General features: G+C 64.8%; 48 protein-coding genes, 1 tRNA gene and 1 pseudogene. 23 read left to right on the plus strand and 27 right to left on the minus strand.

Translation table 11 applies throughout. The annotated features are described in order from the left end of the window. Positions 1-218: pseudogene (locus DESFRDRAFT_RS22295) on the plus strand (flagellar motor protein MotB); the annotation flags it as partial. Between the two features lie 217 nt (positions 219-435). Here DESFRDRAFT_RS22295 and DESFRDRAFT_RS15780 read toward each other — a convergent pair. Next, a complete protein-coding gene (locus DESFRDRAFT_RS15780) occupies positions 436-1,602 on the minus strand; it encodes a DNA polymerase IV (RefSeq protein ID WP_005995577.1) in 1,167 nt (388 codons plus the stop codon). An 88-nt stretch (positions 1,603-1,690) separates the two neighbouring features. Continuing rightward, positions 1,691-1,891 carry a hypothetical protein gene (locus tag DESFRDRAFT_RS15785; protein WP_005995580.1) on the minus strand — a complete coding sequence of 67 codons (201 nt, stop codon included), beginning with the start codon at positions 1,889-1,891 and terminating at the stop codon, positions 1,691-1,693. A gap of 146 nt (positions 1,892-2,037) precedes the next feature. Between DESFRDRAFT_RS15785 and DESFRDRAFT_RS15790 the strand changes: the two genes are divergently transcribed. The 7 genes from DESFRDRAFT_RS15790 (at position 2,038) to DESFRDRAFT_RS15820 (ending at position 9,631) form a co-directional block, all read left to right on the plus strand. Beyond that, a complete protein-coding gene (locus DESFRDRAFT_RS15790; RefSeq protein WP_005995582.1) occupies positions 2,038-4,503 on the plus strand; it encodes a glycogen/starch/alpha-glucan phosphorylase in 2,466 nt (821 codons plus the stop codon). Between the two features lie 224 nt (positions 4,504-4,727). Next, complete coding sequence (locus tag DESFRDRAFT_RS15795; protein WP_005995584.1) at positions 4,728-5,543, plus strand: transporter substrate-binding domain-containing protein; 816 nt, start codon at positions 4,728-4,730, stop codon at positions 5,541-5,543. Between the two features lie 138 nt (positions 5,544-5,681). Continuing rightward, positions 5,682-6,065 (plus strand): hypothetical protein, encoded by a 384-nt coding sequence (locus tag DESFRDRAFT_RS15800; RefSeq protein ID WP_005995586.1) that lies wholly within the window; start codon positions 5,682-5,684, stop codon positions 6,063-6,065. Next, positions 6,062-6,823, plus strand: a complete 762-nt coding sequence (locus tag DESFRDRAFT_RS15805) for an amino acid ABC transporter permease (RefSeq protein WP_005995589.1) — start codon at positions 6,062-6,064, stop codon at positions 6,821-6,823. The genes DESFRDRAFT_RS15800 and DESFRDRAFT_RS15805 overlap by 4 nt, the downstream gene beginning before the upstream one ends. Before the next feature lie 26 nt (positions 6,824-6,849). Then, on the plus strand, positions 6,850-7,113 hold the full coding sequence (locus DESFRDRAFT_RS15810) for a glutaredoxin family protein (RefSeq protein ID WP_005995590.1): 264 nt from the start codon (positions 6,850-6,852) through the stop codon (positions 7,111-7,113). Then, positions 7,110-7,451 carry a ferredoxin-thioredoxin reductase catalytic domain-containing protein gene (locus tag DESFRDRAFT_RS15815; RefSeq protein ID WP_005995592.1) on the plus strand — a complete coding sequence of 114 codons (342 nt, stop codon included), beginning with the start codon at positions 7,110-7,112 and terminating at the stop codon, positions 7,449-7,451. Before DESFRDRAFT_RS15810 ends, DESFRDRAFT_RS15815 begins: the two co-directional genes overlap by 4 nt. A 170-nt stretch (positions 7,452-7,621) precedes the next feature. Then, positions 7,622-9,631, plus strand: coding sequence for a PAS domain S-box protein (locus tag DESFRDRAFT_RS15820; RefSeq protein WP_144005058.1), 2,010 nt, complete (start codon positions 7,622-7,624; stop codon positions 9,629-9,631). 194 nt (positions 9,632-9,825) lie between these two features. On the opposite strand, the gene pyrR is transcribed toward DESFRDRAFT_RS15820, so the two are convergent. Beyond that, a complete protein-coding gene (gene pyrR, locus DESFRDRAFT_RS15825) occupies positions 9,826-10,341 on the minus strand; it encodes a bifunctional pyr operon transcriptional regulator/uracil phosphoribosyltransferase PyrR (RefSeq protein WP_043795032.1) in 516 nt (171 codons plus the stop codon). 302 nt (positions 10,342-10,643) lie between these two features. On the opposite strand from pyrR, the gene DESFRDRAFT_RS23010 reads away from it, so the two are divergent. The 5 genes from DESFRDRAFT_RS23010 (at position 10,644) to DESFRDRAFT_RS15855 (ending at position 14,287) form a co-directional block, all read left to right on the plus strand. After that, positions 10,644-10,970, plus strand: a complete 327-nt coding sequence (locus tag DESFRDRAFT_RS23010; RefSeq protein WP_233489629.1) for an IscA/HesB family protein — start codon at positions 10,644-10,646, stop codon at positions 10,968-10,970. A 124-nt stretch (positions 10,971-11,094) separates the two neighbouring features. Beyond that, positions 11,095-11,436 (plus strand): IscA/HesB family protein, encoded by a 342-nt coding sequence (locus DESFRDRAFT_RS15840; protein ID WP_005995596.1) that lies wholly within the window; start codon positions 11,095-11,097, stop codon positions 11,434-11,436. 109 nt (positions 11,437-11,545) lie between these two features. Then, positions 11,546-11,878, plus strand: a complete 333-nt coding sequence (locus tag DESFRDRAFT_RS15845; RefSeq protein ID WP_005995597.1) for a hypothetical protein — start codon at positions 11,546-11,548, stop codon at positions 11,876-11,878. A gap of 283 nt (positions 11,879-12,161) precedes the next feature. Next, on the plus strand, positions 12,162-12,548 hold the full coding sequence (locus tag DESFRDRAFT_RS15850) for a response regulator transcription factor (RefSeq protein ID WP_005995598.1): 387 nt from the start codon (positions 12,162-12,164) through the stop codon (positions 12,546-12,548). A gap of 11 nt (positions 12,549-12,559) precedes the next feature. Next, positions 12,560-14,287: an HD-GYP domain-containing protein gene (locus DESFRDRAFT_RS15855; RefSeq protein ID WP_005995599.1), complete on the plus strand. Its 1,728-nt coding sequence runs from the start codon at positions 12,560-12,562 to the stop codon at positions 14,285-14,287. A 30-nt stretch (positions 14,288-14,317) separates the two neighbouring features. On the opposite strand, the gene fabZ is transcribed toward DESFRDRAFT_RS15855, so the two are convergent. The 6 genes from fabZ to lysS form a co-directional block, all read right to left on the minus strand. Beyond that, entirely contained in the window at positions 14,318-14,782 is a 465-nt protein-coding gene (gene fabZ / locus DESFRDRAFT_RS15860; RefSeq protein WP_005995600.1) for a 3-hydroxyacyl-ACP dehydratase FabZ, read from the minus strand. A gap of 83 nt (positions 14,783-14,865) precedes the next feature. Further along, positions 14,866-15,372: an OmpH family outer membrane protein gene (locus tag DESFRDRAFT_RS15865; RefSeq protein WP_005995601.1), complete on the minus strand. Its 507-nt coding sequence runs from the start codon at positions 15,370-15,372 to the stop codon at positions 14,866-14,868. Between the two features lie 135 nt (positions 15,373-15,507). Then, complete coding sequence (bamA, locus tag DESFRDRAFT_RS15870; protein WP_005995603.1) at positions 15,508-18,159, minus strand: outer membrane protein assembly factor BamA; 2,652 nt, start codon at positions 18,157-18,159, stop codon at positions 15,508-15,510. Continuing rightward, complete coding sequence (locus DESFRDRAFT_RS15875) at positions 18,131-18,835, minus strand: ABC transporter ATP-binding protein (RefSeq protein ID WP_005995605.1); 705 nt, start codon at positions 18,833-18,835, stop codon at positions 18,131-18,133. Before DESFRDRAFT_RS15875 ends, bamA begins: the two co-directional genes overlap by 29 nt. Then, positions 18,828-20,057, minus strand: a complete 1,230-nt coding sequence (locus tag DESFRDRAFT_RS15880; protein WP_005995608.1) for a lipoprotein-releasing ABC transporter permease subunit — start codon at positions 20,055-20,057, stop codon at positions 18,828-18,830. Before DESFRDRAFT_RS15880 ends, DESFRDRAFT_RS15875 begins: the two co-directional genes overlap by 8 nt. After that, on the minus strand, positions 20,054-21,643 hold the full coding sequence (gene lysS / locus DESFRDRAFT_RS15885; protein WP_005995610.1) for a lysine--tRNA ligase: 1,590 nt from the start codon (positions 21,641-21,643) through the stop codon (positions 20,054-20,056). The genes DESFRDRAFT_RS15880 and lysS overlap by 4 nt, the downstream gene beginning before the upstream one ends. A gap of 174 nt (positions 21,644-21,817) precedes the next feature. Here lysS and DESFRDRAFT_RS15890 point away from each other — a divergent pair. Further along, positions 21,818-21,893, plus strand: a tRNA-Asn gene (locus DESFRDRAFT_RS15890). Positions 21,894-22,154: 261 nt separating this feature from the next. Here the strand turns inward: DESFRDRAFT_RS15890 and DESFRDRAFT_RS15895 are convergent. The 3 genes from DESFRDRAFT_RS15895 to DESFRDRAFT_RS15900 all read right to left on the minus strand — a co-directional run bounded on the left by DESFRDRAFT_RS15895 (position 22,155) and on the right by DESFRDRAFT_RS15900 (position 24,000). Further along, positions 22,155-22,514 (minus strand): helix-turn-helix domain-containing protein, encoded by a 360-nt coding sequence (locus tag DESFRDRAFT_RS15895; RefSeq protein ID WP_005995612.1) that lies wholly within the window; start codon positions 22,512-22,514, stop codon positions 22,155-22,157. Next, complete coding sequence (locus DESFRDRAFT_RS21500; RefSeq protein ID WP_336884672.1) at positions 22,405-22,761, minus strand: cytotoxic translational repressor of toxin-antitoxin stability system; 357 nt, start codon at positions 22,759-22,761, stop codon at positions 22,405-22,407. The genes DESFRDRAFT_RS15895 and DESFRDRAFT_RS21500 overlap by 110 nt, the downstream gene beginning before the upstream one ends. A 240-nt stretch (positions 22,762-23,001) precedes the next feature. Beyond that, positions 23,002-24,000: a methyltransferase gene (locus DESFRDRAFT_RS15900; RefSeq protein ID WP_005995615.1), complete on the minus strand. Its 999-nt coding sequence runs from the start codon at positions 23,998-24,000 to the stop codon at positions 23,002-23,004. A gap of 238 nt (positions 24,001-24,238) precedes the next feature. Here DESFRDRAFT_RS15900 and DESFRDRAFT_RS15905 point away from each other — a divergent pair, with 238 nt between their 5' ends. Beyond that, on the plus strand, positions 24,239-25,642 hold the full coding sequence (locus DESFRDRAFT_RS15905) for a glycosyltransferase family 2 protein (protein WP_005995618.1): 1,404 nt from the start codon (positions 24,239-24,241) through the stop codon (positions 25,640-25,642). 728 nt (positions 25,643-26,370) lie between these two features. Beyond that, positions 26,371-26,463: an LPXTG cell wall anchor domain-containing protein gene (locus tag DESFRDRAFT_RS22300; RefSeq protein ID WP_005995619.1), complete on the plus strand. Its 93-nt coding sequence runs from the start codon at positions 26,371-26,373 to the stop codon at positions 26,461-26,463. A 190-nt stretch (positions 26,464-26,653) separates the two neighbouring features. On the opposite strand, the gene DESFRDRAFT_RS15910 is transcribed toward DESFRDRAFT_RS22300, so the two are convergent. The 3 genes from DESFRDRAFT_RS15910 to DESFRDRAFT_RS15920 all read right to left on the minus strand — a co-directional run bounded on the left by DESFRDRAFT_RS15910 (position 26,654) and on the right by DESFRDRAFT_RS15920 (position 29,060). Continuing rightward, positions 26,654-27,427 carry an anaerobic carbon-monoxide dehydrogenase catalytic subunit gene (locus tag DESFRDRAFT_RS15910; protein WP_052303495.1) on the minus strand — a complete coding sequence of 258 codons (774 nt, stop codon included), beginning with the start codon at positions 27,425-27,427 and terminating at the stop codon, positions 26,654-26,656. A 71-nt stretch (positions 27,428-27,498) separates the two neighbouring features. Next, a complete protein-coding gene (locus DESFRDRAFT_RS15915) occupies positions 27,499-28,149 on the minus strand; it encodes a Crp/Fnr family transcriptional regulator (RefSeq protein WP_005995621.1) in 651 nt (216 codons plus the stop codon). Between the two features lie 137 nt (positions 28,150-28,286). After that, a complete protein-coding gene (locus tag DESFRDRAFT_RS15920; RefSeq protein ID WP_005995622.1) occupies positions 28,287-29,060 on the minus strand; it encodes a hypothetical protein in 774 nt (257 codons plus the stop codon). 138 nt (positions 29,061-29,198) lie between these two features. Between DESFRDRAFT_RS15920 and DESFRDRAFT_RS15925 the strand changes: the two genes are divergently transcribed. Continuing rightward, positions 29,199-30,536, plus strand: a complete 1,338-nt coding sequence (locus tag DESFRDRAFT_RS15925) for a sigma-54 interaction domain-containing protein (protein WP_005995623.1) — start codon at positions 29,199-29,201, stop codon at positions 30,534-30,536. A gap of 468 nt (positions 30,537-31,004) precedes the next feature. Here the strand turns inward: DESFRDRAFT_RS15925 and DESFRDRAFT_RS15935 are convergent, their stop codons facing one another. Further along, positions 31,005-34,472 (minus strand): PAS domain S-box protein, encoded by a 3,468-nt coding sequence (locus tag DESFRDRAFT_RS15935; protein ID WP_005995624.1) that lies wholly within the window; start codon positions 34,470-34,472, stop codon positions 31,005-31,007. Here DESFRDRAFT_RS15935 and DESFRDRAFT_RS15940 point away from each other — a divergent pair. Next, on the plus strand, positions 34,471-34,698 hold the full coding sequence (locus tag DESFRDRAFT_RS15940; protein ID WP_043795043.1) for a hypothetical protein: 228 nt from the start codon (positions 34,471-34,473) through the stop codon (positions 34,696-34,698). The two genes, DESFRDRAFT_RS15935 and DESFRDRAFT_RS15940, sit on opposite strands and share 2 nt — an antisense overlap. Then, positions 34,695-35,651: an MBL fold metallo-hydrolase gene (locus DESFRDRAFT_RS15945; protein ID WP_005995625.1), complete on the plus strand. Its 957-nt coding sequence runs from the start codon at positions 34,695-34,697 to the stop codon at positions 35,649-35,651. Before DESFRDRAFT_RS15940 ends, DESFRDRAFT_RS15945 begins: the two co-directional genes overlap by 4 nt. 94 nt (positions 35,652-35,745) lie before the next feature. Here the strand turns inward: DESFRDRAFT_RS15945 and DESFRDRAFT_RS15950 are convergent, their stop codons facing one another. Then, on the minus strand, positions 35,746-36,753 hold the full coding sequence (locus DESFRDRAFT_RS15950) for a zinc-binding alcohol dehydrogenase family protein (protein WP_005995626.1): 1,008 nt from the start codon (positions 36,751-36,753) through the stop codon (positions 35,746-35,748). 156 nt (positions 36,754-36,909) lie between these two features. After that, on the minus strand, positions 36,910-37,257 hold the full coding sequence (locus DESFRDRAFT_RS15955) for a hypothetical protein (RefSeq protein ID WP_005995628.1): 348 nt from the start codon (positions 37,255-37,257) through the stop codon (positions 36,910-36,912). Between the two features lie 229 nt (positions 37,258-37,486). On the opposite strand from DESFRDRAFT_RS15955, the gene DESFRDRAFT_RS15960 reads away from it, so the two are divergent. Next, positions 37,487-38,476 carry a radical SAM protein gene (locus DESFRDRAFT_RS15960; RefSeq protein WP_005995629.1) on the plus strand — a complete coding sequence of 330 codons (990 nt, stop codon included), beginning with the start codon at positions 37,487-37,489 and terminating at the stop codon, positions 38,474-38,476. Between the two features lie 217 nt (positions 38,477-38,693). Here DESFRDRAFT_RS15960 and DESFRDRAFT_RS15965 read toward each other — a convergent pair whose 3' ends face one another. The 9 genes from DESFRDRAFT_RS15965 to DESFRDRAFT_RS16005 all read right to left on the minus strand — a co-directional run bounded on the left by DESFRDRAFT_RS15965 (position 38,694) and on the right by DESFRDRAFT_RS16005 (position 50,600). After that, positions 38,694-40,331: a PhoU domain-containing protein gene (locus DESFRDRAFT_RS15965; RefSeq protein ID WP_005995630.1), complete on the minus strand. Its 1,638-nt coding sequence runs from the start codon at positions 40,329-40,331 to the stop codon at positions 38,694-38,696. Between the two features lie 22 nt (positions 40,332-40,353). Continuing rightward, positions 40,354-40,638 carry an amphi-Trp domain-containing protein gene (locus DESFRDRAFT_RS15970; protein WP_005995631.1) on the minus strand — a complete coding sequence of 95 codons (285 nt, stop codon included), beginning with the start codon at positions 40,636-40,638 and terminating at the stop codon, positions 40,354-40,356. A gap of 217 nt (positions 40,639-40,855) precedes the next feature. Beyond that, the gene (locus tag DESFRDRAFT_RS15975; protein ID WP_005995632.1) at positions 40,856-42,061 is read right to left on the minus strand and encodes a hypothetical protein; all 1,206 of its coding nucleotides are present in this window, start codon (positions 42,059-42,061) and stop codon (positions 40,856-40,858) included. Beyond that, a complete protein-coding gene (locus DESFRDRAFT_RS15980) occupies positions 42,054-42,653 on the minus strand; it encodes a GAK system XXXCH domain-containing protein (protein ID WP_005995633.1) in 600 nt (199 codons plus the stop codon). The genes DESFRDRAFT_RS15975 and DESFRDRAFT_RS15980 overlap by 8 nt, the downstream gene beginning before the upstream one ends. A 156-nt stretch (positions 42,654-42,809) precedes the next feature. After that, positions 42,810-46,010, minus strand: coding sequence for an ATP-binding protein (locus DESFRDRAFT_RS15985; protein WP_005995634.1), 3,201 nt, complete (start codon positions 46,008-46,010; stop codon positions 42,810-42,812). A gap of 282 nt (positions 46,011-46,292) precedes the next feature. Then, positions 46,293-47,501 carry a PhoH family protein gene (locus DESFRDRAFT_RS15990; protein ID WP_005995635.1) on the minus strand — a complete coding sequence of 403 codons (1,209 nt, stop codon included), beginning with the start codon at positions 47,499-47,501 and terminating at the stop codon, positions 46,293-46,295. A 422-nt stretch (positions 47,502-47,923) separates the two neighbouring features. After that, positions 47,924-48,802: a phosphate ABC transporter permease PstA gene (pstA, locus tag DESFRDRAFT_RS15995; RefSeq protein ID WP_005995636.1), complete on the minus strand. Its 879-nt coding sequence runs from the start codon at positions 48,800-48,802 to the stop codon at positions 47,924-47,926. 18 nt (positions 48,803-48,820) lie between these two features. Beyond that, complete coding sequence (gene pstC / locus DESFRDRAFT_RS16000) at positions 48,821-49,714, minus strand: phosphate ABC transporter permease subunit PstC (RefSeq protein WP_005995637.1); 894 nt, start codon at positions 49,712-49,714, stop codon at positions 48,821-48,823. Between the two features lie 82 nt (positions 49,715-49,796). After that, positions 49,797-50,600 (minus strand): PstS family phosphate ABC transporter substrate-binding protein, encoded by an 804-nt coding sequence (locus DESFRDRAFT_RS16005; RefSeq protein WP_005995638.1) that lies wholly within the window; start codon positions 50,598-50,600, stop codon positions 49,797-49,799. A 333-nt stretch (positions 50,601-50,933) separates the two neighbouring features. On the opposite strand from DESFRDRAFT_RS16005, the gene rpe reads away from it, so the two are divergent. From rpe to DESFRDRAFT_RS16020, 3 genes are all read left to right on the plus strand, one after another. Further along, positions 50,934-51,608, plus strand: a complete 675-nt coding sequence (gene rpe, locus DESFRDRAFT_RS16010; RefSeq protein ID WP_005995640.1) for a ribulose-phosphate 3-epimerase — start codon at positions 50,934-50,936, stop codon at positions 51,606-51,608. A 76-nt stretch (positions 51,609-51,684) separates the two neighbouring features. Continuing rightward, entirely contained in the window at positions 51,685-53,601 is a 1,917-nt protein-coding gene (locus DESFRDRAFT_RS16015; RefSeq protein ID WP_233489630.1) for a PAS domain-containing hybrid sensor histidine kinase/response regulator, read from the plus strand. Next, positions 53,601-53,924, plus strand: a complete 324-nt coding sequence (locus DESFRDRAFT_RS16020) for an Hpt domain-containing protein (RefSeq protein ID WP_005995643.1) — start codon at positions 53,601-53,603, stop codon at positions 53,922-53,924. Before DESFRDRAFT_RS16015 ends, DESFRDRAFT_RS16020 begins: the two co-directional genes overlap by 1 nt. Positions 53,925-54,034: the final 110 nt, after the last annotated feature.

Below are 54,034 nucleotides of genomic sequence, written 5' to 3' on the forward strand. Positions count from 1 at the left end.
CCACGCCGGCCACGCCGGCCACGCCGGCCACGCCGGCCACGACCGCCACGCCGGAAGGCGCGCAGCCGGCCGAACCCAGCGCAACCGCGCCGCAACCCGCGCCCACCGAACAGCCGGCACAACCGGCCAAGCCGGAACAGGCCAAGCCCGGCGCCACGGCCACGCCGCCGGCCTCCCCCGAACTGCCGCCAGCCCTACCCGACCGGTCCGGGTCGTAGGGAAGACGCCAGGGGAGGCGCTGCCTCCCCTCGGCCCCCACCGCCCCACAGCCCCTCCATCCACCATCTCAGCCCGGTAAAAGGGGGTCCGGGGGACATCAAGTCCCCCGGCAGGTCCAGGGCAGCGCCCTGGCAGAGAGGTGCAGGAGAGGCTCCGCCTCTCCTGCCGGGTCGCAGGGGCAGCGCCCCTGCTGCCTCCCCCGCTCCCGCGACGCCCCTACTCCCGCTCGAAATCGAACAGCCGGCCGCGCACGATGGCGTCGCGGCCGAACTTGCCGCGAATGGCGTCCAGGGCGGCGTCGATCTTCCCGCCTTGTTCACGGCGTTGCCGGGCCGGGTCCTCGAAAAGGCTCAACTGGCGCGGTTCGTTTCCGAAGTTGGAGACGCCGACGCCGATGAGGCGCAGGGGTTTGGGCAAGGGCTCGGCCTCGAGGAGTTCCTTGGCCACGGCGTAGATGACGGTGTCGCTCGCGGTGGGGTCGGGCAGGGTGCGGCTGCGGGTGATCTGGCGGAAATCGTTGAATTTGAGCTTGAGGGTGATGGTGCGGCCGGACTGGTTGTCCCGGCGCAGTTCGCGGCCGACGCGCTCGGACTGGTGGAGCAGCCAGGCGGCGAGTCTGGCCCGGTCGGCGGTATCGGTGGAAAAGGTATTCTCGGCGCTGACGGATTTGGCTTCGCGGCACGGATTGACGGTGTCGCTGCCCTGGCCGCAGGCCCGGGCGTAGAGGTCGAGGCCCCATTTGCCCAGGTGGCGCTGCCAGAATTCCGGGGGATATTGCGGGATTTCCCCGACGACGCGGATGCCCAGGCGGGAAAGGGCGGCCTGGGCGCGTTTGCCCACACCCGGAATCTTGCCCACGGGGAGATCGGCCAGAAACAGGGAAACCTGGTCCGGGGCGACGATGGTCAGGCCGTCGGGCTTGTCGTAATCCGAGGCGATCTTGGCGATGAATTTGACGGGCGCGATGCCGACCGAACAGTTGAGTCCGGTGGCCTCGCGGATCATGGATTTGAGGCGGCGGCCGAGGGTTTCCGGGGGGCCGAAAAGGGTCTCGGTGCCGGTGATGTCGACGTAGGCCTCGTCGATGGAGGCGGGTTCGACCAGCGGGGAGACGGCCTGGAGCGTGGCCATGACGAGGCGGGAGACTTCGGCGTAGCGGCGGCGGTTGCCGGGCAAAAACACGCCGTGGGGACAGCGGCGTTTGGCCTCGGCCACGGGCATGGCCGAGTGCACGCCGAACGTGCGGGCTTCGTAGGAGGCGGCCGAAACCACGCCTCGCAGGTCCCGGCCGATGATGACCGGTTTGCCCATGAGCGCGGGGTCGTCGTGCTGCTCGACGGAGGCGAAAAACGCGTCCATGTCGAGGTGGAGGATGGTCGCCATGGCCTCGGCATGCGACGGCGGCCAGGAAAAAGCAAGGGGGGCGAGGGACGTTTTTTCCCCGCCCGCCCCCTTTCGAAAAAACGGTCGCCTAGGCCTTGATGTTCAAGTTTCCGCCGACGCCGGTGGCGGCGGAGAGCACCTTGGTCTGAAAGTCGTAATCCTGGTTCACGCCGCCCGTGGCCAGGTCGGTGTTGAGCCTGTCGAGGGTCTTGGTGACCAGTTCGGCCCCGAGCTTTTGCTGCTCGAATGCGCCGCCGGCCGCCGTCGTTTTGGTGTCTATCGCGTCCATGGCATCCTCCCGGGACGAGAAACGTTCCCTTATCGTCACCTATCGGCCACGGGGCATGCCTCCTTTAGGCTCACCGTTGGACAACGCCGCGTGTCCTTTGCTACAAGTGGCATACATCCCCTTTCGACCTTTGTAAGGAGGCTTCCATGCCCGTCGAGAATTGCCCCCTCCAGACCCTCGACGCCGACTCCCTTTCCTGCTCCATCCGGGAGCATATCACCCATTCCCTGGGCAAACCCTGCGCCGAGGCCGGAAACCGTGACGTGGCCATGGCGCTTTCCATGACCCTGCGTGACCGGCTTGTGGACAAGCTGCTCGAAACCCGCAAGCGCTACCGCGACGCCCGTGCCAAGCGGATGTACTACCTGTCCATCGAGTATCTGCTCGGCCGCTGCCTGGGCAACAACCTCTACAACATGAGAATCGACGAAGAGTGCCGCAACCTGGTCAAGCAATGGGGCTACGACCTGGAGGAACTGCGCGAGTTCGAGCGCGACCCGGCGCTCGGCAACGGCGGGCTGGGGCGGCTGGCCGCCTGCTTCCTCGACGCCCTGGCCACCCTCGACATGCCGGGCTGCGGCTACGGCATCCACTACGAATTCGGGCTCTTTAAACAGAGCATCCAGAACGACCGCCAGGTCGAGCAGCCGGACTACTGGATGGCCGAAGGCATGCCGCTGCAAATCGAACGCCGCGACCAGTCCGTCATCGTGCCCATTTACGGCCGCATCGAAAGCCATCAGGGCCCGGACGGCTCCTACCTGCCGCTGTGGGTCGACTGGCAGGACCTGGTCGGCGTGCCCTACGACATCCCCATCGTGGGATTCGGCGACAAGACCGTCAATTACCTGCGCCTTTTCGCCGCCCGCTCCACCGACAACTTCGACATGAAAATTTTCGACCAGGGCGACTACATCAAAGCCATCCACCAGAAGGTGTATTCGGAACTGGTCTCCAAGATCCTCTACCCCAGCGAATCCATCTCGTTCGGCAAGGAACTGCGGCTGACCCAGGAATACTTCCTGGTCTTTTGTTCGCTGCGCGACATCACCCGGCGCTTTCTCAAACAAAACCGCAACATCGAAGAGCTGCCCGAATTCATCGCCATCCAGCTCAACGACACCCACCCGGCCCTGGCCGTGGCCGAGCTGATGCGCATCCTGGTCGACGAACGCCGCGTGCCCTGGGACCGGGCCTGGAACATCACCAACCGCACCCTGGCCTTCACCAACCACACCCTCATGCCGGAATCCCTGGAGATGTGGCCGGTGGACCTCATGGGCAAGGTGCTGCCCCGCCACCTCCAGATCATCTACGAGATCAACGCCCGGTTTTTGAGCCAGATCCGCCTGACGTCCAAGGCCGACGACGCCACCCTGCGCCGCATGTCGCTGATCGAGGAGCAAGGCGGCAAGCAGGTGCGCATGGCCAACCTGGCCGTGGTCGGCTCCCATTCCGTCAACGGCGTGTCCAAGCTCCATTCCGAGCTGGTCAAAAAAGTCCTGTTCCCGGACTACGCCGCCCTGTGGCCCGGCAAGTTCAACAACAAGACCAACGGCATCACCCCCAGGCGCTGGCTCTATAAGGCCAATCCCGGGCTGTCGGCGCTTATAACCGAGGCCATCGGCGACGCCTGGATCATGGACCTCGACAAGCTGCAGGACCTCGTGCCCCTGGCCGGCGACGCCGCCTTCCAGCAGAAGTTCCTGGCCGTCAAACGGGCCAGCAAGGCCCATCTGGCCGAATACGTGGCCCAGACCACGGGCGTGATGCTCTCGCCGGACGCGGTCTTCGACATGCAGGCCAAGCGCATCCACGAGTACAAGCGCCAGCTTTTAAACATCATGCACATCCTGCACGACTACCTGCGCGTGACCGAGGACGGCTACGTGCCGCCCGTGCCCCGGGTGTACGTCTTCGCGGGCAAGGCCGCGCCGGGCTACTTCGAGGCCAAGGAGATCATCCACCTCATCTGCTCCGCCGCCCGCGTCATCAACGCCGACAAGCGCGCCGCCAAGCACATCAAAGTGGTCTTCGCCGCCGATTACCGCGTGTCCCTGGCCGAAAAGCTCATCCCCGCCGCCGACGTCAGCGAACAGATCTCCACCGCCGGCACCGAGGCCTCGGGCACGGGCAACATGAAGTTCTCGCTCAACGGCGCCCTGACCATCGGCACCCTGGACGGGGCCAACATCGAAATCCGCGAGGCCGTGGGCGCGGAAAACTTCTACCTGTTCGGCCTGACCACACCGGAAGTCGAGCGCCAGCTCGGCGACGGCAGCTACGATCCCTGGGAATACTACGGCAAACACCCCGAAATCCGGCGAGTCCTGGACGCGCTCTCGGCCGGCCGCTTCACCCCTGACGAACCCCAGACCTTCCACTGGATTTTCGAAAAAATGCTCGCCAAGGGCGAACGCTACATGCACCTGGCCGACTTCATGCCCTACCTGGAAACCCACGAACGCCTGGGCATGGACTACGCAAAACCGGCCGTGTGGGCCAAAAAGGCCATCCTGAACGTCGCCCGCATGGGCTATTTCTCCGCGGACCGCACCATCCGGGAATACGCACGCGATATCTGGGGCATAAAGCCCATCGCGCCGAAATGATGTGAAGAGGGAGACTAATTTCCGGGGGGAAACTTTTCTGTAGAAAAGTTTCCCCCCGGACCCCCTTTCAAAAGACTTTCAATAGTTACAGTGAATGAGCGTTATACCATCCGCAACCGGTAAAAGATTTAGGAAAGGGAGAGCGCGAGAGGGGAGAACCCTTTTTAAAGGGTTTCCCCTCTCGCATGATTCCTTCCGCAAAAAATCGAGGGAGGACGTTATCCATGGTTCGCTTCATCCGCATCATCAGCCTGGCCTTCGTGGCCCTGACCATGTGCTGCGGCCCCGCCGTCTCCGCGACGACGCCGTTCGACATTTACGAGGGCAGCAACCTGCGCAAAATCGTGCAGCGCGGCACGCTGGTCGTGGGCATGGAACTCAAATTCTGGCCCTTCGAGTACGTGGACAAGGAGGGCAACCCCGTCGGCTTCGACGTGGACATCGCCAAGACCCTGGCCGACCGGCTGGGGGTCAAGCTGGAAATCAAGGACATGGAGTGGACCGGGCTCATCCCGGCCCTGACCGCCGGCAAGATCGACCTCATCATCTCCGGCATCAGCGGCACGCTGGAGCGGGCCAAGTCCATCACCTTCACCTCGCCCTACTTCACCACCGGGCTTTGCGCCCTGCTCTCGGCCAAAAGGGCCGGCGACGTCAAAAACGTGGACGCGCTCAACGCCCCGGGCCGGGTGCTCGCGGTCAAGACCGGCACCACCGCCGATCTCGTGGCCACCAAGAAATTCACCAAGGCCACCATCAACCGCTACAAGGACGAGACGGCCTGCGTCCAGGAAGTGGTGGCCGGCCGGGCCGACGCCTTTTTCTACGACCAGATCTCCATCGCCAAGCACCACAAGCAAAATCCCGAGGCCACCAAGGCCATCCTCAAGCCGTTTACCTACGAGCCTTTTTGCATCGCCCTGCAAAAAGGCGATTTTGACTGGTGGCAGTGGCTGGAGATGTATCTGACCACCATCAAGGCCGACGGCACGCTTGACGCGCTGCACGATAAGTACTTCAAGGACATCCTCGGCAAATAGCCCCGTCCGTCGCCCGCTGTCGTCGCCAAGCCCCTTTCGTCCGGGTCGCGGCGGCGGGCGACGCTCCTTTCATTTCCGTCCCGGGCGCACGGCCCGGGCAGACCCCGGCCGGCCCCGACCGGCACCCGGGAGGCAACCATGCCCCGCGCACGCATCCGTGCCTGCGTCATCCTGGCCATTTTGGTCCTTTTCGCCGCCAACCCGGCCCCGGCCCAATCGTCACGGGTGGTTATGGCCCATATCTTCACCGTGCCGGCCGATCCGCCCGGCGGCGACATCGACACGGTGCTGCCGGCCTTCGAGAACTGGCTGGCCACGTCTTTCGGCGGCTACACGCGCCTGGGGGCCGGCGACGGCGCCTGGAAAAACGAAAAGGGCCAGGTGGAGACCCAGGGCAACATCGTCTTCCTGGTCACGACCAACAGGGACGTGTCCAAGGACATCGCCGCCCGGCTGACCCGGGATTTCGGCGAACGCGCCCCCTTCGTGCTGGTCTTTCCGGCGGGGATGTTCGTCAAATGACGTGGTCCACGCCCCGGTGGCTTGTCCGGGCCGTTTTGCTCGCCTCCCTGACGGCCGGCCTGTGGGTCGCGTTGTCGCATATCCAGTACCACTGGGACTGGAACGCGGTCTGGGGGTATCGCGACATCTTCATCGCCGGGCTTGGCATGACGGTGTACGTCTCGGCCGGAGCCATCGTCCTGGGCCTTTTTTTCGGCCTGGCCTCCGGGCTGGCCTCGGTGTCGGGCAATGTCTGGCTCACCGAGATGGCCGCCCTGTACGTCGGGGCCTTTCGAGGCACGCCGCTTCTGGTGCAGATCCTCATTTTCTATTTCTGCGTCGGCGTGGTGATCCACGTGGACAGCCCGTACGTGATCGGCACGGTGACCCTGGCCTTTTTTTCCGGGGCCTACATCTCGGAGATGGTGCGGGCCGGGGTCGAATCCATCGACGTCGGCCAGTGGGAAACGGCCCTTTCCTCGGGACTCACCCACCGCCAGACGCTCTTCTACGTCATCTTTCCCCAGGCGATCCGGCGCATCGTGCCGCCGGTGACGGGCCAGTTCGTCTCCTGCATCAAGGACTCGTCGCTTTTGTCCGTCATTAGCGTCCGCGAACTGACCAAAGCGGCCGAAGTGGTCAACTCCACCACCTACAAAACCTTCGAGGCCTATCTCCCCTTGGCCCTGCTCTACCTGCTTCTCACCTGGCCCCTTTCGCACTTGACCGGCCGCCTGGAAAGGGGAATACGAAATGGAACCAAATCACGACCGCGATAATGCCTCGCGCATGCAAGGAGATTTTCATGAGTGCGGACATCAAGGTTTACGCCCTTTCCACCTGCGTGCACTGCAAACACGCCAAAGAATATCTCGAGGAACACAAGATTCCTTTTGACTGCGTCCACGTGGACTTCCTCTCCGGCGAAGAGCGCGCCAAGATCATGGACATCGTGCGCAAGCTCAACCCGGCCCTGTCCTTTCCCACCATCGTCATCGGCGACAAGGTCATTGTCGGCTTCCGCCGCGACGAGCTCGAACAGGCCGTAAGCGAGTGCGAAAAGCGATGAACGCCCGCGAACTCCACGAGACGCTCAAGCCCATCCAGGAAGCCAAGGGAAACTATTTCAACCCCGACATGGAAATGACCCTGGACCTGTTGGCGAGCCTTCTGACCAACAAGGAGCGCTACGGCTACATGGCCTGCCCCTGCCGGCTGGCCTCGGGCAAATTCGAACTCGACCGCGACGTGGTCTGCCCGTGCATTTACCGCGATCCGGATGTGACCGAGTTCGGGGCCTGCTTTTGCGGACTCTACGTCTCCAAGGCCGTGCGCGACGGCGAAACGACCCTGCCCGTGGTGCCGGAACGCCGGCCGGTGGAAAAGACCCTGGCCGCGCTCGGCTGATCCGCGACGCGCCGAGACCGGCCCCCTCGGCCTGACCGCCCCGCAAAGGCCTCCCTGCGCCCGCCCCTTGAAAAGGATGGCGGCATGCAATAGCCTTATTGTTCCATCAACACCGGCTGCCTTTTTTGGGCCATACCCTGTGAGGGCTTTGCGCAGTGGAATCGGTATGGATGGCCATGCTGATCGGCGGGCTTCTGCTTGGGGCCGCGGCCATAGGCATTCTGGTCTTCGGCCGCGGCTCGGGCCGGCAAAGCCACGCGCTTCTCCTCGACCGGGTGGTCGGCGCCCTGTCCGATCCCTTTTACATCAAGGACCCGCAGGGCCGCTTCACCCTGGTCAACGACGCCTTTTGCACCCTGGCCGGCCGCAGCCGGGAGGATATTCTGGGGCGCGACGCGCCAAGCGTCTTTCCGGGCCGGGCCGGTTCGCCGTCGCTCAAAAACGACGCCATGGTCATGGCCTGCGGCTTCGAGGATGTGGCCGAAGAAACGGCCTTTGACGCCGACGATCGCCACCGCGTGTTCATGACCCGCAAGGCCCTGCACGTCGATCCCGACGGCGGCCGCCATGTGGTCGGCCTTATCCGCGACATCACCAACCGCAAGCAGGCCGAACGGGCGCTTTTCGCCAGCGAGGCCCGCTACCGCCGCATCGTCGAGACCGCCAACGAGGGCATCTGGGTCGTCAACGAGCACTGGCGCACGGTGTACGCCAACGCGGTCATGGGCTTCATGCTCGGCCTCACCCCTGAGGAAATGGCCGACCGGCCGGTATCCGATTTCCTTTTTCCCGAGGACCGCGATCTGCACCGGGCCATGCTGCGCCGCGAGTCTCTGCCCCCGGGCGGCGGTCTCTACGAACGCCGGCTCAGGCGGGCCGACGGCCAGGAAATCTGGGTCCTGATCGCCGTCAGCAGCGAATACGACGCCTCGGGCCATTTCACGGGGTCCGTCGGCATGTTCAGCAACATCACCGAGCGCAAGCGCGCCGAGGAATCCCTGCGCCTGTCCGAAACGCGCCTGGCCGCCGCCAAGGAGGCCGCCGAGACCGCGAGCAAGGCCAAAAGCGAATTTCTGGCCAACATGAGCCACGAGATCCGCACGCCTTTAAACGGTCTGCTCGGCATGCTCCAACTCCTGGAAGACACCGACCTCGACGCGGACCAGCGCGATTGCGTGGTCACGGCCCTGGATTCCGGCCGACGCCTCACGCGGCTTTTGACCGACATCCTCGACCTGTCGCGGGTGGAATCCGGCAAGCTCGCCCTGGTGTACGCCCCCTTTTCCCTGCGCGAGGTCTTCGCCTCCATCCAGACCGTCTTCGCCACCAGCCTCGAGCAGCGCGGCCTGACCCTGGAACCCACCGTCTCCCCGGCCGTGCCCGCCATGCTCATCGGCGACGAGGGCCGCATCCGCCAGGTCCTGCTCAACCTCGTCGGCAACGCCATCAAATTCACCAGGACCGGCGGCATATTCCTGGAAGCCGGTTCCTCGCCCGATCCGGAAACCGGCAAGGTGCGCCTGATCCTGTCCGTGGGCGATACCGGCATCGGCATTCCCCGCGAAAAAATCAAGGCGGTTTTCGAGGCATTCACCCAGGTCGACGCCTCCAATACCCGCATCCACCAGGGCGCGGGCCTGGGCCTTTCCATCGTCGACCGGCTGGTGCGGCTCATGGACGGACAGTTGTGGATGGACAGCGAGCCTGGCATCGGCACCTGCGTCATGTGCACGCTGCTTTTGCCCCAGGCCGCCCTGGCCCTGGACGCGCCGCCGCCCGCGCCCGCGGCATCCGAAAAGAAAGGGCGGCGCATCCTGCTGGTCGAGGACGAACGCATCAACCGGATGGCTGTGGGCTTGCTGTTGCGCCATCAGGGCCATACCGTCATCGAGGCGGCCTCCGGACAGGACGCCCTGGAGATCTTCGGCCGGGAACCTTTCGACGTCGTGCTGCTCGATATCCAGATGCCGGGCATGGACGGGCTGGAAACCCTGGCCCTGCTGCGCGACACGACCATCTACGGCCCCAGGTCCGCCACGCCCATAGTGGCCCTGACCGCCCACGCCATGGCCGGCGACCGCGAACGCTTCCTGGAAGCCGGCATGGACGACTACCTGGCCAAGCCCGTGGAAGCGTCCGCACTGGCCGCCGTCCTCGCCCGCCTGACGGCGCGTGGGTAGATAAAAGAGCTGGGGGAAACTTTTCTGTAGAAAAGTTTCCCCCAGGCCCCCTTCCAAAGACTTTTAATAGTAACAGGCTGTTATCCGTACAACAGCTGTTACGATAAAAATTTGAGGAAGGGGAGAGCGCGAGAGGGGAGAACCCTTTTTCAAAAGGGTTTCCCCTCTCGCACCTTCTTTTCTCTCAATCTGAATTATCCGACCAGCATGACGCCGTCTTCGCCGTCGAGTTCGGCCACGGCCACGTCCACGTGTTCGCCGGGTTCGGTATGCACGCGTTTGCCGACGTAGTCGGCCTGGATGGGCAGTTCGCGGTGCCCCCGGCGGTCGATGAGCACGAGCAACTCCACCCGGTTGGGCCGGCCGTAGTCGAGCAACGCCTCCAGGGCGGCCCGGATGGTGCGGCCGGAAAAGAGCACGTCGTCGATCAGCACCACGTTTTTTTCGGCCAGGGAAAACGGGATGTGCGACGGTCCCACCTGCGGCTGGACTTCGCTATTGGTCCAGTCGTCGCGGTACAAATTGATGTCGAGCTTGCCGAGCGGCACGTCGCAGCCGGCCTTGGCGTCGATAAGCGCCTTGAGCCGCGTGGCCAGCTCCGCCCCCCGGCGCTGGATGCCGACGAGGGCCAGCCCGCAACCGGGGTCGTGGTGCTCGATGATTTCAAAGGCCAGCCGTTCCAGGGTGCGGCGCACCTCGCCGGCGGTCATCAACTTTCTCGGTTTCGTCACGGCATCCCTCCGCCCTTTTCCGGAAAATACCCCACGGGGACCACCCCTGGCAATCACGGGACCGCCATCAGAAAGCCCTGCCGCGCGCAAAACCGGCGACAGTGGAAAGGCGATGCCGATGGCAGCTTCCCATACATAAAATTAACTTTATAATTTCAATATGCTATAATTTCAGCATTCCATTTGTCGATCAAGGATTGACTTTTTGCACAGCCCCCCTATTTGACTTTCCGATCGGTCGTGCTTAGTTGCATCGAACGCGTACTTCCCAGGAGGATTCCATGGTCGAATTGACGGAAAGCGCAAAAACCCAGCTCGACGGGTATTTTGCGGAAAAAGAAAAAAGCCCCATCCGCATCTATCTTTCCTCGGGCGGCTGAAGCGGCCCCAGACTGGCGCTGGCTCTGGATGAGCCGCGCGATACGGATGAGGTCGCCGAGGTTTCCGGCTATACGTTTGTCATTGAAAAGGACTTGGTGGAAAAGGGCGCCCCGTTTTCGGTCGACATGACCTACATGGGCTTCGCCGTCACCTCGCGCCTGGAACTCGGAGGCGGCGGCTCTTGCGGCGGCTCCTGCTCCAGCGGTTCCTGCTCCACGGGCGGCTGATCTCCCGGGCGGGGAATCCATAGGAAATCACCGGAGCCTGGGCGCTTGACCCATTGACCAGCCTTATTTGACAATCCCATCTCCGGTGATTACCCCTTTGGCATCCCGCGTCCTGGAGGTTCGCATGGTTTCTTTGACGGATACGGCTCGCGCCGAACTCGACAATTATTTCGCGGACAAACAGAAGTCCCCCATTCGCGTGTACCTCAACAAGGGCAGCTGCTGCGGCCCTTCCCTGACCCTTGCCCTCGACGAAGCCCGTGAAAACGACGACGTTTTCGACCTCAACGGCTACACCTTCGTCGTGGAAAAGGAACTGATGGCCATGGCCAGTCCCATCACCGTGGACATGACCGACTACGGCTTCTCCGTTTCCTCGAGCCTGCAGCTCGGCGGCGGTTCCTGCGGCGGTGGCTCCTGCGGCAGCGGCGGCTCCTGCGGCAGCGGCGGCTCCTGCTGCAGCTAGCCTTGGCCTTGCCTCGACGCATTTCCGAAGGGCCGGTCCGCCGGCCCCTTTTTTTGCCCGGCGCGGCCTTGGTTGACACCCCCGGACCGCCCCCGCTACTATCATTGCCATGGAAATCGTCGACAGCGCCGCTTTTACCGTGACCGAGGCCGCCCTTTCCGCTCTGTCCCTCCATTTCGGCGACGACCGACCGCCGTGCCTGCGCGTGTTCCTTTCCTTTATGAGCGAAAGCGGTCCCCGGCTGGAGTTGTCCCTGGACGCGCCGACCGGCGACGACGCCACGTTCGCGGTGGACGGCTGGCAATTCGCGGTCAACCGGCAGTTATGGCTTCAGGCCGCGCCGCTGACCGTGGACTGCGACGGGCAAGGATTCCGGATCCGCTCGAGTCTTGATTTTTCCGAAGCCGGCGGCTCTTGCGGCGGCTCCTGTTCGCATCATTGACGCGGTCGCGCCGTCTGGTTGCCGTCACGCTTTCTTTTTTGCCGAATCACGCCTTTTCCCGTTTCTTCCGATTATTTTTCCACGCCGCGCGCCGGCCCCGGCACTGTCGTTTCATCACGGGATTTTGGCATTTTTAGCATGGTTACAGGAAGTTATTCTACCATAAAGAGCGTTTTGACCCTTTTTCCAGCCCGCCTCACTCGGGCACGACGGGTCACGCCTTGCCAAGGCCCTTGCCTTTTACTACTATTCAAATTGGTTGGCGCTACGCAAAGGAGTCCTCATGCCCGGCAAAATTCTCATCGTCGATGATGAGGTGCATATCCGTATGCTCCTCGAGCAGACGCTTGAAGAGCTGGAGGAGGAGTGCGGCGTGGAGATCCTTTCCGCCCAGAACGGCGAGGAAGGATTGGCCCTCATCCAATCCCAAAAGCCCGACGTGGTCTTCCTGGACATCATGATGCCCAAACTCAACGGCTACGAGGTCTGCCAGCGCGTCAAGGAAGACCCGGCCATCACCGGCATCGGCATCGTGCTGCTCACGGCCAAGGGACAGGAAGTCGACCGCCGCCAGGGCATGGAACTCGGCGCGAGCCGCTACATGACCAAGCCGTTCGATCCCGACGAAGTCCTGCGCGTGGCCAAGGAACTGCTGCACCTCGACGCCTGATACGTCCGCCCATGATCGTTCTGCGGCGGCTGCTCAAAAAAAAGACATTCAGCCCGGTGCTCGACCGGGCGGCGCGGCTGCTCGGCCCGGGCTGGCAAGTGACGCTCAGCGAAAACGCGCCCGACGCCGCCGATAGCCTCGCCTGCGAGACGTTGCGCCTCGAGGGCGAGCCCATCGGCTATCTCGTCGTCACGCCGCCCCCGGACGCCCGGCTTTGTCCCTCGGAAATCCCCCGGCTGCCCGAACTGGTCCGCTTTGTCGCCGACACCCTGCAAACGCTCCTGGCCGGCGAAGTCGTCAAGCGCAGCCTGGCCGCCGAAACCCTTGGCAAATATCGCGAAATTTCCTTGCTCCACCGGGCCACCCTCGAGCTCAACGATTCGTTGCGCCCCCGGGACGTGGCCCAGGCCCTGCTCGACGAATGCCGTTTCGGCGAACTGCCGGCCCGTTCCGGCATGGTGTTTTTGCGGCCGCCGTCCTCGGAGGACTTCAGCCCGGCTTGTTCTTTTGGTGACGCCGCCACGCAACGCCTGGCGGCCATCGCCGGCTCGACGCTTTTTTGGGACATCGCCCGCGCCCAGAAAGGGGAAATCGTCAACGAGCTCGGCAGCGACCGCCGTTGGCGGGACGAGGCCGACCTCGCCTCCCTGCTCCTTTGCCCGCTGATCGCGGCGAACCGTTGCGTGGGCATGCTGGCCCTGGCCGGCACCCCCGACGTCCGCTTCGAGGCCAGCCACCTGCAGTACGTCGGCACGCTCGCCACCGTGGCCGGTATCGCCCTGGGCAACGCCCTGCACTTCGAGGCGGTCCAGGCGCTCATCAACTCCCTGATGCAGGCGCTGGCCACGGCCATCGACGCCCGCGACCCCTTCACCGCCGGCCATTCCCAACGCGTGGCGCGCCTGGGCGTGGCCCTGGCCAAGGCGGTGCACGACGATACGGAGTTTTTTCCGGACGTGGCCTATACGCCCAGCGATCTGGAGGAACTGCTCTATGCCGGGCTGTTGCACGACGTCGGCAAGATCGGCATTCGCGAAGAAGTGCTGACCAAGGCCACGCGCCTGCCGGCCGGGACCATGGAGGTCATCGGCCAGCGCATGGCCCTGGAGGCGCTTGTTACCGGCCGGGACAACAAGGCGGAATTCGAAGCCCTTTCCCGCATCAACGCGGCCGACGGCATCACGCGCGAGGACGCGGCCCTGGTCGCGGCCGTGGGGGCCAGAACCGTCACCGTGGGCGAGGCGCGTCTGGCGCTTTTAACGGAGCGGGAAATCGCCTGCCTGCTCATCGCCCGGGGCAACCTCACCCCCGAGGAGCGCCGGGAAATCGAGCGCCATCCGGCCGAATCCCACCGGATCCTGTGCCACATCCCCTTTCCCGGAAACATGGGACGGCTTTTGACGATCATCTCCCAGCACCACGAGCGCCTGGACGGCTCGGGCTATCCCGGCGGGCTCAAGGCCGATGACATTCTCTTGCAAAGCCGCATCATCGCCATCGTGGACATCTACGACGCCATCACCATGGCCCGGCACTACAAACCGGCCCTGCCTCGCGAAAAGGCCCTCGGCATCCTGTGGGCCGAAGCCCGGGCCGGACGCATCGACGCGCGGCTGGTCGAGCTGCTCGAACGCCACATCGCCACCATCGAACGCGATTGCGAACGCTTGAGCGGCCGCATGGATTTGTCGGAATATCTGGAACAAGAGGCGGCCCCCAAAGGGGCCGGCAAGGACTGAGACCGTCGGCGGGGCGTCAAAACGCCCCTGTCACAGGGCGGATTTGTCCACCACGGCGGCGGAAAGCTCCGCTTCGGCCGCGATCTTACCGTCCACGGTCGCCTCGACATGCATCCGGCAAAGCGTCATCCGGCGCTTCAGGTCGAAGCAGCGCAGCACAAGCTGGTCCCCCGGCGTCACCGGCCGACGGAATTTGGCCTTTTCCACGCCCGTGAACATGAAGATGCGGTCCCCAAGCGGACCTTCGAGGCTCTTGGATACGAGCAGCCCGCCCGCCTGGGCCAGGGCCTCCAGGATCAGCATGCCCGGCATGACGGGCAGGCCCGGGAAATGTCCCTGAAAAAAAGGCTCGTTCACGGTCACGTTCTTGATGGCCGTAATGGAGACCCCGGGCTCGTATTCCAACACGCGGTCGACCAGCAAAAACGGGTAACGGTGGGGGAGCAGATCGAAGATTTCGGTAACGGCGATTGCGCCGCCGGGAGTGGCCGTCATGGCGCCCTTCTTTCCTTGAGGTGTAGAAAAGGGGCCGGAGCGCCAGGCGCTCCGGCCCCTTGACCGTCCACGGCGTGGCGGACTTATTTGCTTCTGTCGAATTGGGCCCTGACCGCGGAAGTCACGTCCATCTTGGGATCGTAATACGGGACGCTGCGGGCTTCGAGAATGATGGTGTAGCCGTTTTTGGCGGCGTACTCGGAAACGACCTTCTGCAGGCGGTTTAAAAGCGGCTGCAACACGCCCTGCTGGGCCTGCTGCTCTTCCTGCTGGAGCTTGTTGCGGTCGTCGAGATACTTGCGGGCCTTGGCCTCGAAATCGGCCGCCTTGCTCTTCATGGCGTCCTGGGACAGGGCCACGCTCTTTTTCTGCAGTTCGTTCTGCATTTTCTTGAGATTGTCACCCTGGGCGGCGATGGCCTTTTCCCGGGATTCGAACCGCGACTTGAGCCCGGAAAGGGCCGCCTTGCCGACGCTGGAATTGGACAGTGCGTCATCAAGGTTGATGATGCCGATCTTGCCCTGGGCAAACGCCGACACCGGCACGACCAGAATGGCCAAAATGATCAAAACCCGTAACATACCGCCCATTACTCGACTCCTTGCTCGTTCCGTGTGTTTCGGGGCGTCCCCCGGTTCGTCAGCCCAGTTGCGTGTAGGGGAAGCGTGGCTTGACGCGGCGCTTCCCCGATTCGATGTCCCGTCGTCGTCCTTGGCCGGCGTTTCCTAGAACGTCTGGCCCATGGAGAACCCGACCTGCGACGGTTGCAGGTGATGCTTCTCGGCGTCGAGGCCGTAGCCGTACTCCACCCGGATCAGGCCCATCGGCGAGTACCAGCGGACGCCGGCGCCGACGCTCTTGTAGAGGTCCGAGTTGATATCGTTGTAGTCGCCCCAGGAATTACCGGCGTCGAAGAAGACCACGCCGAGCAGCCCGTTGGACTTGCTGATGGGGAAGATGGTTTCAAAGTTGGTGAAGAATTCCGCCTTGCCGCCGATGCGCTCGTGGGTCCAGGGGTCCTTGGGCGAGATCTTGTCGAGCTCGTAACCGCGGACGTTGTTGATGCCGCCGAGGTAGAAGCGCTGGTAGACCGGGATGTCGCCGCCGGAGTTGGGCAGCAGCACGCCGACCTGTCCGCGCCAGTGGAAGACCAGATCGAGCGGCAGCGGCTGGAAGAAGTTCGAGGTGAACATCGGCTTGACGTACGCGTCGTCGCCGCCCACCGCGCCGCCGGCGTATTCCAGGGACAAGGTGTTCTTGGTGCCCTTGGTCGGCTTGGTGGCGCTGTCCACGGTATCGCGATCGATTTCGGCGTAGACGGCGCTGGACCAGTGCCAGCCGGCCGACTGCTGGATCGTGCTCGAGGAGTTCCAGTTGAGGTGATAGATGTGGTAGTGGTCCAGGCGGTAATCCCAGGACAGCACGGTGTATTCGCCAAGGGGATAGGCGAAGCGGATCTTGCCGCCGGTGGTGGTCTTCTTGAAGTCGTCGTAGGCCCGGTAGACTTCGTAGACGTCCGCGCCCACGGCCAGGTTGGAGTCGTAGAGCCGGGGGTTGGTAAACGACAGGATGCCCCGGCTGGACTTGCCGCTGAACATGCCCTGGAACTTGGCGTGGTAGCCCTTGCCGAAGAGGTTCTTCTCCTCGACCGAGCCGCCGAAGAACACGCTGTCCGAGGTGGAGTAACCGGCGCCCAGGCTGATGGAACCGGTGTTCTTGTCCTTGACCTTGACCTTGATGTCCACTTCGTTCGGATTGTCGGTGGGCACGGTCTCGATATCGACCTTCTCGAAGTACTCGATCTTGTCCAGGCGCTCGTTGGAGCGGCGCAGCTTGGAGCCGGAGAAGAGATCGCCGTCGGCGAGCTTGACCTCGCGGCGGATCACGTTGTCGCGGGTCTTTTCGTTGCCCTCGATGGACACGCGGCGCACATAGACCTTGCGGCCCTTGTTGATCACGTAGACGATGTCGATGACCTTGGTGTCGGGATGCTTTTGCATGTCCACGTCGGCCTCGGCGAAGGCATAGCCGTCGTCGGCGTAGAGCTCGGCCAGGGCGTTGAGGTCGTCGCGCACGACCGAGCGGTTGAAATACTCGCCCTTGGCCGAAAGCTCGTCGAGCTTGATGCGGTCCATGAGCTTGGGTTCGTCGTAAAGCAGGTCGCCGGAGAAGGACACGCTGCCGACCTTGTAGCGATCGCCTTCCTCCACCCGGAAGATGACGGTGATGCCGTCGTCGCCGTAGACCACCTCGGGCTGGCCCACCTTGGCGTCAACAAAGCCCCGGTTGGCGTAGTAGGCCTCGAGGGCGGCGGCGTCGCGTTCGAGCATCTCCTCCTTGAGCACGCCCGATCCGGTGATCCAGGACCAGAAATGGCGGGTGGAGGTGGCCAGCTCGGCTTTCAGGTCGTCTGGATCGATCTGCTTGGCGCCCTCGATCTTGACTTCCTTGATATAGAGCTTCTTGGGCTCCTTGATGATGATATTGAGGCGGGCCACCCGGGGATCGGTCTGTTCCAGCTCGTAGGTGACCTCGGTCTTGTAGTAGCCCTTCTTGCTGTAGAGCTCGCGGATCTTGCCCAGGTCGTCGGCCAGCACCTTGAGGTTGAGGACGCCGCCGGCCTTGGTGCTCATGACCTCCAGGATGTCGTCCTTTTTCACGTCGCCGTTGCCGGTGACGCCGATGGCCTGGATGCGCGGCTTTTCCTTGACCACGAAGGTCAGCTTCTTGCCGCCCGGGACGTTGTCCAGGCGCACCTGGACGTCATCGAAATAGCCCATGTCGAAGAGCTTCTTGATGTCTTCGTTGACGGCCTTGGGATCGTAATTCTGGTTGACCTGGCTCTTGATCTTTAAGAGCACCACTTCCTTGTCGAGGATGGAGTTGCCTTCGACGTCCACCTCGACAATGCGGTCCGTGGAGCCCACGGCCGAGACCTGGTTCTTGATCTTCTGGGCCAGATCGGTCGCGGCGGCGTCGAGGCCCATGAGATTTTTGGCCGTGGCGAAGACCGTGGCCGGCTCGCCGCCGGAGGTCTTGGCCACGCGGGCGTCGAGGCTCACCGCCTCACCCACCTTGGACATGCTGCCGTAGACCACGTAGTCGGCCTTGGCCGAGGCGGCCTGGCGACGGGCGGCGGCCGCGTCGCGGGCCGGGGTCGCGCCCTCGGCCACGGAGGCGACGCCGTCGGCCTTGAGCTTGTCCATCAGCATGCGGGGAAGGCTCTTCTGGACGGACTGCAGGGCGTCGGCCGCATTGATCTCAAAGGGCAGCACCAGCACCTTTCCGGACTGGGCCAGGGCCTGCCCCGCGGCCAACGCCACCAGGCACGCCGCAAGGATAAGCCCTTCAAGACCGATTCGTTTCATTGCGCGCATAGAGTTCTCCACCCTGCAGCTCCAGTCTCCGGCCCATGAGAGCGGCCAGGTTATGGTTGTGAGTGACCACAACCAATGTCATGCCGAGCTCGGCGTTAAGACGGGCGAGTACCTCGCCCACCTTGGCGCCTGTGGCTTCGTCCAGGTTGCCGGTGGGTTCGTCGGCCAGAAGAACGCCTGGCCGTAATAGGACAGCACGGGCGATGGCCGCCCTCTGCCTCTCTCCCCCGGAAAGCGTTGTTACCCTGTGTTCGGCCCTTTCATCAAGCCCCACGAGCGATAAAGATGCCCTGGCCCTGTCGAAAGCCTCGCGACGCGCGACGCCTGCGATAAGCGCCGGCATGGCCACGTTTTCCACGGTCGAAAATTCCGGCAGCAGATGATGAAATTGAAAGACAAAACCGATTTCCCGGTTGCGCACACGGGCCGCCTCCGCGGGCGTAAGCGCGGCCAAGTCGCGCCCGCGAAACCGGACCTCGCCCGCGGTGGGCTTATCCAGGGCCCCGAGCAGGTGCAGCAGCGTGGACTTGCCCGACCCCGACGCGCCGAGGATGGCCATGGAGTCGCCGGCCGGGATGGTGAAATCCAGGCCTTTTAAAACCACGACCTCTTCGGCCGGCCCTTGATAGGCCTTGCGCACCCGGATCAGTTCGTACAGCGGGGCGGCATCAGTCATGGCGCAGCGCCTCCGCGGGCGAGAGGCGCGAGGCCTGCCTTGCCGGATACAGGGTGGCCAGAAAACACAGGGCCAGGGCCGTGACGCCGATGACGGTCAGATCCGGCCAGTCCAGGCGCACGGGCAGGTGGTCCATGGGATAGACGTCGCCGGGAATCTTGATGAACTGGTATTTTTCCAGGGCCAGGGCCACGCCGACCCCCAGGACGTAGCCGAGCGCCGTGCCCACCACGCCGATGATCGTGCCCTGGAGCATGAAGATGTTGCGGATGTTTTTCGCCGTGGCCCCCATGGACATGAGGATGGCGATGTCGCGGGTCTTTTCCATGACCAGCATGACGAGCGTGGTGATGATGGAAAACGAGCCCACGAGCACGATCATGACCAGGATCACGAACATGGCCGTCTTTTCCAGGTGCAACGCCTTGAAAAGGTTTCCGTTCATGTCGATCCAGGTGCGCACGTAGACCGGCGGCCCGCCCATGGCGTCGCGCACCTTGCCCACAAGCCGCGTCACCGCGTCGACGTCGGCCACCTTGAGCTCGAGGCCCGTGGCGATGTCGCGCTTAAATCCCAAAAGCTCCTGGGCGGCGGGGATGGTGACGTAGGCCAGGGTCGAGTCGTATTCGTACATGCCGGTCTTAAAAAGGCCCCGGATGGTGAAGGTCTTGACCTTGGGCGAAAATCCGGCCGCGCTTTCCTTGCCCGCCGGCGACATGAGATTGATGGTGTCGCCAAGCGACAGGCCCAGGCGGTCGGCCAGCTCGCGCCCGACGATGATGCCCGGGAAAAGCCCCGGCGTGTCGAGGTCGGCGAGCTTGCCCGCCACCATCTCCTGGGGCAGGGCCAGCACCTTGCCGGCCGAGACCGGGTCCACCCCGCGCAGCACCACGCCCTTGACCCCGCGCGGGCTCGACAACATGACCTCGGTGTAGACGAAGGGCGTGGCCCCGAGCACCCCGGGCACGGCCTCGACCTTTTTCATGTCCTCGCGATAATGGTGCAACGCCCCGCCGGCCACGGCCGCGACCATGTGGGCGTTTATGCCGAGAATCTTGTCGCGAAGCTCCGAGGAGAAGCCGTTCATCACCCCGACCACGACGATCAGGGACGCCACCCCGAGCCCCACCCCGAGGATGGAAATCAGCGAGATGACGGAGATGAAGGCCTGCTTCTGGCGGGCCAGGAGGTAACGTTTGGCGATGAAGTATTCGAAACTCATGTACCCGGCGCGCCCTCGGGCCGCAGCAGCGGAAACAGGATCACCTCGCGGATGGAGGCCTGGTCGGTGAGGAGCATGACCAAACGGTCGATGCCGATGCCCTCTCCGGCCGCCGGCGGCATGCCGTACTCCAGCGCCCGCACGTAGTCGTCGTCCATGCGGTGGGCCTCGTCGTCTCCAGCTTCCTTTTCGCGGACCTGCTCCTCGAAACGCTGGCGCTGGTCCACGGGGTCGTTGAGCTCGGAAAAGGCGTTGGCCATCTCCCGGCCGGCGATGAAAAGCTCGAAACGGTCGGTGATGGTCGGGTCGTCGGTGTTGCGGCGCGAGAGCGGCGAGATTTCCGTGGGGTAATGATAGATGAAATGGGGCTCGATGAGCTTGGGCTCGACAAAGATGTCGAAGAGCTTGGCCTGGACCTTGCCCAGCTTTTCGCCCTTGAGCACCTTCTCCCCGCTTTTCTCCACCAGCGCCTTGGCCGCGTCGAAGTCGTTGTAGACCGCCGGGTCGATGCCGCCGATGGTTTGCAGGGATTCGTGGAAAGGCACCCTGGCCCAGCCCGGTCCGAGGTGGATGGTCTGGCCCTGGTACTCCACGGCGTCGCTGCCGGTCACGGCCCGGGCGATGTGCCCGAAGAGCCGCTCGGTCAGGTCCATGAGGTCGTTGTACCGGGCAAAGGCCCAGTAGAACTCGCACATGGTGAATTCCGGATTGTGGCGGGTGGAGATGCCCTCGTTGCGGAAGTTGCGCCCCACCTCGTAAACCCTCTCGAAGCCGCCGACGAGCAGACGCTTGAGGTAGAGCTCCGGGGCGATGCGCATGTAAAGGCTCATGTCGAGCGCATTGTGGTGCGTGATGAAGGGCTTGGCCGTGGCGCCGCCGGGGATGGCCTGCATCATGGGGGTTTCGACCTCCATGAAGCCGGCGGTGTCCAGAAAGGCGCGCAGTTCGCGCACGATCTTGGTGCGGGCCTTGAAGATCTCGACGGCCTTGGGCGTGACGATCAGGTCCACGTAGCGCTGGCGGTAGCGCGTCTCCACGTCCTTTAAGCCGTGGTACTTCTCGGGCAGCGGCCGCATGGACTTGGTGAGGAGCTTGATCGTGGCGGCGTGCAGGGTCAGCTCGCCCGTCTTGGTGCGGAAAAGCTTGCCCGTGACGCCGACGATGTCGCCGATGTCGAACTTCTTGAAGGTGGAATAGACGTCCGTGCCCAGCGTGTCGCGCTCGGCAAAGACCTGCAAGCGGCCCGAAGCGTCCTGGACGGTGAAAAAGGCCACCTTGCCGAAGGAACGCAGGGCCACGATGCGGCCGGCCAGACGAAAGGTCCGGTCCAGGGCGGCGAGTCCGGCCTCGTCGAGGGGTTCGTGCGCGCCGGCAACCTCCCCGATTTCGTCGTTTTTCTCGAAATCGTTGGGGTATAGCGGCACGTCCGCATCGAGCAGCTGGACGGCCTTGGAGATGCGGTTTTTGAAGACCTCGTTGAGTTCGTCGCGGGCGTCGAGGCTTTCGAGCAGGGGCCGGAAGTCTTCCACCCGCTTGGACTTGACCGGAAGCTTGTATTCTTTTTTGCGTGGTGCGTCGCTGCCCACGGGATACTCCGTTGCTTGGGGCGTTTCCCCGCCTTGTTGGCGGGCAAGCGCATTTGGGTACGAGAAATGCGTGACGCCGTCAAGAACAGGCGTCGGGCTTCTTTTTCCCGGCCGGCGCAAAAAAGCCTTGACGCGGGCCGCCGATCGTAATAGCTAGCTTCCTCGCTTCGCTGTTCCCCGGTAGCTCAATTGGCAGAGCGGGTGGCTGTTAACCACTAGGTTGGCGGTTCGAGTCCGTCCCGGGGAGCCAGAATATTCAGGGCGTCGGCCAAATCGGCCGACGCCCTTTTTTTATCTTCTGAATTCCTCCCCAGTTGCCCCCCAATTGGGGAATGCGAGAGGGTGAAAGCGGGGGAAGGATGGCCGGACCATGACGAGGAAACGAGGGTGCGGTGCCCAGCCCCTCCTTCGCCGCTCCCACGACGGGCCGGCCAATGACGCCACGCCTCACCCTCCGCCACGCCCCGTAGTGCTTTGATGGGTACGCGGCTTCGATGCTGTCCCTGCCGGGCTACACGGCCAGCAGTCGCCTGGGGTCGATTTTCAGGGCCTCAGCCAGAAGCCGGGCATTCTTTTTCCCAATGGGCCGGCGTCCGTTCTCCATCTCGGAAATATGGCGGCGCGGGATGCCGGTTGCCTCGGCAAGGGCGATCTGGGTCAGACCTTCCCGATAGCGCGCCCCGGCAAGGAAGACGCCGGGCAATTCCTCGTCCTTAAAGGGCAGCACGTCCCGCCAGGGCTTGGACGGGGTTTCCTTGGCCTCAAAGCCAAGCCCCCGCAGGTAGTCCACCGCTTCCTGGCGCTTGGACGCCGGGCCAGTAAAACAAAGCTCCACGGCGTCGGTAAGGGGCTTTTTCGTGTGTGCCTGCATAAACAACCTCGATGACCTTGATTTGCCCGGCCACGTCCTCCCATACGGCGACGTAGGTCGGTTTTCCTTTCTTCAGGTGACAATGATGCCGGTTGCCGGGCAGCCGTGAATAGTTCGGCCAGTCGCCACGCACAGGACCGCCGGCCTCGATGTCCGCGATCAGGAGCGCCAGGGCTTTTTGAACCTGAAGCGGGAGGCGCATGACCCGCTTTTCGGTCTTGGCCGCGATGTTGACTTTCCAGCCCATGGCTTCCCCTTGGGGAGAGGGGTACTAATTTTTAGTACAGAGTCAAGACATCGAACGTTTGCGGCCATGACGGCCGCCCAGCATTCCCGGGGGGCCAGACAATAACCCCGAGCCAACGCGGACGACATTTGAAGCCCCGAGCCTTCCAAGACCGAGCGCCCCACGGCCGCGCTCGCGGGCGCGGCCGCCCGCTTCGAGCGGGAGAAACCCGGCGCGTCCGCCGGATATCCCCCCCGAGGCTCAGCCTTTCGTCCCGCGCAGCACCCTGGAGCCGTTGGGGCCGGTGAAGTCGAGCAGCCGGATGTCGGTCAGCCCCGCCTCGGCCATCATGTCCCGGATCTCGCCCACGGCGTAGGCCTGGCCGCGCTCCGTGAGCACCAGCATGTTGAGCGCGAAAAGCGTCGCGAATTCCGGCCCGTCGCCGGCGTCGTCGAGCATGAACTCGTGGATGAAGACCAGCCCGCCGGGTTCGAGGGCGGCCACCGTCTTTTTGAGGATCGTCAGGCAGCCCGCCCGGTCCTCGGCATGGAAAATCTGGGACAGCCAGGCCGCGTCATAGCCGCCCGGGATGGGATCACACAGATAGTCGCCGGGCACGAAATCCACCCGGTCGGCCACGCCGAAACGCCGGCGCACCGCATCGGCGAACTCCTCCGAGGCGGGCAGGTCGAACACCGAGGCCCGCAGCCCCGGATTTGCCAGGCAGAAATGCACGGCATAGGTCCCCGGCCCGCCGCCCACGTCCACCAGCCGCCCGCGTCCCGACAGGTCGATGGAGGCGGCGAGCCCCGGCGCGATGGCCATGGCCAGGTTGAACATGCCCATGAGGAAATCCTCACGGTCGCCGGCCTCCCGCGCCGCGTCCATGGGCCGCTCTTGCGGCCCGCCAGTGCGGATGGACCCGGGCAACCCGGCCCAGGCGGCCATAATCCGGTGATGGTGGCGGATGATCGAGCCGACGTAGCGCGGGGAACGCTTGTCCAAAAACGTCCTGGCCTGCGCCGTCTGCCGGTAGCGGCCGTCCGTTCCGACGAGCAGCCCCATGGCGGCCAGGGCCCTGACGAGCATGCCCATGGCGCGCGGATCGCAGGCGCGGGCGGCGGCGATCTCGGCCGGGGTCAGGGCCGCGTCGCCGATGGCCGAAAACACGTCGAGCATGGCCCCGGCGTGCAGGGCGCAGGTTTTCCAATAGACGTCGGAAAGGGCGAGCAGGGAAGCGGGGCTGTCCGTATCGGGCATGGCGCACCTCGGACGTTTCGGTTGCGGACACGGAGCGACTTGCGACAACAAATCCAAGCCCATGCCATCCTCCCTAGGACATCCGCGCCGCGCCGGCAACACGGCAGTCTCCCTTCTTTCACCCTTGAAAGAATCCATCCAAACTGTAACTCGCCTTTCCCCCCGTTCCTTTCTACAGGGACACTGAATCTTCCCGCGCCGCCCGGCGCACCCACCATGCAACCCGTTGCGATCCCTTATGAAAAACTCACTTTTCAAGCGTGTTACAGTCGTCGACTGGCTCTACGGCCTCACCCTCCTCACCACCATGACCGCCGGCGGCACGGCCGCCTGCGCGGCGCTTCGGGACCAGGAGTACATGGCCGCCTTTCTCGAAAGCGATCTGCTCGTCGTCTACGGCGACCTGGGCCTGGCCCTGGCCCCGGTGACCGCCCTGCTTCTGGCCTGGCGCATGTGGCTGGCCAGCCGCTACCACGCCTTCCCCCCCGCCCCGGACGCGGCCCTGCCCACGGTCCGCATCGTCATTCCGGCCTACAACGAAGGCGCCCAGGTGCTTTCCACCATCCGCTCGGTCATGGCCAGCGACTACCCGTCGGGCAAGATGCGGGTGGTGTGCGTGGACGACGGCTCCCGCGACGACACCTGGCAGTGGATGGCGCGGGGCGCGGCGGAATTCCCGGACCGGGTGCGGCTTTTGCGCCTGGCGCGCAACGGCGGCAAGCGCCATGCCCTGCTCGCGGGCCTTGCCGGCGCGGACGAGGAGGCCTTCGTCACCATCGATTCGGACTCGGAGATAAAGCCCGACACCCTGCGCCACCTGCTCTCCCCCCTGGCCGCTTCGCCAAAGGTCGGCGCCGTGGCCGGCAACGTCCGCGTGCTCAACCTCGCAGCCTGCGGTCCCATCCCCAAAATGCTGGAGGTGTCCTTCACCCTGTCCTTCGATTTCCTGCGGCGCGGCCAGAGCGTCTACGGCGGGGTGCTTTGCACGCCCGGGGCGCTGGCCGCCTACCGGGCTTCGGTCCTCACCCCGGAACTGGCCGCCTGGGCCAATCAGTCCTTCCTCGGCCGGCCGGCCAACATCGGCGAGGACCGGGCGTTATCCAACATCGTGCTGGCCAAGGGCTACCGGGTCGTCTACCAGCACGAGGCCGTGGTGTTCACCACGCTGCCCGAAAAATACCGGGGACTGTGCCGGATGCTTTTGCGCTGGGCCCGCAGCAACGTGCGCGAGAGCCTGGTGATGGCGCGCTATCTTTTCCGGCCGCTTCGCCGGGGCGACGCCGGCGCGGGCTGGTTGCGCCTGGCCGGCACGGTGGAGCTTGTTTTTCTGCCCCTGACCGAGGCGTTCAAGGTGGCCCTCGTGCTGTGCTTTCTGCTCTCCCCCCTGGCCATGGCCCAAGCCGCCGTGGTCAGCTGCGCCCTGGCGGCGGTCGTCCCGGCCGTGGTCTACCATCGCCGGCGGCCCGGGGTGTTCGGCTGGCAGTGGGCGCTTTGCTACAGCTTTTTCTGGCTCTTCGGCCTGTCCTGGATTTCGCTTTGGGGACTTTGCAGCGCCGGCTGTTCCGGCTGGCTCACCCGCCGGCTGCCGCAAAAAGGACAAGCGGGCCTTGCCGCCCTGGAGACGCAACGGGAAGCGGCCTAGCATAGGCCATCGCAACGGCGCGGGAACGGGCGGGCGAAACCCGCTCCCGCGCCGGCAGGCCCCAAACGGGTCACGGATGGTTTTTGAACTTGTCCCGCACGTGCTCGCTGCCGTCGTGACAGGGTCATGGTGTTTCTTTTCGTTCACAACCGCCACAACGTCGCGCATGCGGCAAGTATAACCAACACAGCATCGGCGCGATACACGTGTGGCAATCACGCCGATATGCGTTACAACAGTGGCGTTGCTGTCCCGACTGACCAGTCAGTCGACAAGTATGTTACATATTGCAACACACCTAAAAGTTTTTACGTGAAAAAATTCCCTATTTCCTCTTGCCATCCAGGAATGGCGGCGTTACCCCAAAGGAAAGTCCCGCTCCAACATGCACGAAACGGCTGCAGCCAGTCAGGTGACACGGGGATGGTCCGTAAAACGGGCCGCCCAAAAGCGGGAAAACCGGGGACGGGGAGTATGGCAGGCCCTGGAAAACTGGCAACGCGACAACGAACGCCCCTCGCGTCACGTTTGAGGATTGGGGATACGCCATCGCGACGCATGCTTGATCTGTGACCCGGACGTCATGACCGGCCACCGGCCCCTTGCCGTGCAGCGACAAGGACCGCGCCAGCCTGTCCAGGCCGCGCCACGCGAGATCACCGGACGCAAACCCGGTGGACGACGGCAGCCGCCCGCTGGCTACTTGGGGAGATCCCCGGGAGTCGGACATGAGCATGGACGATTTGATGACCATCGCCGGCGCACTTGTTGTTTTGGCCCTGATCGGGTTCATCTTCTACAAGCGCATCATCAAGAACTAACCGCCACGGCCGGCGTCCGTCCAAGCACATGGACGGACGCCGGCCGCTTTTTTTGCGAACGATCGTTTCGCGAATCATCCAAGACAACGCCCGCCGAGGCCCGATTTTGCGCCAAAGCAAGGCCGGAGGGTCGGACCCGCCCTCGCCGAGGGCCGTTTGCCGGGCGAGGCATCGCACGCCAGGCGATCTCTCAGGAATACACGGAGCCGTCGAAGCGGTCGTTGAGGCCAAGAGCCAGACGCTTGGCCTTGATGTGTTCGCTTATGGCCTCGGCCGCCTTGGCCGGATCGGGGCCGACCAGGGACGCCGCCCCGGAAACGGCCGACACCCCGGCGCGGGAAAGTGCGGCGGCCAGACCGCCGGCCATGGCCTGGCCCCCGACACCCGCCGCGAGACTGGCGGCCGCCGGCAGATCGGCGATTTCCACGTCAAGCGCCGCCGCCAGGGCGGTAAAAAAGTCCAGAACCGATGCGCCGTCCGGCCCCTCGTCCATACGCAGCACCGGGGAAATGCCCAGGTGGTCGCAAAAATCCGCCAGCCCCGAACCGGCCTCCGCGACGCCGGAGGGCGCGAGCAGCCCGGCCTGCCCCATGGCGCATGCGGCGTCGCCCGCGGCGAGCACCAGAATATCCTGGCGAATGAGTTCCCGAGCCAGCCCGGCCAAAACGCCGCCGGCCCCGCCTTCCGGCGCGTCGCCGTCGACGAAGCCGACCAGCCCGCGCACCATGCCGATGGAAAGGGCCTTGCCAAGCTTGTCCGGCATGCCGCCGCCGGCCGTGATCACGGTCTCGCCCGGGAAAACGGATCGCTGTTCCATGTCCATGCCGTCCTCCGCTGTCCGGCCGTCGGCCCAAGCCGCCCGGCCGTTGATCTTTTCGTGGTCGAAATTACTTTTTTTGTCAAAACGGTGTCTGTCAGGCAGCTGACAAATTCCCGGGCGCACCTGAAAAAATATCCCCGGCATGTCAGGCGCGACAAAGCGACACGCCGCGCCCTCGGAACCGGGCACGGCATGAAACGGATGGCCCGGGAAAATCAGGCCTCGGCCAGGGCTTGCAGGGCCGTGATGTCCGGCACGCAGATCACGCCCCGGGCGCGTAGCGTAATGACGCCGTCGCGCTCGAAGCCGTTTAAGAGGGAAGACACGGTCTGGCGCGAGGAACCCACGATGGTGGCCAGCTGTTCGATACTCAGCCCATGGGCGAAGCAGCGCATGGAATCCTCTTCCACCGGGGCCTGCCCGGCTTCGTGGAGCAGCAGCAGGAGGAGCCGGCGGCGCACGTCGTGGAAAGCCAGGCCGTCGATGACCGAAAAAGCGTGGGAGAGCAGGTCCCCGAGCACCTTGACCATGGCTGTGGCCAGAGCCGGCATGGAGGTGAAAAACCGGCGCACGACGGCGACGTCGGCTTCCAGCAGTTCCAGGTCGTCCAGGGCCTCGACATGGGCGCGCGTATGCGTGGTGTAGACGTCGCCGACGTCGAGGATGGCCATGGTGAATTCCTTGTCCTTGTAGGCCAGGTAGACCCTGGCCCGGCCCTTGGCCACGATGAAGAGGCTGTTGCGGGATTCGCGCGGGGAAAAGACCTGCCGGCCCTTGGCGTAGCGGCGGCTGACGAAGGCCCCTCGCGCGGCGGCGAATTCGGGCTTGTCCAGTTCGGCCAGCAGGTCGGCGTCGGTCAGGCGCATGGGGCATCCCCGGTCGGGCGCAAAAGGGAGGGCGGGAAGCGGGCCGGGACCCGGCGTCCGGGACCGCGACGCAAACTTAGCCGATATCGCCAAAAGGGAAAAGGCGCTCACGGCCGGGGCGGGATCAGTCCCCTCCCCTACTTGTCCGGCGGGCCCAGGTGGGTGAGAAAGGCCGTGAAATTGCCCGTGTACTCGTAGGTGCCCACGTGGGTGAACACGCTGTGCACGTCGGCGTAGATCTCGCCGCCGATATCCGTCCAGCGTTTGCAAAAGGCGTAATCCTCGGGAAGGTAATCCCTGGTCGCCGGGTCGATGGCCGTCTCGAAAAACGCCACGTTGTTCACGTGGTCGTCGTTGGTGTAGGCGTAATCGTAGGCCAGCTCGGGATAGGCCTCGGCCAGACGCATGAACACCTCGCGCCGTATCAGCATGAACCCCGTGGCCCCGTACTCCACGGGCAAAAGCCCGGTCCCGGGCTCGGGACGGCCGCCGGGCTTGAGCTTCACCGCATAATGCAGCGAGGCCGCCTGGGCCACGCGCATGAGCACGTTGCCCTTGATGGTGCGAAGCTTCTCCACATCCAGGTTCTTGACCGGATAAATGCCGCACACCACGTCCTTGTCCGCTTCCAGATACTTCCAGGGCAGATCCGGGGAAAAGCCGATGTCCGCATCGATGAAAAGCAGGTGCGTGAATTCCTCCTGGCGCATAAACTCGTTGGCCACCAGATTGCGCGCCCGGGTGATGAGACTCTCGTGGGACGGGGTGAGCATGCCCGTGCGCACGCCGTTGCGCTCCAGAACCCCGATGGCGGGGATCACCGAGCGTAGATAGTTGACCGTCACGTTGCCGTTGTAGCACGGCGTGCCGATCATCAGCATGCGTTCCTTGGTCGCGGCCGGCTCGGCCATGAACCACCTCCGGTCATATCGGGGCACGCGTCGCGCGCAACCCCGTCTTTTCGCCCGGTTATCCGGTCCCGCGCCGGCGAAGTCAAGACGTCCCCCCCCCCGCTTTTACACCCGGCCCGGCCTGGGCTATAGACCCCCATGGCCCTGCCGCGCGACATCCCCTGCGAATCCATCATGGAGTCCCTGGCCGACGGCGTCTTCACCGTGGACACGGACTTCACCATCACCTTTTTCAACCGGGCCGCCGGAAAAATCGCCGGCATCCCCCCGGCCGAGGCGCTGGGACGCAAATGCTGGGAGGTCTTCCACTCGAGCCTTTGCGACGGGGCCTGCGCCCTGGGGCAATGCATCAAGGCCGACACCACCCTCTCCGACCAGTCGATCTTCATCGTGCGCCCGGACGGCACAAAAGTCTGGGTCAGCATCAGCGCCGCGCCCCTTCGCGACGCCACCGGCCGCATCGTCGGCGGCGTGGAAACCTTCCGCGACATCTCCGACCTGACCAGGCTGCGCAAGGAACTCGAAGGCGTGCGCACCCTGGAGGACATCGTCACCAAAAACCGGGAAATGGCCCGGCACCTCGACCTGCTCCCCCGCATCGCCCAAAGCGGCACCACCGCCCTGCTCCTCGGCGAATCCGGCACCGGCAAGGAACTCTTCGCCCGGGCCCTGCACAACCTCTCCGACCGGAAAAACGGCCCCTTCATCGCCGTCAACTGCGGGGCCATCCCCGGCGAACTGCTCGAATCCGAACTCTTCGGCCACGCCCAAGGCGCCTTCACCGACGCCAAAACCGCCCGCAAAGGCCGCTTCGCCCTGGCCACCGGCGGGACGCTCTTCCTCGACGAAGTGGGCGAAATGCCCCCGCCGCTCCAGGTCAAACTCCTGCGCGTGCTCCAGGAACGCGTCTACGAGCCCCTGGGGTCGGATACCACGCTCCCCGCCGACGCGCGCATCGTCGCCGCCACCAACCGCGACCTCGAAGCCATGGCCCGGGAAGGCACCTTCCGCCGCGACCTCTTCTACCGCCTGGGCGTGGCCCGCATCGTCCTGCCGCCCTTGCGCGAACGCCCCGAAGATATCCCCCTGCTCGTCGCCACCTTCATCGAACGCCTCAACCTGCGCCAGGAAAAAGCCGTCGGCGGCCTGACCGACGCCGCCATGCGCATTCTCCTGCGCCACGACTACCCCGGCAACGTCCGGGAACTGCAAAATATCCTGGAATACGCCTTCATCCTCTGCTCCCACGGCCGCATCGGCCCCGAACACCTGCCCGATTACCTGCGCCCCGCCCCCAGCCACCCCCAACACGCCACCGACGCCGCCCCCCGGACCATGCGCGCCATCAAATACCAGGCCGCCAAACACGCCCTGGCCCGCCACGACGACAAACGCATGGAAGCCTGCCGGGAACTCGGCATCACTAAAGACACGCTGCGACGAATTTTGAGTCAGGGCGATGGGGAGGGGGAATAGGCATGAGGGCCTCCGGCGGCCAGGGGGACCTTTTTTGAAAAAAAGGTCCCCCTGGACCCCTCCAAAAAACTTTTACCGGGTATGTGTCGTGCATGAGGGGGGGCTTTGGGGGCGGGAGACCGGATGTTTGTCGCCGCAATCGGCCCGGCGGCACGAGGCGCTAAAGCGCCTCGACGCCGGACGCGATTGCGGCGACAAGATCGCCAGCGGCGAAGCGCCGCATTAAAAAAACACAAGCAAGGGCCTTCCATGTCGCCCCTTTGGGGCGACCGGCGTGGTGGCGGCGGAATTTGCTTGGGACGAGCCTGCCGCGAAGCGGCGGCACCGTCCCGACAAATTCCGCCGCCATCTTCTCCCTCTCCGTCTTGCCGCCAGCCACCCCCTCCCCCGGCCGACCAAAGCACACCGGACGGGGGGTCCGGGGGGCCCATGGCCCCTCGGCGGGGCCTGGGGCAGCGCCCCAGCGGTTTAAGTGACAGGCAGACTGACGGTGACGATCGTGCCGGCGTCGGGGGTGGATTCCATGGAGATCTCGCCGCGCTGGCTGCGGGTCATGAGGCGCGCGGAGTAGGTGCCGAGCCCGCTGCCGCCATTTTTGCCGCTGGTGGCGTATTTTTCGAAAAAGACGGGGATGAGCTCCGGAGGCACGGGCGTGGGGTTTTGGACGGTCAGCAAAGCGCGGCCGTCCTTTTCGGCGAGGCTAACGGTCACGGCGTGGCCGGAGGTCTCGGCCTCGATGGCGTTTTTCACGAGGTTGGCGGCAATGGTCTGGCACAGCAGGGCGCTGCCGGTGATAAAGAGCTCCTCGGGCGACCGGAGGGTCACGTCGACGCCCTTGGCCTTGGCCGTGGGTTCGAGCATGGACACGACGCCGGCGACGATGCGGGCGAGATCGATCCGCTGAGCCTGCAGGACGTAGGTTCCCGTTTCCATCTTATAGAGGTCCAGGGACAGTTCGATCTGCTCGAGCATTGCATGGCCGGACTGCTCGATTTCACTTAGCAACTCGCGTTGGTCGTCGGTGACCGGCCCGACCACGGCGACAATTTCCGGCAGGTTGACGATGCTGTTGAGCGGCGCCTTAAGGTCGTGGCGCATGATGCGCTCCACGTCTTCGCGCACGCGTTCCAGTTCCTTGCGCGCCGAAATGTCGTCGAAAGTCCAGATGGAGCCTGAGGCGGGGTTGGCGACGTCGATGCGCCGCCCGTCGACGGAACACCAAAACGAGTGGCCGCCCCTGTCGTGGAAGCGCTCTTCGAAATGCACTTCCTTTCCGGCGGCGACCAGGGCCAGTTGTTCCCGGCGAAAGGCCCGCAGTCGAGGGATGCTTTCATGGACCCCGGCCAGGCCCTTGCCGGCCAGTTCCTCGGCGGGGATGCCGAAGAGTTCGGCGAAACGACGGTTGACGCGCACCACCGTATCGTCCGGGCCGAGGTGGACGATGCCCACCGACGAGGCGTTGAAGATGGCCTCGAATTCGCCCATGAGCTGGCGCAGGCGTTCCTTGCTTTCCCGCTGCCGGGTGATGTCCTCCTTGACGGCCACGAAATGGCTTATTTCGCCCTGTTCGTCGCGCACGGGCGATATGGAGGAGGCTTCCCAATACAGCTCGCCGTTTTTCTTGCGGTTGCAAAGTTCGCCGCGCCAGACCCTGCCCGCCAGAAGCGTGTCCCACAGGTCCCTATAAAACGCTTCGGGATGGACGCCGCTTTTGAGGATCCTGGGATTTTTGCCTTTCGCCTCGTCCGGAGTGTACCCGGTCAGGGTGGAAAAATGGGGATTGACGTATTCGATGGTCCCCTGGAGGTCGGTAATGGCGATGGAGGCCGGGGACTGTTCCACGGCCGCCCACAGCAGGCGCAGCGTGGCGTCCTTTTTGCGTTCCTCGGTGATGTTCTCGATGGAGGCGATGACCGGGGTGGGCGCGGTGCCGGTCTCGACCGGGCTGAAAATGGCCCGGAGGTACAGATTTCGTCCGCCGAGCACGGACGAATAGGGGCCTTCGGCCCTGGACAGTTCCCCGGCCAGGGCCCGGACCAGGGCTTCCTTAAACAAAATGGGCAGCAGCGCAACGAGGTTGACCCCGATGATGTTGTCCGACGTGATGCCCATGATTTCGAGGTGCCGCTTGTTGCAGCTCACCACGGTGCCGGTGGCGTCAAAAAAAACCTGGCCAAGAGGCGAGTTGTCGAAAATGACGCGCAGTTGCCGTTCCTGGTCGGCCAGGACGGTTTCGGCCTGTTTGCGCTGGGTGATGTCCGTGCAAAAGCCTTCGAGGTGGGCGATGGCCCCGGATTTGTCGCACACGGCCCGGATGTTGAGCGAGACCCAGATGAGGTTCCCGGTACGCGTCAGGCGACGGACTTCGTAGTTGGAGAGGTGGTCGCGCTTTTTGAGCGTATCGAGCATGGAATCCCGTTCGTCGGGATCGAAGTAGACCTGGTCCCGGATGTTGGCCACTTCGGCCAGCATGGCTTCGGGATCGGGGTAGCCGTACATTCGGGCCAGATAGCCGTTGACCTTGACGTAGCGGCCGTCGGGGGTGGAGGTGAAAATGCCCACCGGCGCGTTTTCGTAAAGGTTGCGCAGGACTTCCTCGCTTTGGCGCAAGGCCTGCTCCGCCCGCAGCCGGTCGCCGATGTCACGGATGTAGCCGCCCACGCCCATCTTTCCCTCGCCCAGGGGCACGGGAAATTTGCGGACCTCGAAGGTGCGATCGCCCAGGGTTTCGATCATGGTCACGATGTCGCGGCCGTCCCGGGCGGCCACGTCGGATTCGTGGCAGCGGGCGGCGAGTTCGGGCGGCATCAACTCGAAGTCGGTGCGGCCGATGGCGTCTCCGGAAGCCTTTCCCATGAACTCGGCCAGTTTGTTGTTGATGACCAGATGGCGCAACTCGGCGTCCTTCAAAAAGGCCATGTCGCTGGTGGCGTCGATAAAGGCGCGATAGCGGCTCTCGCCGCGCCTGAGCGCCTCGTTGGCCGCCACAAGTTCGCTGGTGCGCGCGGCCACGGTGCGTTCCAGACCGGTCTTGGCCGCGTCCAGGGCGGCGGTGGCCACGCCGACGGCCCGGGCCAGCCGGGCCGGCCAGGACAGAAAGCCGAAAAAGGCCCCCCAAAGCGCCAGCCAGACGGCGCCCGCCCCCACAAGCAAAGGCATCAGAGGCCGCAGGGGCTTCCAGCCGCCCTCGGGGACGGCGGCAAGCCGCCACATCCCGCCGGGAACGGCCATCTCCACGGTGACGGGGTTGTCCGCGAAGATCGCCTGGTCGCCGTAAACCATTGCGCCGTTGCCGGCCAGACGGATGGCCAGACGGATATCGTCCCCACGCTGCACCGCGACATCGTGGAAAAACGCGTCCGCGTCGATGGTGATGGTGGCCACGCCCCACATGCGGCCGGGGAGCCGGGGCCCGCCAAGCAAAAAGACGGGGGTCCGGGCGATGATGCCACACCCGCCCTGGAGCAGTTTTTCGGGTCCGTCGATGGCGGTCCGGCCGTTTTCCAGAGTGCGCGACAGGGCTTCGCGCTGGGAGGGCGGCAGGTCCCGGCGCAGGGACAGGCCCAGGATGCCGGCGTTGCTGGTTCGCGGAAAGACGTGGCTCACCACGGCGTCGCGGGCGAGCTGGAGGGAGCGGATGTCGGACACGCCATCCATGAGCCCGGCCGCGAAGTCCCCGAACTGCTCGTCCGTGAGATCGGGGTGGCTGGCGGCATAGGCGGCGATGGCGCGCAGCAACGTGAGTCTTGCGGTCAGGGCCGATTGCAGGCTCAGACGCGCGTCGCCGAGATGGGCCAGGGCATTGGCCCGGGTCTCCTCGACGAGACGGGCGTTTTCACTGCGCCACAAGACCCAGGCCGCGGGCAACACCAGAACGGCCGCCAGGGCCAGCGACAAAACCAGCAGTCTGAAGCGTTGCGTCAGGCCGTTGCCCATGCGCCGCATCCCCGGGAAAAGTCGAAAGCGGACCGCCCGCGCAGGCCGCGCCAAGCGGCAGGCAACCGCGCCCACGATGGACGCATCCCGCCGATTCCAGTCGTTCTATAGCGGTCGCGGGGTTGAGGCAAGCCTGTCCCTTGACTTCATGCGGCTCCCCGACCACAATTTTTTCGGCATTCCAACGATCACGCACCGCAACATCCGCCAGGAGGTCGGCAAATGACGACAACCAGTCTGCGCCAAACGGACAGCGTTTCGGTCACGGTCCTCATCGACAACTCCCTCGACCATTTCCTGCCCGACACGGGTGGGGTCGCGCACCGCCCGATCCTGTCCTGGACCGACAATCCGGTGGCGGAGCACGGCCTGTCGCTGTGCGTCACCTTCGAAGGCGGCGGCGAACGCCATACGGTGCTGCTGGATACGGGACTCAGCGCGCTGACCCTGCTGCGCAACATGGGCAGCCTCGGCGTTTCCCCGGATGACATCGAGGCCATCATCCTCAGCCACGGCCACATGGACCATACCGGCGGCCTGCTGGAACTCCTGGCCAGGCGCAAGGCGGGCTGCGACCTCATTTCGCATCCCGGGGCCTATTGCCGCCGGCGGCTCAACATTCCCGGCAAGGGGCCGCAGCCGGAGCTGCCGTCGCTTGACGCCGCGGCGCTTCGGGCGGCCGGCGCGAACATCGTCACCGAGGCCGGACCCGCAACATGGTTTTCGGACATGCTGCTGACGCTCGGCGAGGTCGAACGCGCCACGGATTTCGAAAAGGGCTTTCCCATGGCCGAGATCGAAACCGACGGCGCCTGGGGCCCCGATCCCTTCCGCGACGACCAGGCCATCGTGCTGCACGTGCGGGACAAGGGGCTGGTGGTCATAAGCGGCTGCGCCCATGCCGGCATCGTCAACACCGTGCGCTACGCCCGAAAAGTGACGGGCGTGGAGACGGTCCACGCCGTCGTGGGCGGCTTCCATCTGACGGGGCCGGCCTTTGCTGGCGTGGTCGGGCCGACGGCGGCGGCGCTGCGGGAATTGGGACCGCGTTATCTCATCCCCATGCACTGCACGGGGTTTACGGCCACCGCGGCCATGGCCCAGGCCATGCCGGAACGATTTCTTATCAGCAGCGTGGGCACGCGGTTCACCTTCTCCACAGACGAGAAAGCACCGTAGGGCCAGCCTCCGAAAGCTTAAAACGAGGACGGCGCGGGAAGGGAAAACCCTTTTTACCGGGATTCCCCTTCTCGCGCCGTCTTTTGCCCGCCGCTTAAAACACCACCACCTGCTTGCCGACCATGCGGCCGGAACGCTGGGCAAGGTGCGCTTCGGCGAAAACGGCCGGATCCAGGCCGTGCCGGGTCTTCCCCAATGTCGGCCGCACGACGCCGGAATCCAGAAGCGCCGCCACCCGGGCCAAAATAGCGCCTTGCCGGGCCATGTCCGGGGTCTTGTACATGGACCGGGCGAACATGAATTCCCAGCGGATGCTGGCGCATTTCGATTTGAAGACCGTGATGTCGAGCGGCCCCGACGGATCGTCGATCAGGCACAGCGCGCCCTGGGGCGCGATCATGGCGGCCATGGCCCGCCAGTGGGCCTCCATGTGGGTGGTGCAAAAAATCGCGCCCACATCCGTGATGCCGGCGGAACGCAAGGCGGCGGGCATGTCCTTGGAGTGGTCGAGCACCAGGTGCGCGCCCAGTTCGCGACACCAGGCGGCGGACTCCGACCGCGAAGCCGTGGCGATCACCCGCGCCCCGGCCCATACGGCGAGCTGGATGGCCATGGAGCCCACCCCGCCGGCCCCGCCGAGCACAAGCACCTCGCGACCGGCGTTGGTCCTGGCCGCATCGGTCAGGCCCAGACGATCGAACAGAGCCTCGTAGGCGGTAAGGCTGGTCAGCGGCATGGCCGCGGCCGCCGCGTCGTCCAGGGTCTGCGGGGCCTTGGCCGCGATGCGCGCGTCCACCAGATGAAGCGTGGCGTCGGTGCCCGGCCGGGTGGCGTCCCCGGCGTAATACACCCGGTCGCCCGGCGCGAAACCGGTTACGGCCTCGCCCACGGCCGCCACCGTTCCCACGGCGTCGTAGCCGAGGATCCGCTCCCCGCCCGAAGCCAGGCGCGCGTGCACCTTGGTGTCCACGGGATTGACGGAAACCGCCGCCACCCGCACGAGCAGGTCCCACCGCCCGGGAACCGGGTCCGGGACCTCGGCCAGAAAAAACGCTCCCGACGCGTCGGGCGAAAGGCCGCCCTTGGCCATCAATGCCTGCATGGGTGCCTCCTTGTCTCCTCTGGGAAAGACCGTATCAGGTTGCGCCCAGAAGCCAAGCCTAAGACAATGCGTGATTTTTGAATGCGGCCGGACACGAAAAAGGAGCCCCGCAATGCCGGGGCTCCTTTCGCAACGAACTCGCAACGCGTTTCGAACCTAGAACTGAAGAGCCTGCAGCGCCATGATAAAGGCTTCGTATTCGCCGAGCATGATGGCGCCCTGCACCTGTTGCGGCAGGCCAACCGTGCTGGTCGTGGCGGGATTGCCGAAATTGAAGTTCGCGCCAACCGCCGCGGAGTCGCCCCATGCCGTGGCGACGCCTTGCGCCACAGCCACATTGTTCGTCACGCTCTGAGCGGCCGCACCGCCCGCCGCACCGCCCGCCACAGCACCTTGCGCGCCAGCAGGCGCCCCCGTTTGGGCAAAGGCCATGGAAACAGTCGCCATCATCCACACAAAAACACACACAGTTGCCAACGAGATGAAAAATTTCTTGTTCAACATAGTTGCCCCCTGTAAATAGTTTTTTATAACAACACGTTTCATGGCCAGGCTAGATCACACTACACCTCCACGTCGCCAGTGCAAGAAAAAAAACAACCCCGCCTCAAAGATGCGTCGTTTTCCTACGGGGAGGGGATCAGGTCGCCAAGAAGATGCGGGAAACGGTCGAGGGTCGACAGGACTGCCGTTGCCTTGTGGATTTGCCCCGCTGGGAGTGATAGATTTGGCTATGAACCTTTTACGCCGTCTTTTTGCGACGCCGCGTTTGGACTGGGTGCAGATCGAGGTCACCACGCGCTGCAACGCGCGCTGCGGCTACTGCCCGCGAACGACAGCCAGGACCGCCTGGCGCGACGCGGATCTGGATTGGGCCCTTTTCCGACGGCTTCTGCCGCAGCTCGCCACCCCGTATGTCCACCTCCAGGGATGGGGCGAACCGCTGCTGCATCCCCGCCTGCCGGACATGGTTCGTGAGGTGTCGGCGGCCGGGATGCGCGCCGGGACCACCTCCAACGGCGTCCTGATCGACGCCGCCATGGCCAAAACCCTCGTCGCCTCGGGGCTTGAGGTCATCGCCCTGTCCCTGGCCGGGATCCGGGCGCGCCACGACAGGCTGCGTCCCGGCGCGCCCTTCGACCGGGTCATGGCCGCCCTGGAGGCGCTGGCCGAGGCCAAGGCGGCGGCGAATAGCGCCAAGCCCGAAGTGCATATCGCCTACCTTCTCCTGCGCGCCGACACGGCGGACCTCGAAGCCCTGCCTCCGCTTCTCGCCGAACGCGGCGTGGCCCAGGTGGTGGTCAGCAGCCTCGATTACGTGCCGAACCCCGCATTGGCCAACGAAGCCCTGCTGCCCATGGACGCGGCCGAACAGGAAGCCTTTCGCGCCCGCATCAGCAGCGCCGCCGCAACGCTGCGACAAAGCGGCATCCGGCTGCATTGCCGGCCGCCATCGCTTTCGCGACGCGCCTCGTGTCCGGAAAACCCCCAAGCCTCGCTGGTGGTGGACGCCCGGGGCGACGTTTGCCCGTGCGTGTTCACGGCCCTGCCGATCCAGCCCCCGCACCCCGCCGCCGGCAGCCGCCTGTCGTTCGGCAACGTGGGGCAAACCACGCTCGCCCGCATCTGGCGCGAACCCAAATACGCCGCCTTCCGGGCCGGCTTCGGCAAAGCCCTGCCCCCCGGCCCCTGCCGCATCTGCCGCAAGCCGTTTGTTGCATGAAGGGAGGAGAAGACTTTGGAGAAATATGCGCCGAGGGGAAACCTTGTCTTACAAAAGGTTCTCCCCCCGGGCCCCCTTTCCAAAGACTCCTACAGGGAACAGCAGGTTATCTAATCGACTCTCGCAACAGGAGAAAGTTTAGGAAAGGGAGAGCGCGAGAGGGGAGAACCCTTTTCAAAGGGTTTCCCCTCTCGCACTTTTCTTTCCTTACTTCCCCTCAATACACGAGCACAGCGTCGGGGAAGGTGAGTTCTTCGAAGGGGCGGCCGGCGTGGCCGGCGGCGCGGGTGAGCAAATACACGCCGCGCAGGAACAGTTCCTGGGCAAAGGGCCGGTTCATCTCGAACCGGGCCGAGGTGGCCAGGGCCCTGGCCACGCCGAAGACCAGCCGCGCCTCGAAGAGCGCATCGCCCTGTTCGACGGCGAAGGTGCGGGCGAATTCCAAAAACCGCCGCATGACCAGCGACAGCCGGTCGCGCAGCGCCGTCTCGAACACGGGCAGGCGGAAATTGGAAGCCAGGAACACGGCCGTGTCCTGGACGTAGTCCCCTTCCCGGGAACGGTGCAGGTCGATGTAGTGGATGCGCTGGGCGGTGTGGTCGTAGACGATGTTGTTGAGGTTGAAGTCGCCGTGCAAAAACACGCGAAAGGGGGCGGCAAGGCCCGCTTCGGCGTCCTCGGCGGCGGCGAGCAGTTCGGAAAGGCCCGGGATGTCCACGCCGCAAAGGCGCTTGGGACCGGCGGCGAAGCCGGGATAGAGGCGAAAGACGTCGTCCAGGCGGGCGCGCATCTGGCCCATGAAATCCGGGGCCACAGGCTGGCGGGAAAGCGTCTGTTCCCAGATGCCGCCCACGGTCTGGGTGACCAGGAAGCAGGCGTTTTCCACCACCTCCCGGTCGGCGGTCAGCACCACTTCCTGGAGGTTGCAGCCGCCCAGGTACTCGAGCAGCATGGAGGCCGATTCGCCGTCGGTCTGAAAGGCCTGGATGTTGGGCGGAAGTCCCGGCAAAAGCCGCTGCCAGCGCTCGATATTCTCCTTTTCCTTGGCCAGTTTGTCGGCGTTGCCCTCCTTGAAGAGCACGCCCTTGGAGCGTGGGCCTTGCTCCTCCTGGACCCGGCCGATGCGGCAGCCCGACCGGGTGCCCCAGATGGAGCTGAAATCGCCGGCGGAAAGCGGCATGTCCACGCCGCCGTGGGCCAGGGAATCCTGCAAGGCCTGGTATTGATGGATTTTGAGCTTCTCGCCGAGGGCGGCGAAAATGACGGCCTCGCCGATATTGAGCAGGGCGTCGCCCATGCGCTCGAGATAGCGGAAAATGTTGAAGCTCGAGATGGAATTTTCCGGCGATTCCCCCCGGCGCAGGTCGGCCAGGATGGCGTCGAAGGCGGCCTTGAACCGGTTGTCCAGGGAGAATTCCGCCCGGCAGATATTCAGCGCCAGACGCACGTCCTGGCGGGTGAGCGCCGGGTAGACCAGCCCGAGGGCCTTGTCCACGTCCACGAAGGGATCGCGGTATTCGTAGCGCCGGATGAAGTTGGGATCGGTCAGGTACTGGACCTGGGAGACGATGTTGACGGCGTAGTCGGCGATGCGTTCGAGGTTGATGTTGATGATGTTGGCGGCGCGCACCAGATCCAGGGTGCGCTTGCTCATGTCGCGCGAACCGTGGATGCGGCCCCAGCAGGCGTTTTCGATGACGCTTTTGAGGTTGTCGATGTAGTCGTCGCGGCTTTCGATGCGCTTGATGCGCGCCGGGTCCGGACGTTCGACCACAAGCAGGGCGCTCGAGACCTGCTTGGACACCTCGAGCACCATGAAACGAAAATTTTCCTCGATGCCTTCCAGAATGCGCATGACCACGCCCCCCGTCGGCCGATCAGGAATCCGACGCGCCCGGGGCGATGGTCAGGCCCCCGTCCCCCTCGCTTTCCCCGCCGTCCTCGCGCCAGGAGAACTTGAGGTTGAGCTTCATGCGCCCGCTCATGGACTTGGCCTCGACAACAAAGCCGATGGTGCCGCCCGGGTGCAGGCAAACCTCGCCCTCGCGGCTGGAAAAGCGTAACTCGCCGGCGGCGAAACCGGCGGTCAACGCCTCCATGTAACGCCTAAGCGTCGCGGCATCCTGCACGGACTCGTACTTGAACCGGGATTCCTTATCCACGCCGCCCCTCCTTGCCGTCCGGCCAGTCCCGGGGGCCGGGCCGGCCCCACGACGAAATTCCAGCATTCCAACATGCCGGAACAATTGCAAGAGGGGATTGGCGGCAGCCGCGCCGCCGCCTCCCGAAACAGGGCCCGAAACGGCGCGCCCGCGAAAGAAATTCCGCCACTTCCAGACGACAACAATTTGAAATAATTAGAATTTCAAAAAGACACCGCTAGGGCTGACCGAGCCGCGACCGGTACTCGTTTATGATCTTGCGCCGGCTCACCCCGTTGATGATGAGACTCTTGCGGATGGCGAAGTCGTGCCAGGCCGGCTGGAGGCCGATTTCCCGGGCCGCCTTTTCCGTATCCTGCTCCGCCGGTGGCCGGGTCTTCTCGCTCATGTGGCAATCGTCGCCCATGAAGATGAGCAGCGGCCGCTTGCCGTGCCAGCCCATGCGGTTGCGGCGGTTGACGACGTTGATCAAAAACTCGGTGTACTGCTGGGACTGGGGATTCCAGACCTCGATGCCGTCCACGTCGTAATCGGCCAGCAGGATGGGCCAGAACTGTTCCGGGTGGGGGATGACGATGCCGGCCCCGAGCGACCGGGCTTCCTCGATGATCTCCGAGGCCCGGTAGAAATAGGACAGGGAGAAGGCCTCCTTGACCAGATCCTTGACGGCCTTGGCGTAAACCTGGGCCCGGTTGACGATGCGGTCGCCGAAACGGGAGCGTAGGGTGTCGAGGAAGTTGCGCACGAGCTTGTTCTTGTAGGCGTCCTCGGGCATGTCGCCTTCGTGGATGAGCAGCAGGGCCTTGATCTTGGCGGCCTGGATGCGCACGAATTCCACCATCTCCTCGTCGGAATTGGTGCGGCCGGCCGCGATCTGGCGGCGCTGCTCCCCGACCGGCTCGGCCAGGGCGTCGACATACTCGAAAAGCTGGGAGGCGCGGTAACGGTGGGTGTGGCGCAGCATGGAGGACAGGACCTCGGCCCGTTCCGAGTCAAGGCCCTTGAAGTGCAGCAGAAGCTGCACCTTGCGGTTGAAGCCGCTGGAATAGCAGTCCACCTCCACGCCCTGGTAGCCGTCGTACTCCAGGAGCACGTTGTGCTGAGTGGGGATGACGAGCTCGTCGACGCGGCCGGGATAGAGGTTGTCGATGCGCTTTTTGAGCAGCTCCATGGGCACGTGCTCGGGGTGCCAGTGAGCGGCCAGCACGTATTCCTGGCGGGGGTAGGTGCGCGCCGGATTGACGATGCGGTCCACCTGTTCCGGGGACAGGCGCGTGTCGTTGATGCGGGCGAAAGCGGCCTCGTCCTCCTCGGTCACGTCCCGGTCCACCCGGGACAGGTCGATTTCGACGCAACGGGTCTCTTCCGGCCCCGGATGGGCGCTGTCGCGGCTTACGGCCGATACGGTCGATGCATCAGGCATGGCGGCTGTGACACTCCTTTTTCATGCGATCGAGCGCGGCCACCGAGGCGGTCATGGCCTCGAGGTCCCCGCTGGCGGCGGCGGCCTCGAGCCGGTCCACCTCGGCGTCGTAGGCCGGATAGAAGGCGTCGCCCTTGCCGGGATAGCTGGTCATCCGCCGACTGTCGGCGATAAAGCCAGCCAGGCTGTCGGCATCCGGAACCAGTCCGGCCCGCAGCGACGTCACGATGGCCTTGAAAAAATGCTTCATGCGTTTTTTGAGGCCCTTGTATTTCGGCCTGCCTTCGGACTCCACGGTTTCGGGCGCACCGGCCAGGGCCGCCTCGCGGGCCGCGTCCTCGGCCTCGACCCCGGCCGGGGTCGGCAGCGCGGCCAGGCCCAGGGCCGGATATTTGAGGCTGACCTTGAGCAGCGAGGACGCGCCGAGGTGCTTGATGGCGATTTTGAGGCTCGTGAAGTCCTCAAGGGGCACCACCTCGCCGTCGATGACCAGATTGCCTTCGGCGGCCTGGGCCGTAAGGTCGGTCAGGGCGGCCAGGGCTTCGACCCGGGGCAGGACCAACTCGAATTTCCGTTTGCGCGATGCGGACATAATACGGTTCTCCTTGTGGCGACGGCCCATGGGGATCGGGACGTGCCACCTGCTTCGCGACATTTTTATGCTAGGCGATTTACAGTTTGATGGCAAAAGGCGACGGGGCTCCGATCCCGCCGCGCCAAAGCGCCCCGCCGCGTCCTTCGCCGCGTTTCAGGCGCGCATCCGCCGCGCCCGACGCAGGACCCGCGCCAGGCTTTGGCGCTCCACCGGCTTGGCGATGTAGTCGTTCATGCCGGCGGCCTCGCACTTCTCCCGGTCCCCGCCCATGGCATAGGCGGTCATGGCCACGATGGGCAGGCCGGCGTGGCCGGCCCGGCGAATGCGCCGGGTGGCCTCCAGCCCGTCGAGGACCGGCATCTGGACATCCATGAACACGCAGTCGAAGCGCTGCCGCGCGACAGCCGCCACCGCCTGTTCGCCATCGTCGGCCAGATCCACCGTACAACCCATTTTTTCGAGCAAACCCTTGGCCGCCAGCTGGTTGACCTGGTCGTCCTCGACCACGAGCACCCGGCAGGCTCCCTGGGACGCGGGCGGCGCGTCCATGGGCGCATCGATGGAGACATACTCCCCCCGCGGCAGCGCGAACGGCAGCATGAGCCAGACGGTGGTCCCCACGCCGAGCTCGCTTTCGATGGTGAGCGAACCGCCCATGAGCCGCGTCAATTCCCGGCAGATGGCAAGCCCGAGCCCCGCCCCCTGTTGGTCGCGGGTGTAGGTGCTTTCCACCTGGGTGAAGGCTTCGCCCACGGCGTCGAGCTTGTCGTCGGGAATGCCGACGCCCGTGTCGGAAACGGCGAACAGCAGGCGCGCGCGCCCGTCCGGCAGCGGCAGCAGGCTCCAGCCCTCCACCCGCACTTCGCCGGCGACGGTGAACTTCATGGCGTTGCCGGCGAGGTTGAAAAGTATCTGGCGCAACCGCGTCTCGTCGCCGATGACGTTCCGGGGCAGGTCCGGGTTGGCCAGGCAGACGAGCGGCAACCCCTTTTCCAGGGCCAGCGGGGCGAAGGTTTCGGTGATGGCGGCAAAAACGTCGGCCAGGCTGAAGGGGGCGACGTGCAGCGTCAGGCGCGCGGCCTCGATGCGGGACAGGTCGAGGATGTCGCCCAGGAGCCGGGTCAGCCGGCCGCCGGAACGGATGGCCATGTCGGCATACTGCAGCTGCTCGTCATCGAGCGCCGTGGTCTTGAGCAGCTGCATCATGCCCATAAGGCCATTGAGGGGCGTCCTGATCTCGTGGCTCATGTTGGCCAGAAAGGAGCTTTTGGCCAGGCTCGCGGCCTCGGCCCGGCTGGCGAGTTGCTTCGCCTGCTCGGCCGCCCGCGCCAGCTCGTCCCGGGAGCGCAGCAAGGCCTCCTCGGCGCGCTTGCGGCGGTCGATGTCCTCGATCACGGAAATGAAATAGTCCGGCTGTCCCGCCGCATCCCGGACCAGGGCCACGGTCAGGTTCACCCACACGAAGGAACCGTCCTTGCGGATGTAGCGCTTCTCCCGGTTATAGGTGTTGAGGTTGCCGGCCAGCACCTGCCGCACCTTGCCCATGTCGGCATCGAGGTCGTCCGGGTGGGTTATCTGCTGAAAGGTCATGCCGAGGAGCGCCTCGCAGGGGTAGCCCAGGATGTCGCACAATTTGTTGTTGACCCGCAACCAGCGCCCGTCCGGGCCGACCAGGGCGATGCCCACGGCCGCCAGTTCGAAGGTGGCCTGGAAACGCCGCTCGCTGGCGCCGAGGTCCTGGGCGTGGCGGCCCGTATCCGCCAGCAGCCGGCCGATGCGGGCGAGCAGTTCCTCGGCGTCGAAAGGCTTGACCAGATAGTCCTGGACCCGCTCGGCGATGAGCCGGCGACGCAGGGTGTCGTCGGCCTTGGCCGTGAGCATGACCACAGGCACCTTGTCCAGGGCCGGGTCGCGGCGCAGCTCACGCACCATTTCCGTGCCGCTCAGTACCGGCATCATCACGTCCGAAACGATCAGGTCCGGGTGGCGGGCCTTGGCCGCGGCCAGCCCCTCCCGTCCGTTGACGGCCGCAAGCGTCCGGTACCGACCGCCGAGGATATCGAGCAAATAGTCGCGCATGTCCGCGTTGTCCTCGATGACAAGGACCAGCGGCATCCCGGCCCGCTCTTCGGAAGGACGGGCGGAGGCGGTGATGGCGTCGGCGGGGGCGGCGGGGATGGGTGGAGAAGGTTCGGGGCGGCCATCGTCCGGCGCGTCGTGGACCGTGACCCCGGCCGGAGCGGCCACGGGCAGGGTGACGGTGAAGACGGCCCCGCCGGCCGGATTCGTCGTCAGGGTCACATCGCCGCCGTGGAGCAGGGCGAACTCCTTGGCGATGGCAAGGCCCAGCCCCGTGCCGCCGTGTGAGCGGTTCTCCCCGGAATCGAGCTGGCGGAAACGCTCGAAAACCACCTGCTTCTGGTCGTCGGGGATGCCCGGGCCGTCGTCGGCCACGGTCAGGCGAAAGTGCCCGTCCGTGCGCGCCAGGCGCATTTCCACACGTCCGCCGTCAGGTGTGAACTTGAAGGCGTTGGAGAGCAGATTTTGCAATATGCGCCGGACCTTCTCGACATCGACTTCGGCCGTCAACGCCCGGGGCGCGTCGACAGTGAGGCTTATGCCGCGCTCCCGGGCCAGGGACTCGAAGCACGAGGCCATGAACCGCGCCTGCCGGGCCATGTCGCAGCGGGCATAGCGCAGCTCCATGCGCCCGGCGTCGAGACGGGCCACGTCGAGCAGATCGGTCACATGCGCCAGGAGCAGTTTGGCGTTGCGCTCCATGACGCGGTAGTCCCGCCGCGCTTCCGGGGGCGTCTCCGCCGCGCCCAGCCGCTTGGCCAGGGAGCCCAGGATCAGGGTCAGGGGCGTACGCAGCTCGTGGCTCACGTTGGCGAAAAAATTGGTCTTGAGCGCGTCGAGTTCCCGCGTCTGCTCGTAGAGGCGGGTGATTTCCTCGTTGGCCCCGCGCAGGCGGTCATTGGCCTCCCGCGAAGCGGCCAAGGCCGTCTCGGCCGCCCGCCTGGCCCGGCCGAGACGGGCATGGGTCAGGCTGAACAGCACACCCATGCCGATGAAGACCAATACGGAAACGAGGCTGACCGTGCTTCCCACCCGAAAGGAATAATACGGGGCCACGAAACAAAGCCCGAGTATTGCCGATTCCGCCGTGGCGGCCAGGCCGCCGGCCACGCCGCCGATCTGCGAACTGAAGAACACGGCCGGGAAAAAAAGAATCCAGCCAAAAGGTTCCAGCGTGGACCACAGCAGCCATTGCAAGACGAACGCCACGACAGGCAGCGCAAGCGCCAAGGCCAAACAGGACGGCGAGCAGCCGAACAGCGACGTTTTTTTCATGGCGTGGCCGGGGGGAAAACGCCCCGTTTCCTCCTTTTCGGACCGCGCGGACAGGCGCGGCGTGCCCCGCAGGAACAAGCGCCAAGGCGAAGCGGAAAGTTCGCCAGCTTGTACTTCGATACACACAATGCGCGCCCGGTTGCAAGGGGCTCGCGTTTCCGTGCCCTTCCCCAGGTCGGACCGCGCCGCAGCCCGGAACCGGAAACCGCCGCAGGCCAGCCCGCGCCGGCAAAAAAAAGGGCGACCCCAGGCCGCCCTTTTCGCGTCAACGCATGTCCGCGGCTACAATTTCGACTTGAGCACCATGTCCGTGATGGGGCCGCGCGAACGCTCGCCCTTGAGCACGATATGGGCGTAGTTGGGGAATCCCTTGAACTTGCGCACGATCCAGTTGAGACCGTTGTTGGCCTCGTTGAGATAGGGGTTGTCGACCTGCGAGGTGTCGCCGAGCACCACGCACTTGACGCCCTCGCCCATGCGGGTGAGCACGGCCCGCACCTCGGTGCGCGACAGGTTTTGCGCCTCGTCGATGATGACGAAGGCGTTTTCGATGTTCATGCCACGCACGAAGGCCAGGGGAAGAATTTCGAACTTCTTCGGATTGATGCGCAGCATCTCGTCGTTGGGGTTGAGAAACACCTTGTTGGCCGCCCGGCAGCGGTGGAGCTTGACCAGCAAGTCGAAGACGTACTTCACGTAGGGTTCCATCTTCTCGGTCACGTCGCCCGGCAGGTAGCCGAGCTTGGCCCCGATCTCGATGGTGGGCTTGAGCACGAAGATCTTTTCGTAGTGCTTTTTCTCCTGCACCGCGAAAAGCGCCGCCGCCAGCGCCAGGAAGGTCTTGCCGTAGCCGGCCTCGCTCTGGATGGACACCAGGTCGATGTGCTGGGACATGATGAGTTCCAGGGCCAGATTCTGGTAGACGGTGCGCGGCCGCACGTTCCAGACGTCGCAGGTGTAGTTGATGATCTTTTCGCCGTCCGGCGCGTGGAGCACGGGCTTGCCGTCGCGCCAGGTGAAGCAGTTGGGGACGAGTTCCTCGCCCTCCTCGGCGAATCCCGTGTAGCGCTGGGATTCGGATTCGAAGGGCTTGGAGTCGCGCAGCTCCTCGCTTTTGAGGCCGCGCAGCTCGGCCTGGAGCTTCAGGATGCGGTCGTTGGTCACGAGCACCGGGTCCTCGATGGACGAGGCCTGGATTTCGTCGAGGATATGGTTGTCGACGATATCGGTGAAGGCGGAATGGCTCTTGTCGTTCTGGATGAAGTGGATATGCTCCCGGTTGTCGCTTAAGACCTGGATGACGTTGGCCACAATGTGGCGGAGTTTCGGGGTTTTCTTTAAGCCTTCAAGCTCCATGAGCACGTGGTAGGGAATGTGGATGGCGTTTTCCACGCCGTTTCGCAGCCGCAGCACGCTTTCCGGGTTTTCGATCAGAACGTTGGTGTCGAGCACGTAATTCTTGCGTCCCGGTCCCTGCACCTGTCGCGTCATGCCAGTCCTCCCTGGACCCTGACGACGTCGGCCCAAACCGGCCGCGACAGCCGCGGCCGCTTCCCCGACGCCCGTTTGCCGCGCGCCTTCCCCCATCGGGCCGCGTCCCCGAAACCAGCCTCCAGGTCCCGGGGACGCCGGGCGCGGCGTCCCAAAGTAAAAGGCGGCGCGACGCCCCATGCGCCACGCCGCCTTTTCGGCTCAATGTCTTCACCGCCTGCGGCAATGCTGCTCCCGATCGGCCCCGGAAGGGACCTTGCGTCAAGCACGTTCGAAGCCGCCGCCTCCCCCGCCGTCGGCCGCCGTCCCGGAAAGGGACGCGCGCGTCGCGGACGCGGGATGCCTTTTTTGCCTTCAGTTGCGATACAATCCCAACCGCGATGACAAGTCCAGTTTTTTCCGCCGCCTGCCGCTCGTCCGGATCAGCGCTTCTTCTGCAGCTTGGCCCGGTAGAGGATGGCCCCCAGGTTCATGCCGAGCACCAGCACAATCAGCACCAGCGCCGTGCCGTATTGCAGGGGCCGCGTCTTGTCGATCTCGGTGCCGGCCGTGGCCAGGACGTAGATGTGGTACGGCAGGGCCATGACCGAATCGGTAAGGTGGGTCGGCAGATAGGGCGTGAAAAAGACCGCGGCCGTGAACATGATGGCCGCCGTCTCGCCGGCCGCGCGGGAAAGGCCCAGGATGGCCCCGGTCAGCATGCCCGGCATGGCCGCCGGCAAAACCACCAGCCGGATGGTCTGCCACTTGGTGGCCCCAAGGCCGAGAGAGGCCTCGCGATAGGTCTGGGGCACGGACTTGAGCGCCTCCTCGGCCGTGCCGATGATCACCGGCAAAACCAGGATGGACAGCGTCAGGATGCCCGAGAGCAGGCTCACGCCGAGCCCGAAAAAGGTCACGAAAAAGGCCAGGCCGAAAAGGCCGAACACCACCGAGGGCACGCCGGCCAAGTTGTTGATGCCAAGCCGGATGAGCCGCAGCGTCCGGCCGGGGGTGGCGTATTCGTTGAGGTAGACGGCCGAGGCCACGCCCAGGGGAAAGGCCACGGCCATGGTGCCGAGGCTCAGGTAGATGGTGCCGAGGATGCAGGGCAGGATGCCGCCGGCGGTCATGGAGTCGCGCGGCATCTCGGTGAGGAAACTCCAGGAGATGGCCGGCAGGCCCTTGACCAGCAAGAAGCCGCAGATAAGGACCAAGGCGGCCATGTTCACGAGCGAGGACAGCCCGAACACGCCCCACATGATCTTCTGGGTGCGGTGGCGGCGGGCAAGGCCGGCCTGGGTGATGGCGTTGGCGTTCATGTTGGCGCTCCTTAGGCACTACAGGGTGGCCGCGCCGACCTGTTTGTGCTTTTCGGCCACGTGGCTGGCCACGATATTGAAAACCAGCGTGAAAAGGAAAAGGACGATGCCGATGGCGAAAAGCGCCCGGTAGTGGTTGCCGCGAAAGGCCGCCTCGGCCATTTCCGCGGCGATGCTCGACGGCATGGGCCGCACGGGCGAAAAAATGGAGGTGGGGATGATCGCCGCGCCGCCGGCGACCATGAGCACGACCATGGTCTCGCCGATGGCCCGGGACATGCCGAGCATGACCGCCGTGGAAATGCCGGACAGCGAGGCCGGCAGCACCACCTTGGCGATGGTCTCGAAATGGGTCGCCCCCAAGGCCAGCGAGGCTTCCTTGAGCTCGCGGGGCACGGAGTAGATGGCGTCCTCGGACACCGAGCAGATGGTCGGCACGGACATGAAGGCCAGCATGAGCGAGGCATTGAAAAGGTTGAGCCCGGTGGCCAGGTCGAAGGTGTCCTGCAGGTAGGGCGCGACCACCACCATGCCGAAAAAGCCGATGACGACCGAGGGCAGCGCGGCCAAAAGCTCGACAATGGGCTTGAAGATGTCGCGGGTCTTGCGGCTGGCGATCTCGGCCAGGTAAATGGCGGTCATGACCCCGAGCGGGATGGCGATGGCCGAGGACAGGGCCGTGACGGCGAGCGAGGCCACGATCAGCGGAAAGATGCCGAACAACGGCGGATCCGAGGTGGGATACCACAGCGACCCGAACAGAAAATCCGTCACCGAGACCACGCTGAAAATCGGCAGGCCCTCGACGAACAGATAGATCATGATGAGCGCCAGGGCCACGATGGAGGACAGCGCCGTCAGAAAGAACATGTTGCGGATCAGGTCGTCCTTGGCTTTGCGCGAAAGGGCCATGCGATTTCTCCCGAGAGCGCGTCCCGGCCCCGCAAGCCGGAACCGGGACGCGTAAATGGGCGGAGGTTTGGTGCGAAGGCGACTAGCTCAGGGGCACGTAACCGACTGCCTTGACCAGCTTCTGGCCTTCGGCGCCGAGCAGGAAGTCCACCAGGCCCTTGACCGCGCCGGCGGGAGCGCCGTTGGTGTAGATGTAGAGGTCGCGGGATATGGGGTACTTCTTGGACTTGGCGGTCTCGGCGGTGGCCTTGACGCCGTTGACGCTCAGCGGCTTGGTGGAGGCGTCGAGGTAGCCCAGGCCGATGTAGCCGATGGCGTTCTTGTTCTTGCTGACGGCCTGGACCACGGCGCCGTTGGAAGCCTGCATCAGGGCGCCGGGGAACACGTGGGCCTTTTTCATGACCAGGTTCTCCCAGCACTCATAGGTGCCCGAGGAGGTGTCGCGGGAAATGACGACCACCGGGCCCGTGCCGCCGAGATCCTTCCAGGAGGTCACCTTGCCGGTGTAGAGCTCCTTGAGCTGCTCCAGGTTGACGGCTTCGAGCTTGTTGGCCGGATTGACGATCGGGACGATGGCGTCGATGGCCACCACGGTCTGGACCGGATTTTCGCCCTTGCTCTTGGCCAGGTCGATTTCCTTCTGCTCCATGGCGCGCGAAGCCATGGCGATATCGGTGGAACCGTCGATCAGGGACTTGATGCCGTTGCCCGAACCGCCGCCGGAAACGGAAATCTTCACGTCCGGATGGGCCTTCATGTAGGCCTCGACGACCTTCTGCATGATGGGCAGGACGGTGGTGGAACCGTTGACTTTGATGGCGGTTTCGGCAAACGCGGTGGAGGCCACGAGCAACAGCGCGGCCACGATACCAATAAGTTTCTTCACTTGAGAACCCTCCTAAGTGGTTGTCGCGCCACGATTGGCGCGAAATGCCCCAGGTCACGGGCGAAACCTATGGACGGACTGTGACGGTTCGGTGACAAGGCCACGGAAAACGCGTGACGCGGCACCCTGTCCGAATTCACAAATGATTCCCACAAGTTGTATTGTTCAATTGTTACAAGGCCTCCATGACGACGCCGGGGCCGCCACACCGGGCGGCCGGACGCCGGGCGGGCGCTGACGGGACGGTTCCTTGACCACGGGGCTTGGCCGGTCTATGTACGTGACCATATACCTGGAACAGAAATTTTGACCACCCCTCCAGCCGGAGTCGTCATGCCCGCACCGTTTATTCTTTCGCCTTCCCTGCTTTCCTCCGACTTCGGCCGGCTGGCCGACGAACTGGCCGCCCTGGAAGGGGCCGGCCTGCGCTGGGTCCATCTGGACGTCATGGACGGGCTGTTCGTGCCCAACATCACCTTCGGCCCGCCGATCATCGCCGCCATGCGCCGCCGCAGCAAACTGTACTTCGACACGCACCTCATGATCGAGCGGCCGGAGCGTTACCTGGCCGCCTTTCGCGAGGCCGGCTCGGACCTCATCTGCGTCCATGCCGAGGCCACGGTCCACCTGGAACGCGCGGTCTCGGAAATCCGCCGCCTGGGCGCGGCCCCGGGCGTGGCCCTCAATCCCGCCACCCCCCTTTCCCAGGTGGAATACCTGCTGCCGCAACTCGAGATGGTGCTGGTGATGACCGTCAACCCCGGGTTCGGCGGCCAATCCTTCATTCCGTTCTGCCTGGACAAGGTCAAGGATCTTGCCGCCATGCGTCGGGAACGCGACCTCTCCTTCCGCATCCAGGTGGACGGCGGCGTCTCTCCGGACAATACCGCCGCCCTGGTGGCGGCCGGCGCCGACGTGCTGGTGTCCGGGTCGGCCTTTTTCGGCCACCCGCCCTACAAGGAGCGCCTGGATGTCTTTCAGGCGGCGGCTGCGACCAGCCCCACGTAAGCGGGACCGACGGCCCGGCGGCTTCCACGCCGCAAGGCGCGCCCCTCTGCCCGCCGTCCAGGCGGTCCTTGGCGACATGCCGGGCCGTCTGACGCGCCTGTCCTCCATTCTCGACGCCCTGGACCAGGGCATCGCCTTCGTCTCGCCCGAAGGCCTGGTCATGGAAATAAACGACCGCTACCTGAACCTGCTCGGCCGCGCGGCCGAGGACGTCCTGGGCCAGGGACTGGCCGCCCTGGACCTGGAAACCGAGGACTACCAGGCCAGCGCCTTTCTGGACCTCTTCCGGCGGGGCGTGGCCCATGCCCCGGTCTCCTTCGACCGCCGCCTGGGCGTCCGGGACGTCACGGCCAAGCTCCAGCCCGTCTTCGACCAGGGCAGCCTGATCGGCCTGCTCGTGTCGCTTATCGACGTCACCCCGCTGGTCGAGGCCAGACTCTCGGTGGAGCGCGAGAAAAGCTTTCTCGAACAGGTCATCACCATCGCCGGGGCGGCGATCTGCATCGTCAACCGCGACGACGTGGTGGTCACCATAAACGACGAATTCACGGCCATCACCGGCTACAGCCGCGACCAGGCCCTCGGACGCGAGCGGGCGGGCCTTTTGCGGGAATCCCCGCCCTCGCCCTGTCCGGCCAAGCCGGCCAGGCCCGGCAACGGCGCCGTGCAAAAACGCCAGTCCCAGATCCTCACCCGCGACGGGCAGCGGCTGACCATCCTCAAAAACGCCGCCCCCATCCTCGACGCCACGGGCACGCCCACCGGCGGCATCGAATCCTTCGTCGACGTCTCGAGCCTCATCCGGGCCCGGGTGGAGGCCGAGGAAGCCAGCCGCATGAAATCGGCCTTCCTGGCCAACATGAGCCACGAGATCCGCACGCCCTTAAACGCCATCCTGGGCCTGACCCAGATTCTGCGCAAAACAGCATTGACCGACGAACAGCGTGATTGCGTGGACACCATGCGCTCGGCCGGCGAGGGGCTGCTGGTCATCCTTGGCGACCTCCTCGATTTCTCCCGCATGGAGGTCGGCCGCCTGGAAATCCGGCCCGCGCCCATGGACATCGAACGCCTGCTCGAGGAAACCCGGCGGGTCATGGAGCCGCTGGCCGCGGAGCGCGGCCTGACCCTCTGCCTGGAACGCGATCCGGATCTGCCCCGGGTGCTGGTGTGCGATCCGATGCGCCTCAAACAAATCCTGCTCAACCTGCTCTCCAACGCCATCAAATTCACGCCCCAGGGGCGCGTGACCCTCTACGCCAGCCGGGCCCGGGAACCCATGGCCTACGAGGGGCCGGTGGCCGTGCAGTTCGCGGTGCGGGACACCGGGCCCGGCATCCCCGAGGGCATGCGGGAACGCATTTTCGAGCCGTTCGTCCAAAGCGACGAAACCATCGCCGGCAACCACGGCGGCACGGGGCTGGGACTTTCCATCTCCGACCGGCTGGTGCGGCTGCTCGGCGGCACCGGGCTCTCGGTGACCAGCCAGCCGGGCAAGGGCAGCTCCTTTTTCTTCACCCTGCGCCTGCCCGAGCCCGACGCCGTCTCCGCCCCGCCTCCGACCGAGGGTCCCCTGCCCCCGGCCCTGGACCTCGGCGGGCTGCGCGTCATGGTGGCCGAGGACAATCCCTTCAACCGCTTCCTGCTCCAAAAGATCCTGGAAAAACTCGGCGTCGGCCAGCAGTCCTTCGCCGTCGACGGCCAGGAAGCCCTGGACAAGATCCTGGCCGCCCGCGATGCCGGCACGCCCTTCCACATCGTGTTCATGGACGTGCGCATGCCTGGCATCGACGGCCTGGAGGCCACGCGCCGGGCGCGCGCGGCCGGCATCGAAACGCCCATCGTGGCGCTGACGGCCCAAAGCTCGTCCGAGGACGCCGAACGCTGCCACGAGGCCGGCATGTCGGCCTTTTTCGCCAAGCCGTACCGCATCAACGACCTGGAAGCGGTGCTCATAACCCTCGTTTCCGAACCCATACCAACGGCGGGATGATGCCAGACAACCTCCAACGCGCCCGTGCCTTCCTGCTGGAGACGCACCAGCTGGGCCCGGCGGAAACCGAAGAAGCCCTTTGCGTGGCCGCCTCGGTGCTGCGGATGGGGCTCACGCGCCTTGATGCGGCGATCCGGGCGGGCGACGGGGAGCAATGCGCCGAGCAGGCCCATGCCCTCAAGGGCAACCTGCTCAACCTCGGCCTGCCGGACCTCGCCGCCCTGGCCGCTAAGGCCATGGAACCGGCCCGAACGGAAGACTTCGAAGCCGTCCGCGAGACGGGCACCTCCCTGACCACCGCCCTTGGGCCGTTTTGGAAGTGAAGAAGATGCGAGAGGGGGAACCCTTTGAAAAGGGTTCCCCCTCTCGCGCGCTCCCCTTCCGAAACTTTTTGGCTTTATTGGCGCAGCACAGACAACAGGCAATTATCGTT

The organism is Solidesulfovibrio fructosivorans JJ] (genome assembly GCF_000179555.1).
In the GTDB taxonomy this organism is placed as follows: Bacteria; Desulfobacterota; Desulfovibrionia; order Desulfovibrionales; family Desulfovibrionaceae; genus Solidesulfovibrio; species Solidesulfovibrio fructosivorans.

Coding starts and splice junctions, on each gene's coding strand:
- DESFRDRAFT_RS15840 (WP_005995596.1), top strand. CDS start 11,095: ATGGTTTCTTTGACGGATACGGCTCGCGCCGAACTCGACAATTATTTC.
- DESFRDRAFT_RS15810 (WP_005995590.1), top strand. CDS start 6,850: ATGAGTGCGGACATCAAGGTTTACGCCCTTTCCACCTGCGTGCACTGC.
- DESFRDRAFT_RS22300 (WP_005995619.1), top strand. CDS start 26,371: ATGAGCATGGACGATTTGATGACCATCGCCGGCGCACTTGTTGTTTTG.
- DESFRDRAFT_RS15935 (WP_005995624.1), bottom strand. CDS start 34,472: ATGGGCAACGGCCTGACGCAACGCTTCAGACTGCTGGTTTTGTCGCTG.
- DESFRDRAFT_RS15895 (WP_005995612.1), bottom strand. CDS start 22,514: ATGCAGGCACACACGAAAAAGCCCCTTACCGACGCCGTGGAGCTTTGT.
- DESFRDRAFT_RS15910 (WP_052303495.1), bottom strand. CDS start 27,427: ATGCCGGGGATATTTTTTCAGGTGCGCCCGGGAATTTGTCAGCTGCCT.
- pstC (WP_005995637.1), bottom strand. CDS start 49,714: ATGGCCCTTTCGCGCAAAGCCAAGGACGACCTGATCCGCAACATGTTC.
- DESFRDRAFT_RS15820 (WP_144005058.1), top strand. CDS start 7,622: ATGGCCATGCTGATCGGCGGGCTTCTGCTTGGGGCCGCGGCCATAGGC.
- fabZ (WP_005995600.1), bottom strand. CDS start 14,782: ATGACGGCCACTCCCGGCGGCGCAATCGCCGTTACCGAAATCTTCGAT.
- DESFRDRAFT_RS15980 (WP_005995633.1), bottom strand. CDS start 42,653: ATGTCCGCATCGCGCAAACGGAAATTCGAGTTGGTCCTGCCCCGGGTC.
- DESFRDRAFT_RS15940 (WP_043795043.1), top strand. CDS start 34,471: ATGCGCCGCATCCCCGGGAAAAGTCGAAAGCGGACCGCCCGCGCAGGC.
- DESFRDRAFT_RS15985 (WP_005995634.1), bottom strand. CDS start 46,010: ATGAAAAAAACGTCGCTGTTCGGCTGCTCGCCGTCCTGTTTGGCCTTG.
- pyrR (WP_043795032.1), bottom strand. CDS start 10,341: ATGACCGCCGGCGAGGTGCGCCGCACCCTGGAACGGCTGGCCTTTGAA.
- DESFRDRAFT_RS15965 (WP_005995630.1), bottom strand. CDS start 40,331: ATGCGCATTCTGGAAGGCATCGAGGAAAATTTTCGTTTCATGGTGCTC.
- DESFRDRAFT_RS15815 (WP_005995592.1), top strand. CDS start 7,110: ATGAACGCCCGCGAACTCCACGAGACGCTCAAGCCCATCCAGGAAGCC.
- DESFRDRAFT_RS15855 (WP_005995599.1), top strand. CDS start 12,560: ATGATCGTTCTGCGGCGGCTGCTCAAAAAAAAGACATTCAGCCCGGTG.
- DESFRDRAFT_RS15925 (WP_005995623.1), top strand. CDS start 29,199: ATGGCCCTGCCGCGCGACATCCCCTGCGAATCCATCATGGAGTCCCTG.
- bamA (WP_005995603.1), bottom strand. CDS start 18,159: ATGCGCGCAATGAAACGAATCGGTCTTGAAGGGCTTATCCTTGCGGCG.
- DESFRDRAFT_RS15845 (WP_005995597.1), top strand. CDS start 11,546: ATGGAAATCGTCGACAGCGCCGCTTTTACCGTGACCGAGGCCGCCCTT.
- DESFRDRAFT_RS15780 (WP_005995577.1), bottom strand. CDS start 1,602: ATGGCGACCATCCTCCACCTCGACATGGACGCGTTTTTCGCCTCCGTC.
- DESFRDRAFT_RS21500 (WP_336884672.1), bottom strand. CDS start 22,761: ATGGGCTGGAAAGTCAACATCGCGGCCAAGACCGAAAAGCGGGTCATG.
- DESFRDRAFT_RS15960 (WP_005995629.1), top strand. CDS start 37,487: ATGAACCTTTTACGCCGTCTTTTTGCGACGCCGCGTTTGGACTGGGTG.
- DESFRDRAFT_RS15950 (WP_005995626.1), bottom strand. CDS start 36,753: ATGCAGGCATTGATGGCCAAGGGCGGCCTTTCGCCCGACGCGTCGGGA.
- DESFRDRAFT_RS15805 (WP_005995589.1), top strand. CDS start 6,062: ATGACGTGGTCCACGCCCCGGTGGCTTGTCCGGGCCGTTTTGCTCGCC.
- DESFRDRAFT_RS15880 (WP_005995608.1), bottom strand. CDS start 20,057: ATGAGTTTCGAATACTTCATCGCCAAACGTTACCTCCTGGCCCGCCAG.
- DESFRDRAFT_RS15795 (WP_005995584.1), top strand. CDS start 4,728: ATGGTTCGCTTCATCCGCATCATCAGCCTGGCCTTCGTGGCCCTGACC.
- DESFRDRAFT_RS15785 (WP_005995580.1), bottom strand. CDS start 1,891: ATGGACGCGATAGACACCAAAACGACGGCGGCCGGCGGCGCATTCGAG.
- DESFRDRAFT_RS16015 (WP_233489630.1), top strand. CDS start 51,685: ATGCCGGGCCGTCTGACGCGCCTGTCCTCCATTCTCGACGCCCTGGAC.
- DESFRDRAFT_RS15800 (WP_005995586.1), top strand. CDS start 5,682: ATGCCCCGCGCACGCATCCGTGCCTGCGTCATCCTGGCCATTTTGGTC.
- DESFRDRAFT_RS16020 (WP_005995643.1), top strand. CDS start 53,601: ATGCCAGACAACCTCCAACGCGCCCGTGCCTTCCTGCTGGAGACGCAC.
- DESFRDRAFT_RS15875 (WP_005995605.1), bottom strand. CDS start 18,835: ATGACTGATGCCGCCCCGCTGTACGAACTGATCCGGGTGCGCAAGGCC.
- DESFRDRAFT_RS15920 (WP_005995622.1), bottom strand. CDS start 29,060: ATGGCCGAGCCGGCCGCGACCAAGGAACGCATGCTGATGATCGGCACG.
- DESFRDRAFT_RS15790 (WP_005995582.1), top strand. CDS start 2,038: ATGCCCGTCGAGAATTGCCCCCTCCAGACCCTCGACGCCGACTCCCTT.
- DESFRDRAFT_RS15915 (WP_005995621.1), bottom strand. CDS start 28,149: ATGCGCCTGACCGACGCCGACCTGCTGGCCGAACTGGACAAGCCCGAA.
- DESFRDRAFT_RS15900 (WP_005995615.1), bottom strand. CDS start 24,000: ATGCCCGATACGGACAGCCCCGCTTCCCTGCTCGCCCTTTCCGACGTC.
- DESFRDRAFT_RS15905 (WP_005995618.1), top strand. CDS start 24,239: ATGAAAAACTCACTTTTCAAGCGTGTTACAGTCGTCGACTGGCTCTAC.
- DESFRDRAFT_RS15990 (WP_005995635.1), bottom strand. CDS start 47,501: ATGACGCGACAGGTGCAGGGACCGGGACGCAAGAATTACGTGCTCGAC.
- pstA (WP_005995636.1), bottom strand. CDS start 48,802: ATGAACGCCAACGCCATCACCCAGGCCGGCCTTGCCCGCCGCCACCGC.
- DESFRDRAFT_RS15955 (WP_005995628.1), bottom strand. CDS start 37,257: ATGTTGAACAAGAAATTTTTCATCTCGTTGGCAACTGTGTGTGTTTTT.
- DESFRDRAFT_RS15850 (WP_005995598.1), top strand. CDS start 12,162: ATGCCCGGCAAAATTCTCATCGTCGATGATGAGGTGCATATCCGTATG.
- rpe (WP_005995640.1), top strand. CDS start 50,934: ATGCCCGCACCGTTTATTCTTTCGCCTTCCCTGCTTTCCTCCGACTTC.
- DESFRDRAFT_RS15975 (WP_005995632.1), bottom strand. CDS start 42,061: ATGCCTGATGCATCGACCGTATCGGCCGTAAGCCGCGACAGCGCCCAT.
- DESFRDRAFT_RS15945 (WP_005995625.1), top strand. CDS start 34,695: ATGACGACAACCAGTCTGCGCCAAACGGACAGCGTTTCGGTCACGGTC.
- DESFRDRAFT_RS15865 (WP_005995601.1), bottom strand. CDS start 15,372: ATGGGCGGTATGTTACGGGTTTTGATCATTTTGGCCATTCTGGTCGTG.